We start from the raw sequence: 57671 nt of genomic DNA, 5'->3' as shown, positions 1-57671 counted from the left end.
CGTCCAGGAAGACGAACTGGAGCGGTTCCCGGGCGTCGTGCGGGACTGTATAGGGCAACACGGCCAGATCGCGGATCTGGGCCGTCTCGTCGCCCCACAGCACGTGAAGCTCGACATCCGCTTCGTCCGCCCCGACCGCGCGCGCAGTGCCCCAGCTCATGTAGAGCGGCAGCGACGCCCTCCGGGCGAGCGTCAACGCGCTGCCGACATGGTCGCTGTGTTCGTGGGTAATGAGGATCGCATCGAGATCGTCGATGCCGAGATTCAGGCGGCCGAGCCGACGCTCGACCTCCTTGGCGGAAAAGCCGCAGTCGAGCAGCACGCGCGTCGTGGTCGTGCCGCTCGCGGCCTCGACCACCAGCGCATTGCCCTCGCTGCCGCTTCCGAGGCTGGCGAATCGCACGCGCTCAGTTCAACTGCGCGTGGAGCAGCGAAATGATCCGCTGGGCGTCCGACGAGTTGTCGATCTGGCCATTTGCGTCGACCACGGCCACCTGCGTGCCGCCGCCGTTTTGCGCACGGACGTTGACGACGAATTCCTTGCCCGGCTTCGCCGCCGTCGGACCGCCGTAGAACAGCTTGCCGAACAGGCCGTCGCGCTTGAGTTCGTCCATCGAATTCGCGTAGCGCACGTAGTACAGGCCCTTTTCACGGTCGCGGTTGTCGACGGTGAAGTTGGTGCGATCGAGCGCGAGGCCGACGCGCAGCCACGCGCGATCGAACGACTCGGCGAGCTGCAGCGTCGCCGCGCCGCTCGCGTCGCTGACCCGTGCGGGTGCCGTCGCCGGCCGCGCATCGGTCAGCAGCTGCTTCGCCTGCGCTTCGGTCAGGCCGAACTTCTCCATCAGCTTCGCCAGGAACACCGCTTCCAGCACCGGGTTGCGCGGACGCTCTTCCCAGCGCGACGACGTGCCGCCCTGCGGGCCGACCATCATTTCTTCCATCGCGCTGTGCGTGATCGAGATGTCGGTGTTGCCGTCCGACGTGCGGTTCACGAGCGTGCGGAAGCTGTCGCGCGTGCCCGACGAGTACGCAAAGTCGATGACCTTGCCGATCGTGCGGCGGAACCAGTCGTCCGGAATGTTCGCACGGTTCTCCGCCCAGTCGGTCGTCATGATGCCCGTCGACGGTGCGTCGGTCTTCAGCGAGAAGCCGTTGTCCTGCCAGAACTCCTTCAGCAGCGGCCAGAGCTGCTCCGGCGTGCGGCCGTCGACGACGAGCCAGCGGCGGTCGCCTTCGCGCTCGATGTGCATGCCGAACGGATCCTGCGCGCTCGGCACGCCGTCGGTCGACGTGCCGGCGGCCGTCTGGGCCCGCGGCGGCAGCGTGCCGAGCCCGGCGTTCGACGGCGGCGCGACGAACTGCTGACTCGTCGGCACCGGCTTCAGGTCGCTCGGCACCGCGAGCGGCGGCGCCGAGCCTGTGTTCTTGTAGTTGACCTTGTCGGGGGCCAGGTAGTCGTTCAGCGTATCGCAGCCGGCGAGCGCGCCCAGCGCCAGCGCCACCACCGATACCTGGATGGCGCGAGAGGAAAAGGCGAAACGTTTCATGAAATCCTTCGTCTTGCTAAAACGCTCGTCACGAGCGGCGCCGGACGGGCCGGCCGGTGCGGGTTGATCAGGGAATGGCGACGACCGCGCGCGGCCGCCGCGACATCAGGCGAGGATGCCGGCTTCGGCGAGTGCCGAGCGCACTGCGTCGTGGCAACGCTCGTCGAGCGGCGTGAGCGGCAGGCGGATGCCGCCCTGCATCTTGCCCATCGCCTGCAGTGCCCACTTCACCGGGATCGGATTCGCCTCGATGAACAGGTTCTTGTGCAGCGACAGCAGCTTCATGTGCAGCTCGCGCGCCGTCTTCACGTCGCCCGCGAGGGCTGCGCGGCACAGCGCGCTCATCGCGCGCGGCGCGACGTTCGCCGTCACCGAGATGTTGCCGTGGCCGCCGAGCAGCATCAGTGCGATCGCGGTCGGATCGTCGCCGCTGTAGATCGCGAAGTGCGCCGGCGCGGCCTTGATCAGGTGCGCGGCGCGGTCGATGTTGCCGGTCGCTTCCTTCACGCCGACGATACCCGGCACCTGCGCGAGACGCAGCATCGTCTCGTTCGCCATGTCCGCGACCGTGCGGCCCGGCACGTTGTACAGGATCACCGGCAGGTCGACCGCTTCGGCGATCGCCTTGAAGTGGCGGTACATGCCTTCCTGCGTCGGCTTGTTGTAGTACGGCACGACCTGCAGCGTCGCGTCCGCGCCGACCGCCTTCGCGTGCTTCGTCAGCTCGATCGCTTCGGCGGTCGAGTTGCCGCCCGCGCCCGCGATGATCGGGATGCGCTTCGCCGAATGCTCGACGGCGGTGCGGATCATCAGGATGTGTTCTTCGACGTTGAGCGTCGCCGATTCGCCGCTCGTACCGACCACGACCAGCGCATCGGTGCCTTCTTCGATGTGCCAGTCGATCAGTTTGCGAAACGCCGGCAGGTCGAGACTGCCGTCTTCGAGCATCGGGGTGACGATCGCGGGGATGCTGCCGCGGATTTGAATGCCGTCTTGAGTGCCGTTAGCCATGAAACGCGATTGATTTAGAACCGGTAAACGTTGAGATTGTAGCGGATTAGCCGCGCAGTTCGTAACGCGAAATTCCCGCCTCCGACCCCGCAGCCGCGCGCTCACGCACCGCGCAGATGCGCTGGATGAATGCCGCGCGCGGCGCAGCGATGAAACCGTCTTCGTACGCCACCACCCGCAGCCGGCCGCGCACGGCCTCCAGCAGCTCGCCCGGCGCGAGCAGGAATGCGGGATTGGACGGCTTGCCGACCGTTTCGTTTCCTTGCGCGAAAGTTTCGTACACGAGCACGCCGCCCGGCGCCAGCGCATCGAGCAGATGGGGCCAGAGCGGCCGGTGCAGATAGTTCGTGACGATCACGGCCGCGAACGACTCGCCGGCCGGCAGCGGCCACGGCGCGCCTTCGAGGTCGGCCTCGCGGGCGTCCACGCCCGGAATCGCGCGCAACGCGGCGAGCGCGGCCGGATCGCGCTCGAGCGCGACGACCGGATGGCCGCGCGACGCGAACCAGTGCGCATGCCGTCCGCCGCCCGCGGCGACGTCCAGCACAGCGCCGCCTGCCGGCACGAGCCGCGACCAGTCGGCCACCCAGCGAGACGGCTCGGCGAGCCCGACGTGCGCGCCGCTCGCGGCCATGGATGATTCGCGCATGACGATCAGATGGGCATCAGGTGTACGACAGGCCCATCGCCTCACGCACGTCGCGCATCGTCTCCGTTGCGTACTTGCGTGCCTTGTCGCAGCCGTCTGCGACGATCGCGCGCAGCAGCGACGGATCGTCCATGTACTTCTGCGCGCGCTCGAGCATCGGCTGCTGTTCGCGCAGGATCCCTTCGACCACCGGCTGCTTGCAGTCGAGGCAGCCGATGCCCGCCGAGCGGCAGCCCTTCTGCACCCATTCGTGCGTCGTTTCGTCCGTGTAGACCTGGTGCAGCTGCCACACCGGGCACTTGTCCGGATCGCCCGGATCGGTGCGGCGTACGCGCGCCGGGTCGGTCGGCATCGTGCGGACCTTCTTCGTGATCGTCTCCGCGTCCTCGCGCAGGCCGATCGTGTTGCCGTACGACTTCGACATCTTCTGGCCGTCGAGGCCCGGCATGCGCGACGCTTCCGTCAGCAGCGCCTGCGGCTCGACGAGAATGATCTTGCGCGCGCCTTCGAGATAGCCGAACAGGCGCTCGCGGTCGCTCATCGACAGGCTCTGCGATTCCTGCAGCATCGCGCGCGCCTGCTCGAGCGCCTCGTCGTCGCCTTCCTGCTGGTACGCGTTGCGCAGTTCGTGGTACAGCTTCGCACGCTTGCCGCCGAGCTTCTTCGCCGCCTCGAGCGCCTTCTCCTCGAAGCCCGGCTCGCGGCCGTACAGGTAGTTGAAGCGGCGCGCGATCTCGCGCGTCATCTCGACGTGCGGCACTTGGTCCTCGCCGACCGGCACGAGCGAGCCGCGGTACAGCAGGATGTCCGCCGCCATCAGCACCGGATAGCCGAGGAAGCCGTAGGTCGACAGATCCTTGTCCTTCAGCTTCTCGATCTGCTCCTTGTAGGTCGGCACGCGTTCGAGCCAGCCGAGCGGCGTGCTCATGCCGAGCAGCAGCGCGAGCTCCGCGTGCTCGGGCACCTTGCTCTGGATGAACAGCGTCGCCTGCGCCGGATCGATGCCGGATGCGAGCCAGTCGATCAGCACATCCCACACGCTCTTCTCGATGACCTCGGGCGTTTCGTAGTGCGTCGTCAGCGCGTGCCAGTCGACGACGCAGAAGAAGCACGGGTATTCGGACTGCAGCTTCACCCAGTTTTTCAGCACGCCGTGGTAGTGGCCGAGGTGCAGCGACCCGGTGGGTCGCATGCCGGAGAAAATACGATCTGGGAACATGATTGTCGTTAGAAAAGCAAGGCGAAAGGAGTCAGGATGGCTGCCACGACGCGATAACCCACGTTGACGAGCGGGCGCAGCCAGAAATTCGTCAGCACGCCCGTCGTGACCAGCACGAGGACGATAATGAATCCGTACGGCTCGATGCGCGACAGCGCGATCGACTGCTTCGGCGGCAGCAGCGCCGCCAGGATGCGCCCGCCGTCGAGCGGCGGCAGCGGGAACAGGTTCAGCACGCCGAGCACGAGGTTCACGCTGATGCCGGCCGCTGCCATGCCCGTGAAGAACGGTTCGTCGACGCCCGCGCCGTGCAGCGCGATGCCGAATACGCCCCACACGAGCGCCTGCACGAAATTGCACGCGGGACCCGCAAGCGACACCCACAGGCTCCCCCAGCGCGGATTGCGCAGGTTGCGGAACGCGACCGGCACCGGCTTCGCATAGCCGAACAGGAACGCGCCGCCGGTCAGGAAATACATCGCGAGCGGAATCGCGATCGTGCCGATCGGGTCGATGTGGCGCATCGGGTTGAACGACACGCGCCCCATCATGTAGGCGGTGTTGTCGCCGAGAAGGCGGGCGGCATAGCCGTGCGCGGCCTCGTGCAGCGTGATCGCGAAGATCACGGGCAGCGCGTAGACGGCGATGGTCTGTATCAGGGAAGCATCCATATCGCGTTATTGTAACAAGCGCAATCGTGCGGAAACGGAACGATGCCGGCTCACGCCGTCAGTCCGAACGGCTCGAGCGGCCCGCGCCCGGCGCGCACGAGCTGCGGTTCGTCGTCGGTCAGGTCGATCACGGTCGACGGTTCGGCCGGGCACGCGCCGCTGTCGATCACGAGGTCGACCTGCTTTTCCAGCCGCGTGCGGATTTCCTCCGGATCGTTCAGCGGATCCGTGTCCGGCGGCAGGAGCAGCGTCGTGCCGAGCAGCGGCTGGCCGAGCGATTCCAGCAGCGCTAGCGTGATCGCATGATCCGGCACCCGCAGCCCGATCGTCTTGCGCGACGGGTGCGACAGCCGCCGCGGCACTTCCTTCGTCGCCTGCAGGATGAACACGTACGGGCCGGGCGTCACCGACTTGATCAGCCGGTACTGCCGGTTGTCCACCATCGCGAAGTTCGCAAGCTCCGACAGGTCGCGCACCAGCAGCGACAGGTGCTGCTTGTCGTCGAGGCCGCGGATGCGGCGCACGCGCTCGACCGCATCCTTGTCATCGAGGTGGCACGCGAGCGCATAGCTCGAATCGGTCGGCATCGCGATCACACCGCCCTTGTTGACGATCTCCACCGCCTGCTTGATCAGGCGCGGCTGCGGATTATCCGGATGAATCCTGAAGAACTGGGACATGGGGACAGGTAAAGAGGGAGTGAACGGACGCGCGCCGCGTCGGCGCACGCACGGCCCGCGGCGGGCGTCAGAGCCAGCGTTCCCAGACGGGTTTCAGGTCGGAAGGCAGCGGCGGCAAGCTGCCCAGCTCGATGCGGCCTTCACCGGGCGCGTGAAAATCGGAACCGGCCGACACTTCGAAGCCGAAACGGCGTGCAACGTCCGCATATTCGCGGTACTGGTCCGGCGTGTGGCTGCCGGTCACCACCTCGATCGCGCGGCCGCCAAGATCGATGAATTCGCCGAAGAACGCGTCGAACTCGACCGGCGTATAGCAATAGCGGCCCGGATGCGCGACTACCGCCTCGCCGCCCGCGCCGCGGATCCACTGCACCGCGTCGGACAGCGTTGCCCAGCGATGCGGGACGAAGCCGGGCTTGCCGTCGCCGAGCAGGCGGTCGAACACGTCGGAAGTCGATTCGGCATGGCCGTTCTCGACGAGAAAACGCGCGAAATGCGTGCGCGAGATCAGGTCGGGGTTCGACACGTACTTCAGCGCACCGTCGTAGGCGCCCGGGATGCCGAGCTTGTCGAGCTGCGCGGCGATTGCCTGCGCGCGGGCCGCGCGGCCATGGCGCGTACGGTACAGGCCGTCAACGAGCGCCGGATTCTCCGGATCGATGTGCAGGCCGACGATGTGCACGGTACGCGACGCCCAGGTCACGGAAATCTCGACGCCGTTCAGGTAGCGCATCCCGAGCGCTTCCGCCTCGCTGCGCGCTGCCGCCTGGCCGCCGACCTCGTCGTGATCGGTGAGCGCCCAGAGGGTGACGCCGCCTGCATGAGCGCGGCGTGCAACGTCGACGGGCGACAGCAGCCCGTCGGAAACATTCGAATGGCAGTGGAGATCGGCGTTCATTGTCGGCAACGGAAATGAAGCTTCATTCTACTGCAATGCGGCATTCCGCCGCCGCGCCCCAGCCCCCGTCGTCCGCTCGCGCGCGCCGCGTGGGCTATGCGCAGAACGCCTCGATCAGCGCCGCGACCTGCTCCGGCTGGTCGTGGTGCACCATGTGGCCGGCGTCCTCGACGAGTTTTTCGCGCCAGTCCGGGAACGCGTTGAAGCGCGCCTTGAATTCCGGCAGCGGGATGTCGCCGGCCAGATGCGCGAGCGTCGGCGAATTGACCGCCTCCACGTGCAGCACCTTCGCACGCACCTGCGACCAGGTCGCCATCACCTCGTCGAGGCGATACAGGAGCGGCCCCATCATCTTGTGCGCGGGATCCGCGAGCAGATGGAAGCGCCCGTCGTCGTCGCGCTTCGACCAGTGCGCGGCCAGAAACGCGGCGCGGCGCGGATCGAGCCGCGGGTTGGTCTTGATCAGGCGGGCCGCCACCTCGTCGAGCGACGCATACGGCCGCAGCGCCGGCGGCTCGCGCAGGTCGTCGAGCCAGCCGCGCAGCCGGCGCGGCGCCTGCTCGGCCCGCGCAGGCGCGAGGCCGAAGCCTTCGAGGTCGACGACGCGCCGCACGCGCTCCGGCCGCGCGCCGGCATACAGGCACACGACGTTTGCGCCCATGCTGTGACCGACCAGGTTGACCTCGCCGGTCGGCGCGTAGTGGTCGATCAGCGCGTCGAGGTCGCCGAGATATTCGTGGAACCAGTAATGGCCGCCGCCCTGCCGCGCGACCGGCCAGTCCGACAGCCCGAAGCCGCGCGCGTCCGGCGCGATCACCTGCCAGTCTCCGGCGAGCGCGTCGACGACGAACTGGAACGACGCCGCGACGTCCATCCAGCCGTGCAGCATGAACAGGGTCGGCGCATCCCGCCGGCCCCAGCGCCGCACGTGCAGCTTGACGCCACGCACCGTGACGAAATCGGAAACAGAACTCGACGCACTCATCGCAGCCGCCAAAAAAGAATGATCGTTCGATTATAGCGATGCCGCGTCCGCCGCGCAGACCTCCCCGGCAATCGGCACGCGTATCGAGGCACTTCTCTAGGGCCCGTTCGCGCCAACACGGGACGCCGGGCCCTGCCATGGGCCCCTTCACGCGCCCTCCCCGCCCCCCCATGTTTCCGGAGCAACGGCCGGCCGTGCGGCGCGGCAGAAGCTGGCGCGCCGCACGGCCCGACTATGACGCGGCGCCTCCGTCGGCCCCGTCCTGCGCCGCGAGCGCGTCCAGTTCGGCCGGCTCGAAGCCGGCACTGCGGCGCGCGTCGAAATTGAACGGCCCACGCAGACGCGGTGCGCGGTACTGTTCGGCCAGCTGCTGGTAGGTCGGCACCGGATCGCGCCCCGCCTCGCCGCACAGATGCCGGAACCAGCGGTTGCCGATCGCGACGTGGCCGATCTCGTCGCGCAGGATCACGTCGAGAATCGCTGCCGACGCATGATCGCCGGCCTGCGCGAGCCGCGCGCGGATCGGCGGCGACGCATCGAGCCCGCGCGCCTCCAGCGTGCGCGGCACGAGCGCCATGCGCGCGAGCACGTCGCCAGCGGTGCGCTCGCACATCTCCCACAGGCCGTTGTGCGCCGGGAAATCGCCGTACGCATGCCCGAATTCGGCAAGCCGGCCGGCCAGCAGCGAGAAGTGATACGCCTCCTCGGCCGCGACCTTCAGCCAGTCCGCGTAGAACGCGCCCGGCTGGCCCGCAAAGCGCCACACCGCATCGAGGGCCAGATTGATCGCGTTGAATTCGATATGCGCGAGCGCGTGCAGCAACACCGCGCGGCCCTCGGGCGAACGCATGCTGCGTCGCTCGAGCTGGCGCGGCTCGACCAGCACGGGACGTACGGGGCGCCCGGGCAGGCCGGCGGGCTCGACGAGGACGAGCGGCGCATCGATCGTTGCCTGGCCGGCCCGCAGCGCATCGTGCAGTGCGCGCACCTGCGCGGCCTTGGTCGCCGGCTCGGGCTCGCACAGCGCGTCGAGCGCGGCGCGGCGCACGCAGACCGACGCGTCGGAAGAGGAGGAAAGCACCATGCTCATAAACGGGGACACCACGGAATCCGCGGCGGGAGCCTGCGCCCGCAACGGTTTACAATACGCGTCTGTGCCGCGGCGGCGAACGCCGGGCCAAACGCGCCATTTTACCGGCGCCGACCGAACGAGACCCACGAACAGAACCCAAGGAGACTCCGTGACGATCTACAAGCTGGGCGAAACCGCCCCGACGATCCACGAAAGCGTGTTCGTCGCCGATACGGCGGCCATCATCGGCAAAGTCGTGCTCGAGGAAAATGCGAGCGTGTGGTTCGGCGCGACGATTCGCGGCGACAACGAGCCGATCACGGTCGGCGCGGGCAGCAACGTGCAGGAAGGCGCGGTGCTGCACACCGACCCCGGCTATCCGCTGACGATTGCGGAGAACGTGACGATCGGGCACCAGGCGATGTTGCACGGCTGCACGATCGGCGAAGGTTCGCTGATCGGCATTCAGGCGGTGGTCTTGAATGGTGCGGTGATCGGCCGCAACTGTCTGGTTGGTGCCGGCGCGGTCGTGACGGAGGGCAAGACGTTCCCCGACAATTCGCTGATTCTCGGCGCGCCGGCAAAAGTGGTGCGCGAGCTGTCGGCCGAAGACGTCGCGCGGCTGCGCAAGAACGCAATGACGTACGTCGAGCGGCGTGCGCATTTCAAGGAGCAACTCGTGCGGATCGGCTGATCCGCGCGATTTTCAAGGAAGAAGAGTGAGCGACCAGTTACAGAAATTCATGTTCAATGCGGCGCCCGTGCGCGGCGAGATCGTTTCGCTGCGCAATACGTGGCAGGAAGTTCTCACCCGCCGCGATTACCCGGCCCCCGTGCGCACGGTGCTCGGCGAGATGATGGCCGCATGCGCGCTGCTGTCGGCGAACCTGAAATTCCACGGCACCCTCGTCATGCAGATCTTCGGCGACGGGCCGGTGAAGATGCTGGTCGTGCAATGCAGCTCGGACCTGTCAATGCGCGCAACCGCGAAGTTCTCCGGCGACGTCGCGCAGACGATCGGGGACGACGTGCACTTCGCCGAGCTCCTGAACGCGAGCGGCCACGGCCGCTGCGTGATCACGCTCGATCCGGCCGACAAGCAGCCGGGCCAGCAGCCGTACCAGGGCATCGTGCCGCTGAACGGCGAACACGGTCCGCTGGAATCGATCGCGCAGGTGCTCGAGCATTACATGCACCACTCGGAGCAGCTCGACACGCGCCTGTGGCTCGCGGCCGATCACGATCGCGCGGTCGGCATGCTGCTGCAGAAGCTGCCCGGCGACGGCGGCATCGTGCCGCGCGCCGCGGAAACCGATGTCGACACGTGGGAACGCGTGTGCACGCTCGGCGGCACGCTGTCCGCACAGGAACTGCTCGAGGTGGAGCCGGAAGTCGTGTTCCGGCGGCTCTTCTGGCAGGAAAACGTGCAGCACTTCGAACCGGCCGGCACGCGCTTCCAGTGCACGTGTTCGCGCGAGAAGGTCGGCGCGATGCTGCGCATGCTCGGCCGCGACGAAGTCGAAGGCGTGCTCGCCGAGCGCGGCCACGTCGAAGTCCATTGCGAGTTCTGCAACCAGCGCTACGAATTCGATCCCGTCGACGCCGCGCAACTGTTCGCGACGCCCGGGCATGCGAGCGGCGTGACGCCCGCCGCCGAGCAGCGTCACTGAGCGCCGCGCGCGGGCTTGTGCGCGGGCGCATAATGACGCACGAGCGTCGAGCGCGCCGCCCCGGCACCGAAGCAGGCTGCAACCTTCGGTGCTGCGGTCGGCGGTCGCCGCCGCCCCGCCGGAGAAGGACATGAATCACCTGAAGCACCTGGTTAGCACCATCGTCACGACGAGCGCCGCAGCCGGCGCGCTCGCCCTCGCCGGCTGCGCGGTGCAGCCGACCTCCACGATCCTGAGCCGCCTGCCCGAGCCCGGTGCATCGGGCGGCCAGCCGCACGTGCTGACGCCCGCCGAGCGCAAGCGCTACGACGAAATCGACCAGCAGGCATTGCGCGAGCAGAACGACGCGATGGCCGCTGAAGCCGCCGCACGTGCATGGTCGTACTACGCGCCGCCACCGCCCGTCACGGTGTACGGCGGCTATTACGGCGGCGGCTGGGGGCCGCGCTGGGGAACCGGCGTCACGTACGGCTATCCGGGCTGGTGGTGGTGACGCTGGCGCCCGGTCGATTGACGAGCCTCAGGAAATAAAAAAGCGCAAATTTTCGCGCTTTTTCAATGGGTCTTCGTTTTCGGCAATCAGTGGTGAACTGCCTTGCCCTTCTCGCCGCCGTGATGCCGCGACGACTTCGCGATCGACTGCGGGTTCGGCACGACGCGCATCGGTGCCGCCGACACTTCGCCGCGCGTCGACGTGTTCGACGACGCATTGTTGGCCGGCATGGCCGGCGCGTTCGGCGACACGAACTGCACGAACACTTCGCCGTCCTTCACCATCCCCATCTCGTAGCGTGCACGCTCCTCGATCGCCGCAGTGCCGCTCTGCAGATCCTGCACTTCACCGGAGATCCGCTCGTTGCGCAGCTTTTCGTCGGTGTTTTTCTGCAGCTGGTCGTCCAGCTGCTGACGCAATTCGTGCACGCGCAACCAGCCGCCATGTCCCCACCATAGGGGGTACTGAATGAGCGCCAGCAAGGCAATCAGGACGACAGTGACAAGGCGCATGTACGAGACGCAGATATAAGAAGCGCCGCTCCACGCATCACGCAGAGCGGCGTCGAAGCAACTAACCCGATGGTAGCGCGTTAGCGCAGGTTATAGAAAGCCGACTTGCCCGGGTAGCTCGCGATGTCGCCGAGATCTTCCTCGATGCGCAGCAGCTGGTTGTACTTCGAGATGCGGTCGCTGCGCGACAGCGAGCCCGTCTTGATCTGGCCGGCGTTCAAGCCGACTGCGATGTCCGCGATCGTCGAATCTTCCGTTTCGCCCGAGCGGTGCGAGATCACGGCCGTGTAGCCCGCGCGCTTCGCCATCTCGATCGCCGCGAACGTTTCGGTCAGCGTGCCGATCTGGTTGATCTTGATCAGGATCGAGTTCGCGATGCCCTTCTCGATGCCTTCCTTCAGGATGCGCGTGTTCGTCACGAACAGGTCGTCGCCGACGAGCTGCACCTTCTTGCCGAGGCGCTCGGTCAGCAGCTTCCAGCCGTCCCAGTCGCCTTCGTGCATGCCGTCTTCGATCGACACGATCGGGAACTTGTCGGCGAGCGTCGCGAGGTAGTCGGTGAACTCGGCCGACGACAGCTGCAGACCTTCGCCCGCGAGCTGGTACTTGCCGTCGTGGTAGAACTCGGATGCCGCGCAGTCGAGCGCCAGCAGCACGTCTTCGCCCGCACGGTAGCCGGCCTTCTCGATTGCCTGCAGGATCGTCGACAGGCACTCGTCGTTGCTGCCGAAGTTCGGCGCGAAGCCGCCTTCGTCGCCCACTGCGGTGCTCATGCCGCGGTCGCTGAGGATCTTCTTCAGTGCGTGGAACACTTCGGCGCCGCAACGCAGGGCTTCACGGAACGTCGGCTGGCTGACCGGCACGATCATGAATTCCTGGATGTCGAGGCTGTTGTTCGCGTGCGCGCCGCCGTTGACGATGTTCATCATCGGCACCGGCAGCTGCATCGCGCCCGAGCCGCCGAAGTAACGGTACAGCGGCAGGCCGGCTTCTTCGGCCGCAGCCTTCGCGACGGCCATCGACACGGCCAGCATCGCGTTCGCGCCGAGGCGCGACTTGTTGTCGGTGCCGTCGAGCTCGAGCAGCGTCTTGTCGAGGAACGCCTGCTCCGACGCGTCGAGGCCCATGATGGCTTCGGAGATCTCGGTGTTGATGTGCTCGACTGCCTTCAGCACGCCCTTGCCGTTGTAGCGGCCGGCTTCGCCGTCGCGCAGTTCGATCGCTTCACGCGAGCCGGTGGACGCGCCCGACGGCACCGCCGCGCGGCCCATCGTGCCCGATTCGAGCAGCACGTCGCATTCGACGGTGGGGTTGCCGCGCGAATCCAGAATCTCGCGGCCGATGATATCTACGATTGCACTCATGGGTTTCCTCTGAGAATGACGATGGATTCTTCATACTGCGACGACGCACGCGAAAGCCGCTTTCGCTACAGACGCGCGAAGCCGCCGCAGGTTCATACGTTCTTAGTTGAAATCGTTTTCCAGGAACGGGGTGCGCTTCACCGCCTGGTCCAGTGTGACGAGCGTCTCCAGCAACGCGCCCATCCGGTTGAGCGGCACCGCGTTCGGGCCGTCCGATTTCGCTTCGGCCGGCTTCGGGTGTGTCTCCATGAACAGGCCCGCGACACCCGTGGCGACCGCCGCGCGCGCGAGCACCGGCACGAATTCGCGCTGGCCGCCCGAGCTCGTGCCCTGCCCGCCCGGCAGCTGCACCGAGTGGGTCGCGTCGAACACGACGGGGGCGCCCGTCTCGCGCATGATCGCGAGCGAACGCATGTCCGACACGAGGTTGTTGTAGCCGAACGACGCGCCGCGCTCGCACGCCATGAAGCGGTCTTCAGACAGCCCCGCTTCACGTGCCGCGTCGCGCGCCTTGTCAATCACGTTCTTCATGTCGTGCGGCGCGAGGAACTGGCCCTTCTTGATGTTGACGGGCTTGCCCGAGCGCGCGCACGCATGGATGAAATCGGTCTGGCGGCACAGGAACGCGGGCGTCTGCAGCACGTCGACGACCGACGCGACGGACTCGATCTCCTCGATCGAGTGCACGTCGGTCAGCACCGGCAGGCCGAGCTGGCGCTTCACTTCGGACAGGATGCGCAGCCCCTCGTCCATTCCGAGGCCGCGAAACGACTTGCCCGAGCTGCGGTTCGCCTTGTCATAGGACGACTTGTAGATGAACGGGATGTTCAGCTTCTCGCAGATTTCCTTCAGGCGGCCGGCCGTGTCGATCGTCATCTGTTCGGACTCGACGACACAGGTGCCCGCGATCAGGAAGAACGGCTTGTCGAGACCGATCTCGAAATCGCACAGCTTCATGCTTTCACTCCGGCGCGCGCTTGCTGGTTGGCCCGCGCGGCTTCGACGAACGACTTGAACAGGGGATGCCCGTCACGCGGCGTGGACGTGAATTCCGGGTGGAACTGCACGCCGACGAACCACGGATGCATCGAGCGGGGCAGCTCCATCATTTCCGGCAGGTCCTCGCTCGGGGTACGCGCGCTGATGATAAGGCCGCCGCTTTCGAGCTGGGGCACGAAGCGGTTATTGACTTCATAACGGTGGCGATGACGTTCGTTGACGTCCTTGCCATAGATTTCCTCGGCCAGCGTGCCGGGCTTGATCGGGCAGCGCTGCGAGCCGAGACGCATCGTGCCGCCGAGATCGGACTCTTCGGTACGCGTCTCGACCTTGCCTTCGCGGTCGTACCACTCGGTGATCAGCGCGACCACGCGCTCCGGCGTGTCCGGATCGAATTCCGTGCTGTTCGCCTGCTTCAGGCCGACGACGTCGCGCGCGAACTCGATCACGGCGAGCTGCATGCCGAGGCAGATGCCGAGGTACGGCACCTTCGCCTCGCGCGCATGGCGGATCGCCGCGATCTTGCCTTCCGTGCCGCGACGGCCGAAACCGCCCGGAACGAGCACCGCATCGAGGTGCTTCAGGCTGTCGACGCCGTTCGCCTCGATCTCTTCCGAGTCGATGTACTCGATGTTGACCTTGGTCGACGTGTGCAGCGACGCGTGACGCAGCGCCTCGATCAGCGACTTGTACGATTCGGTCAGTTCGACGTACTTGCCGACCATGCCGATCGTCACTTCGTGCTTCGGGTTCTCCAGCTTCTCGACGAGCTCCGCCCACATGCCGAGATCGGCGTCGTGCGGCGACAGCTTCAGCTCGTCGCAGATGATCCGGTCGAGGCCCTGGTCGTGCAGCATCTGCGGAATCTTGTAGATGCTGTCGACGTCCCACACCGAGATCACGGCGTCTTCCGGCACGTTCGAGAACAGCGAGATCTTCTTCGATTCGTCGTCCGGGATGCGACGGTCCGCACGGCACAGCAGCACGTGCGGCAGGATGCCGATCTCGCGCAGCTTCTGTACGCTGTGCTGGGTCGGCTTCGTCTTCAGCTCGCCGGCCGTCGCGATGTACGGCACGAGCGTCAGGTGAACGAAGCATGCGCTGTTGCGGCCGAGGCGCAGGCTCATCTGGCGCGCTGCCTCGAGGAACGGCAGCGATTCGATGTCGCCGACCGTGCCGCCGATCTCGACGATCGCGACGTCCGGCTCGCCGCAGGTGGCCGATGCCGCACCGCGCTCGATGAAGGCCTGGATCTCGTTCGTGATGTGCGGGATCACCTGCACGGTCTTGCCGAGATAGTCGCCGCGGCGCTCCTTGCGGATCACCGATTCATAGATCTGGCCGGTCGTGAAGTTGTTGGCCTTGCGCATCTTCGTGCTGATGAAGCGCTCGTAGTGGCCGAGGTCAAGATCCGTCTCCGCGCCGTCTTCCGTCACGAACACTTCGCCGTGCTGGAACGGGCTCATCGTGCCGGGGTCGACGTTGATGTAGGGATCGAGTTTGAGGAGGGTGACTTTCAGACCGCGCGATTCGAGGATCGCGGCGAGAGAGGCGGCGGCAATACCCTTGCCGAGGGAAGAAACTACGCCGCCGGTGACGAAAACATATTTGGTCATCGCTGGATGCTCGCGGGAAAAACGGATTATACCGTAAAGCCCGCCCTTCTCTCAGCAATTGACGCGATGATCGTGCCCTTACGATCAGCCGCCCGCGCAGCGCGCCGGACAGAGGGCGACCGGCCATCCGGTCGGATCGCGCCGCGCGACGTGCAGCCGTCATCAGCAGCGTGCGGTTGCGGCCGGCGATTCAGGCGCTCTTCGCGAGCGGCGCCACACTCTCTTGCGCGCGCAGCGTGTTCAGCATCCGCTGCAATGCACGGGCGGTCTCGAGCGGCCGCTCCATCGGGAACAGGTGGCTGCCCTCGAGCCACTCGATGCGCCCGTGCGTCGCGCGCCGCGTCGCGTCGAGCCCGATCTGGCGCACTTCGCGCGAACGCGTGCCGGCCAGGAAGCCGAGCGGCACCGGCGCGCCGTGCGCGAGCCGCGGGCCGAGCGTGTGCGGCAGCGTCCGGTAGATCAGGTATTCGACATGCCGGTCGAACGCGAGCGTGCGTTCCCCGTCGGCCGCCGCCTGCGGGATGCCGTAGTCGATGTAGTCGGAGAGCATCCGTTCGTCCCAGCGCGCGAACGCCGGCTTTTCATGGAAGTGCCGCCATGCTTCGTCGCGGCTCGCCCAGTGCGTGCGGCGGTTGCGCGTCGCCGCGGCCGGCGACAGCCGCTCGTCGAGCCCTGCCCACTGGCTCGCGCGCAACGCGCCGCTGCGCCAGCCGGCAATGATCGGCGAATCGAGCATCACGACGCCGCGCACCCACTGCGGTTTCTTCAACGCGGCCATCAGCGACAGGTAGCCGCCGAGCGAATGGCCGACGAGCCACACCGGCCGCTCGTAGCGGCTGCCGATGTCGTCGAGCAACTGGTCGACGAGATGCGGCCAGTCGCGCGTGACGGGGTAGCGCCGGTCGTGCCCGATCCGCTCGATGTAGCGCAGTTCGTAGTCGTCGGCCAGTTCGGCGAAGATCGTCCGGTACGTCGATGCCGGAAAACCGTTCGCATGCGAAAAGTGGAGGATGTCCTTCAAACGCCGGTGTCTCCTTTGTCGGCCTGAGGTAGCGCTTTAGCGCTTGCTCTCGCCCCATGCTTCGCGGTCGATCGGAGTTGGCGCTTTGACGCTCACTCCGGTCCCATGCTCCGCGGTCGGCCCGAGTCAGTGCTTCGGCATCGACTCGCACCCATGCCATGCCGTCAGCCCGCGCTTCGCGTCATCGATCCATCCAGTAGCGGCGCTGCGCATCGCGATGAAGTTCGAACGTGAACCCGCCGTCCGCCGGCGCGACGTCGAACCGCACGGCACCGTCGCGATCGGTGCGCGGCAGCGGAATCCCGCGCGCCGCGTAGCGCGCGAGGACGGTCCGGTGCGGGTGCCCGAAGCGATTGCGATAGCCTACAGGAAAAGCCGCGACGCGCGGCCCCACCGAATCGAGGAAAGGCTCGATCGACGACGTGCGGCTGCCGTGATGCGGGACGATCAGGATCTGCGCGGCAAGCGCGTCGCGGTCCGCATCGACGAGCTGGCGCTCGACGCGCGCGTCGATGTCCCCCGTCAGCAGCGCGGACGTGCCGCCCGCGTCGACGCGCAGCACGCACGACTGCCCGTTCGTCGCGCCGGCGCCCGGCCCGCCGCGCGGCCACAGCATCGTGAACGTCACGCCGTCCCAGGTCCAGCGCTGCCCGGCCGCGCATGGCACGCGATCGGCCACCCCGGCCGACTGCGCGTCGCGCCACCGCCCGCTCGCGGCCGGTATCCCCGCCAGCAGCTGACGCACATCTACGGTCGCGTAAACCGCGCTCGCCCCGCCCGCATGATCGGCGTCCGCATGACTGAGCGCGAGCGTATCGAGCGTGCGGATGCCGCGGGCGCGCAAATACGGTGCGACGATCCGCTCGCCTGCATGGGTCGATTCCGGCCCCGGCCCGGCATCGAACAGCAGCGTCCGCCGCGCGGTCTCGATCAGCACCGCCGCGCCCTGCCCGACGTCGAGCACGGTCAGCCGGAAGCCGCCCTCCGGCGGCCGATCCGGCGCCGGCGCGACGAGCGGCAGCCACGTGAGCGGCGCCGCCCAGCGCAGCGGCCAGCCGCGCGGCAGCAACACCCACGCCACGCCCACGCAAGCGAGCACCAGCACCGGCCAGCGCGGCATCGGCAGCCAGAACACGCTGCGCGGCCAGCCCGCAAGCCACGCGAGGGCCGCCATCATCGGTTCGAGCAGTGCGTGCGCGAGCCGGAACGCATGGGCGTCGACCGGCGCGGGCAGCGCGATGCCCGCCAGCACGACGGGCGTGACGGCGCTGCTGACCCAAGGAATCGCGAACGCATTGGCAAGCGGCCCCGACACGGAAATCTGCGCAAACCATGCCGCCGTCAGCGGCGCAAGCCCGATCGTGACCGCGTACTGCACCCGGGACGCTTCCGCCACGCGGCGGGCCGCGCGGCCTGCCGCTGCGCGCAACCGTTCGCCGATCCCGCCTTCGGCCGGGTCGCCGCGGGGCTCACGCGCCGCGCGCCAGCCCGCGACGGACAGCAGGATCACGGCGACCGCGCCGAACGACAGCCAGAAGCCGGCCGACAGCACGGCCCACGGATCGGCCAGCAGCACGCCGCCCAGCGCCACGCACAGTACCGACGATGACGGCACGCTGCGCCCGGCCAGATAGGCGACGCCGCCCGCCGCGATCATCCACCACGCGCGCTGCGCCGGCACGTTGAAGCCGGCGAGCGCCGCATAGCCCAGCGCCCCCGCCAGTGCCGCGAGCGCGGCGACGTAAGGCGCCGGCACGACGAGCGCGGCCGCCCGATGCCGCCAGCGGATGCGACGCCAGACGGCCGACGCGAGCCAGCCCGCGATCCCGCCCACGAGGCCGACGTGCAAGCCCGAGATCGCGACGAGATGACTGGTGCCGGTGTCGCGCAACACGCGCCAGTCGCCGGCGCCGATGCCCGACTGGTCGCCGATCGCGAGCGCGGCAACGATGCCGCGGTGGCGCGCGTGCGGCCCGAGCGTCGCAGCGATGCGTTCCCGCAACGCGTCGCGCAACCGGTCGACCGACGCCTGCACGCCGCGCGCGTGCGCGTCGAGCCGCGCCGCGCGCTGCGGCGCGCTCACGTAGCCGAGCGCGCGAATCCCGGCGCCGAGCCACGCGGCCTCGCTGTCACGCACACCGGGATTTGCTTCGCCGTGCGGCCGCTTCAGGCGCACCGTCAAGCGCCAGCGTTGCGCGGCACGCAGGTCCGGGAGCAGCGTCGTTTGCGTGCGAGCGCCGTAAGTGCGCCAGGACAGGCGGATCAGCGGCGGGAAATCGGCAAGGCCCGCGTCGTTCGACTCGACGGCGAACAGGAACCGGGCGCCCGTGTCGTCGACGATCGGCAACCCCTTGATCGTGCCCGTGACCGTGATGTCGCGCCCTTCCCACGCGCCCGGCAAATGATCGCGCAGCCGCCACTCGGCCCGTGCGGCCGCGTACCCGAATCCCGCCAGACCGGCCGCCGCCGCGCACAATAACCAGCCGAGGGCCACGCTCGCCCGTGTCCGCGGCCGCCGTCGCACACACGCGATGCCGGCCGCCGCGAGCCCTGCCAACGCCGCCGCTACGCCGCACCATTCCGCCGCGCCAGGCAACGCCGCCTGCCGCTGCAGCACGACGACGCCGAGCGCGAATGCCATCCACCAAACGCGCATCCCGCCTCCTCGCCAACGCGGCGCCACGCATGCGGCCGCCGCGCCGTCCGGAAACGATTATGCGGACGAAAGCGCGAGCCGGGGCAGCGCGGCGCGCGCGTTAGCCGAAGTGCATAGAGCCAGCGTGGCCGCATCGACGCCGCGCAACTCCGCGAGCACGTCGCCGATGCGCGGCACCTGGTCGGGCGTATTGCGGGATCGGTACGCCCACTCGGGCGCGATGTCGGGCGCATCCGTTTCGACGACGAGCGCGTCGATGGGCAGTTGCGTCGCGAGCCGGCGGATCTGCAGCGCGCGCGTGAACGTCACGTTGCCGCCGAAGCCGAGATGCAGGCCCTGCGCGAGATACGCTTCGGCCTGCTGGAAACTGCCGTTGAATGCATGCGCGATGCCGCGCCGCACGCCGAAGCGGCGCAGCCCCGCGAGCACACGGTCCTGCGACTTGCGCACATGGCACAGCACCGGCAGGTCGAACTCGCGCGCGAGCGTCAACTGCCCCTGGTAGAAGAACTGCTGACGGTCCTCGTCGAGCCCCGGCACGAAATAGTCGAGGCCGATCTCGCCGATCGCGACGAAGCGCGGATCGTCGACGCTCGCCTCGATTTCCATGCGCAGCAAGTCGAGATCGCCGTCGCGCGCGTGCGGCGTATACATCGGATGGATGCCGAGCGCATAGACCGCGCCCGGCGTGCGGTGCGCGAGCTCGCGCACCGTCGCGAAGTTGTCGCGTCCGACGCTCGGGATCACGACGCGCGCCACGCCCGCGTCGCGCGCCGCCTGCGCGACCGCATCGCGGTCGGCATCGAATTCGGCGGCATCGAGATGGCAATGCGTGTCGATCCACATATCAGACCTCGCCGGACCGCCCCGCCCGCCGCGACCTCCGGTCGGAAGGCCGCCCGCGCGGGGCGCGGATGGATGTTTCAGACCGGTACGGCCGGCTCTTCGTGCAGCAGGCCGTCGCGCAGCCGCATGATGCGGTCGCAGCGCGCGGCGAGATCCGGGTCGTGCGTGACGATCACGAAGCTCGTGTCGAGCGTTTCCGACAGTTCGAGCATCAGGTTGAACACGGTGTCGGCCGTCGTGCCGTCGAGGTTGCCGGTCGGTTCGTCGGCAAGCACGCACGCGGGCTTCGTGACGAGCGCACGCGCGATCGCGACGCGTTGCCGCTCGCCGCCCGACAGCTCGCCCGGGCGGTGCTTCGCGCGCGGGCCAAGTCCGACGCGCGCGAGCATTGCCTGCGCCTCTTCACGCGCGTCCTCGGTCGTCATCCGGCGGATGCGCAGCGGCATCGCGACGTTGTCGAGCGCAGTGAACTCGGGCAGCAGGTGGTGGAACTGATAGACGAAGCCCAGCGCACGATTGCGCAGCTCGTTGCGCTCGCGCTCGGCGAGCTGCGTAAATGGCTTGCCGAGCAGCGACACCTCGCCCGCGCTCGGCTCGTCGAGACCGCCCAGCACATGCAGCAGCGTGCTCTTGCCGGAACCCGACGCGCCGACGACCGCCAGCTTCTCGCCGCGCCGCACCGACAGCTCGGTGTTGTTGAGCACCTGCACGTTGAAGCCGCCCTGCACGAACGCCTTCGTGATTCCGCGCGCCTGAAGCACGTATTCCTGCATACCTGCCGAATCCTGTTTGATGGGTTGTCGTGTGTCCGCGAACGCGGTGGCGCGGTCATTCATAGCGCAGCGCCTCCGCCGGCTTCACCTTCGCGCCGCGCCAGCTCGGATAGAGCGTCGCGACCGCCGACAGCGCGAACGCGATGAGGCCGATCCTGATCACGTCGCTCGCGACGAGCTCGGATGGCAGCTCGCTGATGAAATACACCGACGGCGGCAGGAACTGCACGCCGAACAGATGCTCGATCATCGGGATCAGCCACGGGATGCTCCACGCGATCAGGCAGCCGAGCGCGACGCCCGTCGCGGTGCCGACGAAGCCGATCGTCACGCCCTGCACGACGAAGATCTTCATGATCGAGCCCGGCTGCGCGCCGAGCGTGCGCAGGATCGCGATGTCGGCCTGCTTGTTGGTGACGGTCATCACGAGCGACGACACGAGGTTGAACGCCGCCACCGCGATGATCAGCGTGAGGATGATGAACATCATCCGCTTCTCGATCTGGACGGCCGAGAACCAGGTCTTGTTCTGCTGCGTCCAGTCGCGGATGTACAGGCTGCCCGACAGCGAATGCGACAGCTCGACGGCCACCTCCGGCGCCTTCTGCATGTCCTTCAGCCGCAGCCGCACGCCAGTCGGCGCGGGCAGGCGGAACAGCGCCTCGGCATCCTGGATGTTGATCATCGCGAGCGTGCTGTCGTACTCGTAGTGGCCGGACTCGAAGACGCCGACGACCGTGAACTGCTTCAGCCGCGGCATCATCCCGGCCGGCGTGATCGTCCCTTCCGGCGCGACGAGCGTGACCTTGTCGCCGACCGTCACGCCGAGATTGCCGGCGAGCGCGTCGCCGAGCACGATCCCGAACTGGCCCGGCACGAGCGCGGTGAGCTGGCCCGCCTTCATGTCCTTGCCGATGTCCGACACCTGCGGCTCGAGCGTCGGCTCGACGCCGCGCAGCATCACGCCGCTCACCGCGTCCTGACGCGTGAGCAGCGCCTGCGCGTCGACGTACGGCGCGGCGCCGATCACCGACTGGTTGCGGCGCGCCTCCTGCGCGGTCAGCTGCCAGTCGGGCATCGAGCCCGTCGGCGAGAACACTTCGACGTGCGCGAGCACCGACAGCATGCGGTCGCGCACTTCCTTCTGGAAGCCGTTCATCACCGACAGCACGACGATCAGCGCCGCGACGCCCAGCGCGATGCCGAGCATCGAGACGAGCGCGATGAAGGAAATGAAGCCGTTACCGGTCGTGCGTTTGCCGGCGCGCGTATAGCGCCAGCCGATCTGCCATTCGTACGGAAGTTTCAAGCGAATCCTTTCTGCTGGTTGCGGCATGGGTGGCGGCCTGCGGACGGAATGCCGCCCGACGGTTTGCCGCCCAACGGATCGCCGCCCGCCCCGACGGGGACGAAACCGCTCGCCGGACGCAAGCGGCCCGCCGGCCCGCCCGAATACGCGCGCAGTTTGCCATACAATGCGCACCATCATGCACGACCGACGCCTCCATTTTCTCGTTCCGTTCGCGCTGCCGTCGGCAGCCGATGCGGCCTCGTCCCTGCACACGCTGGACAGTCCGGCGCTCGAAAAGTTGCTGTCGCGCGCAAGCCTCGTCGAGCGGGTGGCCGGCGAGGACTTCCAGCGCACGCTGCCGCACGAGCGCTGGCTGGCCCGCCAGTTCGGCGCGACCCAGGGCAGCGCCGCCGACGAGGCGCCGCTCGCGCCCTACATGCTGCTCGCCGACGGCGGCGACCCGGGCGACCACGCGTGGGCCTGCGTCGAGCCCGTGCACGTCGAGATCGCGCACGACCACCTCGTGCTCGTCGATCCGGCCACGCTGGCGCTGGAAGACGGCGATGCGGCCGCGCTGCTCGCGGTCGCGCGCCCGCTGATCGAGGAGCTCGGCGTCCGGCTCGAAGCACCCCGCCCGACCCGCTGGTACCTGTCGAGCGAACAGCTCCGCCACCTGGCCGGCGCCGCGCCGTTGCGCGCGAGCGGCCGCAACATCGAGATCTGGCTGCCGCACGAGGCGCACACGGGCGAACGCTCGCGGATGTGGATGAAGCTGCAGAACGAAGTGCAGATGGCGTGGTTCCAGCATCCCGTCAACGAAGCGCGCGAGGCGCGCGGCCTGCCCGCCGTCAATTCGATCTGGTTCCACGCGCAAGGTGCGCTGAAGCCCGTCGGCCAGCCGTTCGCGCGGGTGCTGTCGGCGTCGCCCGCCGCGCTCGGCCTCGCGCACGCGGCCCGAGCGGACGCCGGCGCGCCGCCCGCCGCATTCGGCCAGCTCGCCGCCGCCGACGGTGCGACGCTCGTCGAACTGTCGGCGCTCACGACCCCATTCATCGAACAGGACTGGGCGCGCTGGCATGACGCGCTCGCCGCGCTGGAGCGCGACTGGTTCGCGCCCGCCCTTGCCGCGCTGCAGCGCGGCGAACTGGCGCGCGTCGACGTCACGCTGTGCGGCGACACCAGCTCCGCGACCCTGCGCGCGACGCGCGGCGACCTGCGCAAGTTCTGGCGCCGCCGCGCGCTCGCGTCCCTGTTCGAATAAAGCCGAATAAAGCCAGGGCCTGCTCACGCTAATAACACACGTTCCCCTGTTTGGAAAATTCATTCGCGGGGCTGGCCGCCAGAAGGGCCAATCGCCGCGTCATGCTCCTCGCGAATACGCTCGGTATTCGCTTCGTCGCAATCCTTGCGCTTGGCCCTTCTGGCGGCCAGCGCAAGCCCGTTATTAGCGTGAACAGGCCCTAGCATGACCCACATCGTTACCCGTCCCGCCGCGCCCGCCGACGCCGAAGCGCTCGCGCGCCACGGCCTGCACCCGGTGCTCGCGCGCCTGTATGCCGCGCGCGGCGTGCAGTCGCCGTCCGACATCGAGACCGCGCTCGCGCGCCTCGTTCCGCCCACCGAACTCAAGGGCTGCGCCGACGCGGCCGCACTGCTCGCCGACGCGATCGCCGACAAGCGGCGCCTGCTCGTCGTCGCCGACTACGACTGCGATGGCGCGACCGCCTGCGCGGTCGCGGTGCGCGGGCTGCGGATGTTCGGCGCACAGATCGACTACCTGGTGCCGAACCGCTTCGAATACGGCTACGGCCTTACGCCCGAGATCGTCGAGCTGGCGGCCGCGCGCAAGCCCGACCTGCTGATCACCGTCGACAACGGCATTGCGAGCGTCGCGGGCGTCGAGGCCGCGAACGCGCGCGGCATCGACGTGCTCGTGACCGACCATCACCTGCCCGGCGACGCGCTGCCCGCCGCGCGCGCGATCGTCAACCCGAACCAGCCGGGCTGCGCATTCCCGAGCAAGCACATCGCCGGCGTCGGCGTGATGTTCTACGTGCTGCTCGCGCTGCGCGCCGAACTGCGCCGCCGCGGCGCGTTCGCGAGCAAGGATGCCGAGCCACGCCTCGACGGCCTGCTCGACCTCGTCGCGCTCGGCACCGTCGCCGACGTCGTCCGGCTCGACGGCAACAACCGCGTGCTGGTCGCTCAGGGGCTGCAGCGGATCCGCAACGGCCGGATGCAGCCTGGCGTCGCGGCGCTGTTCCGCGCGGCCGCCCGCGAAGCCCGCACCGCGTCGGGCTTCGACCTCGGCTTCGGGCTCGGCCCGCGGCTGAACGCCGCCGGGCGGCTGTCCGACATGTCGCTCGGGATCGAGTGCCTGATCACCGACGACATCGGCCGAGCGTGGGAGCTCGCGCAGCAGCTCGATACGATGAACCGCGAACGCCGCGAGATCGAGGCCGGCATGCAGCAGCAGGCACTCGCCGATCTCGCACACGTCGATCCGGCCGACGCGTGCACGATCACGCTGTTCAAGCCGGAATGGCACCAGGGCGTGATCGGCATCGTCGCCGGGCGCCTGAAGGAGAAATTCCACCGGCCGTCGTTCACGTTCGCGCATGCGGACGAGCAAGGCGCGCGCGTCAAGGGTTCCGGGCGATCGATCCCCGGCTTCCACCTGCGCGACGCGCTCGATCTCGTATCGAAGCGCGAACCGGACCTGCTCGTCGCATTCGGCGGCCATGCGATGGCGGCCGGCGTCACGCTCGACACCGCGAACGTGCCGCGTTTCGCGGCCGCGTTCGAGGCGGTCGCGCGCGAGTGGCTGTCGGACGACGCGCTCGCCCGCGTGATCGAGACCGACGGCGAGCTCGAGGACGCGTACTTCACGCCGCAGTTCGTCGAGCTGCTCGACGCGGCCGTCTGGGGCCAGGGCTTTCCGGCCCCGTTGTTCTCGGGCGAATTCGACGTCGTGTCGCAGTCGCTCGTGAAGGACAAGCACTTGAAACTCCAGCTGGCACGCGGCCGCCAGCGCTTCAACGCGATCTGGTTCAACCACACCGAGCCGCTGCCGGCGCGCGCGCTCGTTGCGTACCGTCTCGTCGCCGACACCTGGAACGGCGTGACGCGCGTGCAGCTGATCGTCGAGCACGCGGCCGCCTGAGCCGCGCCGGGCCGCCCCGCCTTGCGCAGACGGGGCGCCGGCGCGCGTTTGCCGCTGCCGGCGTCACCGGGACACCCCCCCGATCGGCTATAATTCCGCTTTTTTACGAAGCACGAAAAGCGAAACGATCATGGAAGCGGAACGTCTCAACGCGATCGAAAGCTCCCTGCTCGACCTGCGCAACCGCGCGGGCGAGCTTCGGGGGTATCTTTGACTACGACGCCAAAGCTGCGCGTCTGACCGAAGTCAACAAGGAACTCGAAGACCCGAACGTCTGGAACGATTCGAAGAACGCCCAGGCGCTCGGCCGCGAAAAGAAGCTGCTCGAAGGCGTCGTCACGACGCTGACGGCGCTCGATAGCGACCTGCGCGACGCGCTCGACCTGTTCGAGCTGGCACGCGAGGAAGGCGACGAAGACACCCTCGTCGCGTCGGAAGACGACGCCGCGAAGCTCGCGGCGCGCGTCGGCGACATCGAATTCCGCCGGATGTTCTCGAACCCGGCCGACCCGAACAACTGCTTCATCGACATCCAGGCTGGCGCCGGCGGCACCGAGGCGTGCGACTGGGCGTCGATGCTGCTGCGCCAGTACCTGCGCTACTGCGAGCGCAAGGGCTTCAAGGCCGAGGTGCTCGAAGAGTCCGACGGCGACGTCGCCGGCATCAAGAACGCGACGATCAAGGTCTCGGGCGAGTACGCATACGGCTACCTGCGCACCGAAACCGGCATCCACCGCCTCGTGCGCAAGTCGCCGTTCGACTCGTCGGGCGGCCGCCACACGTCGTTCTCGTCGGTGTTCGTGTATCCGGAAATCGACGACTCGATCGAAGTCGAGGTCAACCCGGCCGACCTGCGCATCGACACGTACCGCGCATCGGGCGCGGGCGGCCAGCACATCAACAAGACCGACTCGGCGGTGCGGATCACGCACATGCCGACCGGCATCGTCGTGCAGTGCCAGAACGACCGCTCGCAGCACCGCAACCGTGCCGAAGCGATGGCAATGCTGAAGTCGCGCCTGTACGAAGCCGAGATGCGCAAGCGCCAGGCCGAGCAGGACAAGCTCGAGTCGAGCAAGACCGACGTGGGCTGGGGCCACCAGATCCGCTCGTACGTGCTCGACCAGAGCCGCGTGAAGGACCTGCGTACGAACGTCGAAATGAGCAACACGAAGGCGGTGCTCGACGGCGATCTCGACGACTTCATCAGCGCGAGCCTCAAACAGGGCGTGTAAGCGCCGCGGCGCGGCCCGACCGCGCCGCTCTTCCCGTTTGCGTTGCCGCACCCACTCCGAATTCCGACCATCATGACCGAATCGACCCAAACGCAGCCCGCCGTCGCGGCGGACGAAAACCAGATCATCGCCGAGCGCCGCGAGAAGCTGCGCGCATTGCGCGAGCAAGGCGTCGCCTACCCGAACGATTTCCAGCCGACGCATCACGCAGCGGAGCTGCAGGCGAAATTCGCCGACTCGGACAAGGCCGCGCTCGAAGCGAACCCGGTCGAGGTGGCGGTCGCCGGCCGCATGATGCTCAAGCGCGTGATGGGCAAGGCGAGCTTCGCGACGGTGCAGGACGGTTCGGGCCAGATCCAGTTCTTCGTGACGCCGAACGACGTCGGCGAGCAGACCTACGACGCGTTCAAGAAGTGGGACCTCGGCGACATCGTCGCCGCGCGCGGCGTGCTGTTCCGCACCAACAAGGGCGAGCTGTCGGTCCAGTGCAAGGAGCTGCGCCTGCTGTCGAAGGCGCTGCGCCCGCTGCCGGACAAGTTCCACGGCCTCGCCGACCAGGAAATGCGCTACCGCCAGCGCTACGTCGACCTGATCGTCACGCCGGAAACGCGCGACACGTTCCGCGCGCGCACCAAGACGATCGCGTCGATCCGCAAGTTCATGGACGGCGCGGACTTCATGGAAGTCGAGACGCCGATGCTGCACCCGATCCCGGGCGGCGCGGCCGCGAAGCCGTTCGTCACGCACCACAACGCGCTCGACATGCAGATGTTCCTGCGCATCGCGCCGGAGCTGTACCTGAAGCGGCTGATCGTCGGCGGCTTCGAGCGCGTGTTCGAGATCAACCGGAATTTCCGTAACGAGGGCGTGTCGCCGCGCCACAATCCGGAATTCACGATGATGGAGTTCTACGCCGCGTACACCGACTACCGCTGGCTGATGGACTTCACCGAGCAGCTGATCCGCCAGGCGGCGATCGATGCGCTCGGCACCGCGACGATCCAGTACCAGGGCCGCGAACTCGACCTCGCGAAGCCGTTCCATCGCCTGACGATCACGCAGGCGATCCAGAAGTACGCGCCGCAATACACGGACGGCCAGCTGTCCGACGACGCGTACGTGCGCAGCGAACTGAAGCGCCTCGGCGTCGACGTCAACCAGCCGGCATTCCTGAACGCGGGCCTCGGCGCACTGCAGCTCGCGCTGTTCGAGGAAACCGCCGAAGCGCAGCTGTGGGAGCCGACGTACATCATCGACTACCCGGTCGAGGTGTCGCCGCTCGCGCGCGCATCGGACACGGTGCCGGGCATCACCGAACGCTTCGAACTGTTCATGACCGGCCGCGAGATCGCGAACGGCTTCTCGGAGCTGAACGATCCGGAAGACCAGGCCGCGCGTTTCAAGAAGCAGGTCGAGCAGAAGGACGCCGGCGACGAGGAAGCGATGTTCTTCGACGCCGACTACATCCGCGCTCTCGAGTACGGGATGCCTCCGACGGGCGGCTGCGGGATCGGCATCGACCGTCTCGTGATGCTGCTGACCGACAGCCCGACGATCCGCGACGTGCTGCTGTTCCCGCACCTGCGCCGCGAAGACTGATCCGCATCGCCTGCGCGCCCCGTGGCGCGCAGGCGTCAGCTTTGTAACCGCGCGTAAATCCCGCCTGCCGGCGTTCGCCGGCAACTGATCATTCCCCGTTTTATCTCCTCGCCGAATCGGCCTCACCCGGGTTTTCCCGGTGCTGGCGCACGTTTTCCCGCTGCGAATCGTTACAACTTGATACGGCGCCCCTCTCGCGTGTGGACCACACTGCATCTGCAAAATAAACGCACGACTGCGTGCGAGCTTTGCATGGGACCGCAGCAAGCGCCGACGCGCCGGCTCCGGTCGACATAGGAGAGCAAAAATGGATAACCAGAACCAGACCACGCCGCAAAAGCAACGCCTCCACCCGCTCGTCGCCACCGCGGCGGGCGCCGTCATCGTCGCGAGCCTCGCGGCGACCGCCGCCATCACGGGCGTGTTCCCGAAGGCCACCGGCAACAACGAGCAGAACGGCCAGACCCAGGCCGCGCTGATCGCGTCGCAGCCGGCCGTCGACACGGCGGCGGCAGCCAGCGCGGCACGCGCCGCGCAAGCGCAGCAGATCGCTGCCGAGCAAGCGGCACAGCAGCAACAGCAGCAGCCGGTCGCCCAGGCCCAGCCGCAACCCGCACCGCGCCCGGCGACCACGCACCATCGCCATCACGCGTCGACGGTGCCGCAGCCGCCTCAGTACGCGCAGCAGGGCGGCGGCAATGCCCAACAACCGTCGCCGTCCTACTGCCAGACCTGCGGCACGGTCGTTGCGATCAACCAGACGCGCACGCCCGGCCAGAGCTCGGGTATCGGCGCGGTCGGCGGCGCCGCGGCCGGCGGCCTGCTCGGCAACCAGTTCGGTCGCGGCAATGGCCGTACCGCGATGACGCTGCTCGGCGCGCTGGGCGGCGGCCTCGCCGGCAACCAGGTCGAGAAGCAGGTGCGCGCGGAAACCGACTACCAGGTGCAAGTGCAGATGGAGAACGGCACGACGCGCACGTTCACGTACCACAACCCGCCGCCGTTCGGCCAGGGCCAGCGCGTGCGGATCGAGAACGGAACGCTGGTCGGTGCGTGACCGCCCTACTGCCCGCGTGCGACGCGCGGGCAGTCGTCTGACGCACAAACGAAAACGGCTCGTGATCGCTCACGAGCCGTTTTTCTTGCCGGGGCCGCGCACACGCTGCAACGCGCGCCGCTCAGTCTTCGTCGTCGAAGTCGGATTCGTCGATCCAGTGCGCCTGGATCGCTTCGAGAATCTTCTCGCCGGAGTGCTTCGGGTCGTCACTGAACCCGTCGAGTTCGAGCACCCACTGACGCAGATCGACGAAGTTGATCCGCTGCGGATCGATGTCGGGATGCCTTTCAGCGAGCGCGATCGCGATCTCGCGCGAATCGGTCCATTTCATCGCCTGCCCTCCTCGGTCAGTGACCTTCCTTCGCGTGATTGATCGAGTACTTCGGGATCTCAACCACCAGGTCCGAATCTTCCTGCACGACCGCCTGGCACGACAGACGCGACGTCGGCTCGAGGCCCCACGCCTTGTCGAGCAGGTCGTCCTCATCCTCCTCGGACGGCTCGAGATCGTTGAAACCCTCGCGGATCACCACGTGGCAGGTCGTGCACGCGCACGACTTCTCGCACGCATGTTCGATGTCGATGCCGTTGTCGAGCAGGTTGTCGCAAATACTCTTGCCGGGTGTCGCGTCGATCACTGCACCGTCCGGGCACAGTTCGACGTGAGGCAGCACCACCAGTTGAGGCATGTCCGTTCCGTCAGTCCAGATGCGGCAAACTGCGCCGCACGATTCATCATAGCGCCGGCCGTCGCCGGCCGGCGTGCAAGTCATTCGTTCAGATTTCGTCGAGCCGGCGGCCCGCCAGCGCGCGCTTGATGCTCTTGTCCATCCGGCGCGCGGCGAATTCGTCCGTGCCTTCCGCGAGCGCCTTGGTCGCCGCTTCGATCGCGTCCGTGTCGTCGCCCTGCGCCACCGTGCGCAGCGTCGCGACATGCGCATCGACATCCGCACGCTCGGCGTCGTCCAGCAGTTCGCCATCGGCGGCCAGCGCCGCTTCCGTCGCCTCGATCATCCGCTCGGCCTCGACCTGCGCCTCGCGCAATGCGCGCGCGCGCATGTCGATCTCGGCGGTCTTGAAGCTTTCCTCGAGCATCTTCGCGATGTCGTCGTCGGCCAGGCCGTACGACGGCTTCACGACGACCGACGCCTCGACGCCCGAATGCTGCTCGCGCGCAAACACCGACAGCAGGCCGTCTGCGTCGACCTGGTAGGTCACGCGAATCCGTGCGGCGCCGGCCGTCATCGGCGGAATGCCGCGCAGCTCGAAACGGGCGAGCGAACGGCAGTCGGCGACGAGCTCGCGCTCGCCCTGCACGACGTGGATCGCCATCGCGGTCTGGCCGTCCTTGAAGGTCGTGAATTCCTGCGCGCGCGCGATCGGGATCGTCGAATTGCGCGGGATGATCTTCTCGACGAGCCCGCCCATCGTCTCGACGCCCAGCGACAGCGGAATCACGTCGAGCAGCAGCCAGTCGTCGCCGCTGCCGCGGTTGCCCGCGAGCAGGTCGGCCTGGATCGCCGCGCCGAGCGCGACGACCTGGTCCGGATCGAGATTCACGAGCGGCGGCTGGCCGAAATACTTCGCGACGGCGTCGCGGATCACCGGCATGCGCGTCGCGCCGCCGACGAGCACGACACCCTTGATGTCGGCCGGCGTCACCTGCGCATCGCGCAGCGCCTTGCGGGTCGGCGTCAGCGTGCGCTGCACGAGCGGCTCGACGAGCGCGGCAAACGCGTCGTGCGTGACCGTCTGCGCGAGCTGCGCGCCCGTCGACAGCGTGACGTCGAGCGACGCCTGCGGCGCCGCCGACAGCGCTTCCTTCAGCACGCGCACGCGGTCGAGCAGCAGGCGCACGTCTTCGGGCGCGAGCGTTTTCGCATCGATGCCGCCTTGTGCGAGCACGTGGGCGAACAGCGCGTGATCGAAATCGTCGCCGCCGAGCGCCGAATCGCCGCCCGCGGCGAGCACTTCGAACACGCCCTTCGTCAGTTTCAGGATCGACAGGTCGAACGTCCCGCCGCCGAGGTCATAGACCGCATAGAGGCCTTCGGCCGCGTTGTCGAGGCCGTAGGCAATCGCCGCCGCGGTCGGCTCGTTCAGCAGACGCAGCACGTTCAGGCCGGCGAGCCGCGCGGCGTCCTTCGTCGCCTGCCGCTGCGCGTCGTCGAAATAGGCCGGCACCGTGATCACGGCGCCGACCAGATCGTCGCCGAGCGTATCTTCCGCGCGCTGGCGCAGCGTCGCGAGAATCTCGGCCGACACCTCGACCGGGCTCTTCACGCCGTCGACAGTGCGGATCTGCACCATGCCCGGCGCATCGACGAATTCGTACGGCGCATTGGCCGCGCCTTCGACCTCGGCCTTGCCGCGGCCCATGAAGCGCTTGACCGATACGATCGTGTTGCGCGGATCGGTGGCGGCCTGCTCCTTCGCGTCGTGGCCGATCCGGCGGCCGCCCTTCTCGAGGTAACGCACCACCGACGGCAGCAGCATGCGGCCCGCGTCGTCCGGCAACACTTCCGGCACGCTGTTGCGCACGGCCGCGACGAGCGAGTTCGTCGTGCCGAGATCGATCCCGACGGCGAGCCGCCGCTGGTGCGGCGCCGGCGCCATGCCCGGTTCGGAAATTTGCAGTAAAGCCATCTTGGTTCGTTCGGGCGTTCGCGCCCGTTTGCTGCGCGTGCCGCGAGGCACGCGGTTAATGTTCGAGCCGCTCGATCTGCGTGCTCACTTCCGACGCAACCCGCTCGATGAACATCAGCTGGCGCACGGCCTCGGCGGCAGCCTGATCGGCGCCGCTGTCGAGCAGCGTGCCGAGGCGCGCGAGGCGCATGCGCTTCTCGTCGCGCAGTTCGGCGAGCAGCGCGTCGAGCGCATCGATGTTGCGCGCGGCGGCGGCATCCTCGATGCCTTCGCGCCACTCCATCTGCTGCATCAGGAACGCCGGCTCCATCGCGGTGTTGTTTTCCGCACCGATATCCACGCCGCGCAGCGACAGCAGATAGGTCGCACGCTTCAGCGGATCGCGCAGCGTCCGGTACGCCTCGTTCGCGCGGGTCGCCCATTGCATCGCGATGCGCTTCTGCGCATCGCCGGCCGCTGCGAAGCGGTCCGGATGCACCTGCGTCTGCACGGTCCGGTACGCGGCGTCGAGCGCCGCGTCGTCGAGCGCGAACTGCGCCGGCAGGTGGAACAGGTCGAAGTGGCTGTCTTTCAGCGAGACCATCGTCGCGTTCAATCCCAATTCGTGCGCGGCAAACGCCGCACATTAAAAAGGCGGCATGTGCCGCCTCTTGCCCGCATCGCGCGGTCCGTCACACGCGGAACGATTCGCCGCAGCCGCACTCGTCCTTCACGTTCGGGTTGTTGAACTTGAACCCTTCGTTCAGGCCTTCACGCGCAAAATCGAGCTCGGTGCCGTCGATATACGCGAGGCTCTTCGGATCGACGACGACCTTCACGCCATGGCTCTCGAACACCTGATCCTCGGGTGCGAGATCATCGACATACTCGAGCTTGTACGCGAGGCCGGAACACCCGGTCGTGCGAACGCCGAGCCGCAGGCCCAGCCCTTTGCCGCGCCGGACCAGGTACTTCTGGACGTGCTGCGCTGCTTTTTCGGTCAGTGTAATTGCCATGATGTCCTTGCCGCGGCGCACCGATCGCGGTGCGTCGCGTTCCAGCTAGTCGCTCGATGCCGCTCAGGCAGCTGCCTGATCGCCTTCCACGCCGTCGTGGCGCTTCTTGTAGTCGGCCACCGCCGCCTTGATTGCGTCTTCCGCGAGGATCGAACAGTGGATCTTCACGGGCGGCAGCGCCAGCTCTTCGGCGATCTGCGTGTTCTTGATCGCGAGCGCCTCGTCGAGCGTCTTGCCCTTCACCCATTCGGTCACGAGCGAGCTCGACGCGATCGCCGAGCCGCAACCGTAGGTCTTGAACTTCGCGTCCTCGATCACGCCGTCCGCACCCACGCGAATCTGCAGCTTCATCACGTCGCCGCAGGCCGGCGCGCCGACCATGCCGGTACCGACCGCGTCGTCGTCCTTCGCGAACGAGCCGACGTTACGCGGGTTTTCGTAGTGATCCAGAACCTTGTTGCTGTAAGACATGACTCAGACTCCTTGACTCGTTACGTCTGCGTGCGCCAATCCGCCCGCGAATGTGTTTAGTGCGCGGCCCATTCGATCGTCGACAGATCGATGCCTTCCTGGTGCATTTCCCAAAGCGGCGACAGTTCGCGCAGCTTCGCGATCTTGCCGTTCAGCAGATTGATCACGTAGTCCACCTCCTGCTCCGTCGTGAAGCGGCCGACCGTGAAGCGGATCGAGCTGTGCGCGAGCTCGTCGTTGCGACCGAGCGCACGCAGCACGTACGACGGCTCCAGCGACGCCGACGTGCACGCGGAGCCCGACGACACCGCGACGTCCTTGATCGCCATGATCAGCGACTCGCCTTCGACGAAGTTGAAGCTGATGTTCAGGTTGTGCGGGATCCGGTGCTCCATGTCGCCGTTCACGTACGTTTCCTCGATCTGCGACAGGCCGCGCAGCAGCTTGTCGCGCAGCATGCGGATCCGCTCGTTCTCGGTCGCCATTTCTTCCCTGGCGATGCGGAATGCTTCGCCCATGCCGACAATCTGGTGCGTCGCCAGCGTGCCCGAGCGCATCCCGCGCTCGTGGCCGCCGCCGTGCATCTGCGCTTCGATGCGCACGCGCGGCTTGCGGCGCACGTACAGCGCACCGATGCCCTTCGGGCCGTACGTCTTGTGCGCGGAGAACGACATCAGGTCGACCTTCAGCTTCGCGAGGTCGATCTCGACCTTGCCGGTCGACTGTGCGGCGTCCACGTGGAAGATGATGCCCTTCTCGCGGCAGATCTCGCCGATCGTCGCGATGTCCTGGATCACGCCGATCTCGTTGTTCACGTGCATCACCGACACGAGGATCGTGTCGGGGCGCAGCGCGGCCTTGAGCACGTCGAGGTCGACCAGACCGTTGTCCTTCACGTCCAGATAGGTGACCTCGAAGCCGTCGCGCTCGAGCTCGCGGCAGGTGTCGAGCACGGCCTTGTGCTCGGTCTTCACCGTGATGATGTGCTTGCCCTTGCCCTGGTAGAAATTGGCAGCGCCCTTGATCGCGAGGTTGTCCGACTCGGTCGCGCCCGACGTCCAGATGATTTCGCGCGGATCGGCGTTCACGAGCGCCGCCACCTGCTCGCGCGCCTCCTCGACCGCACGTTCCGCATCCCAGCCGTACGCATGGCTGCGCGACGCCGGATTGCCGAACTGCTCGCGCAGGTACGGCACCATCTTGTCGACCACGCGCGGGTCGACCGGCGTCGTCGCGCTGTAATCCATGTAGATGGGCAGGTGGAGAGTCTCTTGGGTCATCTGTCGCTCCGGGTATTCTGTGCAGGGACTATGCGTTGTAGGGTGTCGGCGGGCCGCGTCGGCGCTCACGAACTGGCGATGTTGAACACCGAATTCGGACCGAGCGGCATCGTGCGCATCGGCTCGGCCGGCGCGGCGACGGGCTCCGGCGCGCGCCGGTCGCGCAGCACCGCGGGCGCGCCTTCGCGCGTGCGCTGCTGATCGACGAGATCCTGCAGCGACACCGAATCGAGGTATTCGACCATCTTCTGATTGAGGGTTGCCCACAGCTCGTGCGTCATGCAGTGGCCGTCGAGCTGCTTCGAGCCGTCGCACGTGCCCTTGCCGCCGCACTGCGTGGCATCGAGCGGTTCGTCGACCGCGATGATGATGTCGGCAACGGTGACGTCCTGCGCGCGACGCGCGAGGTTGTAGCCGCCGCCCGGGCCGCGCACGGATTCGACGATTTCATGTCTGCGCAGCTTGCCGAACAGCTGTTCGAGGTACGAGAGCGAAATCCGCTGGCGCTGGCTGATGCCTGCAAGCGTCACCGGGCCCTGCTCCTGGCGCAGTGCCAAGTCAATCATCGCCGTGACGGCGAAACGACCTTTCGTGGTGAGTCTCATGGTGTTAGGGGACCGCAATCTTGACGATTTTGGTCAAGTATAAATATTTGACGATTTTAGTCAAGTATCCCTGTCTTTAACAGGGTATTCGCAAAGCAGTTAACAAATCCGCTTCGGAAGTCAGCGAGACACGCGCTCGCGCAGCGTATCCAGAAGGCCGCGGCAGGCATCCTCGCACTGGTCGAGCACGCGCTCGAAGCCCCGTGCGCCGCCGAAATAAGGGTCGGCGACCTCGGTTTCCGGCGCACCCGGCGCGAATTCCATCAGCAGCCGCACCTTGTCGCGGTGCTGCGACGGGCAGCGCCGGCGCAATTCGGCAAGATTGGCCTCGTCCATCGCGAGCAGCAGATCGAAGCGCTCGAAATCCGCGGCACTGACCTGCCGCGCGCGCAGCGCCGACAGGTCGTAGCCGCGGGCGCTTGCCGCCGCCTGCGCCCGCGTGTCGGGCGGCTCGCCGACGTGCCAGTCGCCGGTGCCCGCCGAATCGACGTCGACGTGGTCCGACAGCCCGGCGGCGTGCACCTGATGGCGCATCACCCCTTCCGCCGTGGGAGAACGGCAGATGTTGCCGAGACAGACGAAACAGATCGCTACGCGGGTCATCGCACTACCGGAAAGCCGCGGCGGACCGCGCGTGGAAAGAACGCGCCATTATACAAAGGCACGCGGATTCGCGCCGCCGCGCCACGCGACGGCGAACTGCGTCAAAGCGCCTTCGGCGCGGCCAGCGCAACGTCGCCCGACGCCGCGGGCAGCGACTTCACCGTCTCGCCCACGAGACCGAACGACACGGTGCGCGCCAGCTCGGCCGAAGCCTGATGCGCCTCGAGCGGGCCACGCGACGACGCGCCGCCGACGGCATGCAGATACGCGACAGCCGCGAGCGGCACGACGATCGCCAACGGCCAGTACATCGATATTGTCCTTTTCATGATGCGACCTCCTTGACCTGACGCCCCGAAACCCTCTTCCGGGGACTACAGGCTGGATTCTATAGACCGCACCTATCGAGATAAATACGTAAATAGCGAACGCAGTGTTGCGGCCGGATGAACAGTCGTGTGTGTTCAGCCGAGGTGGCTGCGGGACGCCGCGTACAGCTCGCGGAACGTGCGCCCGGTCGGCACCGGCATGTCGCGCGTATCCATCCAGCCGCCCATCATCGGCAGACGCCGCAGCATGCCGCCGTCGCCGCCCAGCCGTTCGAGGATGCGCACCGCGAGTTTCGTCGTCAGCGCGTACAGCATCGGCCGGCGCGCAACGAAGCCCCACACGGCGAGCCCTGCCCGCTCGCGCCACGGCCGCAGATGCCGCTCGACCTGCTTTTCGCGCAGCGTGCGCAGCAGGTGCGACAGCGGGATGCCGACCGGGCACACGCTGTCGCACTCGCCGCACAGCGTCGCCGCCTGCGGCAGGTCGAGCGCGCGGTCGAGCCCGACGTAGCTCGGCGTCAGCACCGAGCCCATCGGCCCCGGGTAGACCCAGCCGTATGCGTGGCCGCCGACCTTCTGGTACACGGGGCAGTGGTTCATGCAGGCGCCGCACCGGATGCAGCGCAGCATCTCCTGGAATTCGCCGCCGATCAGGCCCGTGCGGCCACCGTCGACGAGCACCACGTAGTTGTGCTCGGGGCCATCCTCGTCGCCCCGCTGGCGGGGGCCCGTCAGCAGCGAGAAATAGTTCGACGTTTTCTGGCCGGTTGCCGAGCGCGGCAGCAGGCGCATCGCGGTCGCGAGATCCTCGAGCGTCGGCAGCACCTTCTCGATGCCCGTCACCGCGACGTGCACGCGCGGCATCACCGTGCACATGCCCTCGTTGCCCTCGTTCGTCACGAGCACGACCGAACCCGTCTCGGCGATCACGAAGTTGCCGCCGGTCACACCCATGTCGGCCGACAGGAATTGCGGACGCAGCATTTCGCGCGCCTCGCGCGTCAGGTCGGGAATCTCCGTCAGCCGCTCGCGGTGGTGGGTGCGCGCAAACAGGTCGGCAATCTCGTCCTTGTCCTTGTGCACGACGGGCGCGATGATGTGGCTCGGCGGCTCGTTGTCGTTGATCTGCAGGATGTATTCGCCGAGGTCCGTCTCGATCGACTGCACGCCCATCTCGCCGAGCACCTCGTTCAGGCGCATTTCCTCGGACACCATCGACTTGGTCTTGATGACCTTCTTCACGTCGTGACGGCGCGCGATGTCGGCGACGAGCCGAGCGGCGTCGGCGGTCGTCTGTGCGTACAGCACCGTCGTGCCGCGCCGCGCCGCCTCGCGCTCGAACGCCTCGAGCCAGACGTCGAGATTCTCGAGCGCACGGTTGCGGCGCGCCTTCAGCGCCGCGCGCGTCGCCGGGAAGTCGATCTGCGTGATCGCGTCGGCGCGTGCCGACACGAACTTCGTCGACAGTTTCTTCAGGTTCTGCTGCAGGCGCTGGTCGGCGAGCTTCTGGCCGGCGCGCGCCTTGAAATGCATCGATTGGACTTGCATCGCGGTATCGGGGGAAAGTGAGCGGAACCGGGCGTCAGACGTCGCCCGCCAGCACCTGCGCGACGTGCAGCACGCGCGTATCGCGGTCGCCCGTGCGACGCAACCGCCCTTCGATGTTCAGCATGCAGCCGAGATCGCCGAGCACGACGGCGCCGGCACCCGACGCACGCACGTTCGCGCACTTCTCGTCGGCGATCGCCGTCGAAATATCGCCGTACTTCACCGCGAACGTGCCGCCGAAGCCGCAGCAGTGCTCGCAATCCTTCATCTCGGTGACCGCGACGCCACGCTGCGCGAGCAGCGCGCGCGGCTGGGCCTTCACCCCCAGCTCGCGCAGCCCCGAGCACGCGTCGTGGTACGTGACCGGGCCCGCGAATTCGCCCGGCTCGAGCGTCACCTTCGCGACATTCACGAGGAAGTCAGTCAATTCGTAGACCTTTTGCTGGAACCGTGCGAAACGCCCCATCAGTTCGGGGTCGTCGCGAAACAGGTCGCCGTAATGCGTGCGGATCATCCCGCCGCACGAACCCGACGGCGCGACCACATAGTCGAACTGCTCGAACTCGCGCAGCGTCTTCTCGGCGAGGTCCCGCGCGAGCGCGCGGTCGCCCGAGTTGTAGGCCGGCTGGCCGCAGCAGGTCTGCGCCGGCGGCACGATCACCTCGAAGCCGGCGCCCTGGATCAGCTTGAGCGCGGAAAAACCGATCTCGGGACGCATCAGATCGACCAGACAGGTCACGAACAAACCGACTCGCATATGCGCTCCTTCGAGAAAACGGCTCTCATTATCCGCCGTTTGCCCGGCAAGACCAACGCCGCCGCACGATGCGACCCGCCCGCAGCGGAAACGAGGACTTCCTCGAACGCCGTTCGCTTTTTTCACGATACGAGATACAATCGGCGCAACAGCGTTTGACGCATCAACCGATTCCCGACATGACCAACCCGACCCCGGATTCCAAAACGTCGATCCAGGTGATCGAACGCATGATGCGGTTGCTCGACGCCCTCGCCGAGCACACCGACCCTGTCAGCCTGAAGGAGCTCGCGCAGCGTACCGAGTTGCACCCGTCGACCGCGCATCGCATCCTCAACGACATGGTGACCTGCCGTCTCGTCGACCGCTCCGATCCGGGCACGTACCGGCTGGGCATGCGGCTGCTCGAGCTCGGCAACCTGGTGAAGGCGCGCCTGTCGGTACGCGACGCGGCGCTGATGCCGATGCGCGAGTTGCACCGCCTCACCGGCCAGACGGTGAACCTGTCGGTGCGCCAGGGCGACGAGATCGTCTATATCGAGCGCGCGTATTCGGAGCGTTCCGGGATGCAGGTCGTGCGCGCGATCGGCGGCCGTGCGCCGCTGCACCTGACGTCGGTCGGCAAGCTGTTCCTCGCGGCCGACGAAACGTCGCGGGTGCGCGCGTACGCGACGCGCACCGGGCTTGCGGGCCACACGCAGAACAGCATCACCGACATCGCGAAGCTCGAGCGCGAGCTGACGATCGTCCGGCAACAATCGTGCGCGCGCGACAACGAGGAACTCGAACTGGGCGTGCGCTGCATTGCGGCAGGCATCTACGACGACTCGGGCAAGCTCGTCGCGGGCCTGTCGCTGTCGGCACCGGCCGATCGGCTGCAGGACGCGTGGCTCGGCCAGCTGAGCCGCACCGCACTGACCATTTCGGAATCGCTCGGCTACCGGCCCGAGAACGGGAAGAGCGTGGAAGGCCTGCAACGGCAGGCCTGAGCGGCCGCCGCACGATCCGCCGAACAAAAAAAGCCCCGCAATCGAGCGGGGCTTTTTGCTGGCTTCGGTGCAGCGGCGCCGACACGCCGCCGGAAGCACGATCAGGTACCGCCGTTCGGCGCGTTGGATGCCGTCAGGCGCTCGGCGCCGCCGGCGTCGAGCCAGTTGCGCAGCCGCGCCGCATCGGCGAAGCGCGAATACTTGCCGTACGAGTCCAGCAGCACGATCACCATCGGACGGCCATGGATCGTCGCCTGCATCACGAGGCACTCGCCCGCTTCGTTGATGAAGCCGGTCTTCTGCAGGCCGATGTCCCACGAGCCATTGCCGCGGATCAGCGCGTTCGTGCTGTTGTAGGCCAGGTTCCGCTTGCCCGTGTTCACCTCGTAGCTGCGGTCGGTCGAGAACTTGCGGATCAGCGGGTACTGGTACGCCGCGTCGACCATCTTCACGAGATCGCGCGCGCTCGATACGTTCTGGCTCGACAGCCCGGTCGAGTTCTCGAAGTGCGTGTCGGTCATGCCGAGCGCCTTCGCCTTCGCGTTCATCGCCGCGATGAACGCCGGACGGCCACCCGGGTAGTAGCGCGACAGCGCCGCCGCCGCGCGGTTCTCGGACGCCATCAGCGCGATGTGAAGCATGTCGTCGCGCGACAGCACCGAGCCGACCGACAGGCGCGAACCCGTGCCCTTCTCGTAGTCGCGGTCTTCGTCGGTGACTTCGATCTGGTCGGTCAGCGGCAGCTTCGAGTCGAGCACGACCATCGACGTCATCAGCTTCGTAATCGACGCGATCGGCACGACTGCGTGCGAATTCTTGTCGAACAGCGGCTCGCTGGTGTTCTGGTCGACGACATACGCGACGCTCGAGCGCAGCGCGAGCGCATCCGGCGTGTCGTGCAGGCCGAACGCCTGGCCAACCGACGGCTGGCGCGGCTGGAACGCAACGCGGCGCACGGCGCCGTGGTGGCCGTGCATGTTCGCGGCGAGCGTCATGCGCTTGCGCGTCGCCTTCGCACCCGGTGCGTCGGCGGTGGCGGACGCCGATTTCACCGACTTCTTCGCGGACGAAGCAGTCGCTTTCTTCTTGGCGGCTTGGTGGGTCTTCGCAGTTGCAGCAAAGGCATCAGCGGGCGCAACGGTGGCAGTGGCCGCCAGCAAGGCGACGGCGACCGACACCGCTGTGCCGAGCGTTATGCTCTGCAACATTCTGCGCGGTGAAAACGAATCGGCTTTCATTGGGGTCTGGACAAAGCGGCGGGAGTTTCCGCAAGTGTAGTTAAGGCTGAAAAAATAAGCAATATTAGGCACTTACCGATCGTCTTTAAACCGGATTGTAAGTGTCGTCGAAAACGCAATCGATCGACACCCCCGCTCCCATCGAAAAAAATCATGACGGGTGCACAGCCTCACAGTGCTCGCCTCCCGATTACCTCTCGGTTAATTGAGATAACGTCACTTTGAGGGCGTTTTAAAGCGGGGAAACTACGTACCCGGCGCTCGGCAGGCCAAGCGGCGCGTGTCCTGGGCCGCGGCGAGGCACGTCGCCGCAGCGCGCATCGAAACGGCGCGCTTTTCGACAAGAACAAGAGGACAACGTTCCACCCCCCTGTCAGGTTTACCAGCGCGTGATCCTGGTGCGCCGCGCGTGCCCGCCGAGTGTGCGCACCATGTGGGAGACGGCGCGTGAAACCGTTTCCGAAACCGACAGATAACTCGTTGTTTTGTCGATAAATTGTCAGCATTGTGCGATGCACAAAAAATGCTTGACATCGGCTTCTTCTGCCCTAAAATAGCTTCCATTGCTGCGTTGCACAAAGCACGCGCAACCGAGGTTCCCCAGTGTAGTGCCCATTATCCTTGCGATCATCGCGATCGTTTTTCAGGAGCTTGACATGTCCTTGCTGACCCCCGAGCAAATCGCCGCCGCACAGAAAGCCAACCTCGAAAGCCTGTTCGGTCTGACGACCAAGGCATTCGAAGGCGTCGAAAAGCTGATCGAACTCAACCTGCAAGTCGTGAAGTCGTCGCTCGCGGAATCGCAAGAAAACGCGCAGCGCCTGCTGTCGGTGAAGGACGCGCAGGAACTGATCGCGCTGCAGGCGAGCCTCACGCAGCCGGTCGCGGAAAAGGCGCTGGCATACGGCCGTCACGTGTATGAAATCGCGTCGGCTACGCAAGCCGAGTTCGCGAAGGTTGCCGAAGCGCAATTCGAAGAGCAGAACAAGAAGGTCCAGGCCCTCGTCGACAACGTCGCGAAGAACGCCCCGGCCGGTTCGGAAACGGCTGTTGCCGCGCTGAAGTCGGCGCTGAACGCCGCGAACACGACGTACGAAACGGTGCAGAAGGCTGCGAAGCAAGCGGTCGAGATCGCCGAGACGAACTTCAACGCCGCCGCCGCCGTCGCGACGAAGGCTGCCAGCGCAGCGGCTTCGCGCCGTGCGAACAAGCCGGCGTAAGCCTGCGTAAAAGCGTTTCACGCGTTCCGGAAAAGCCGCGCCCAGCGCGGCTTTTCTTTTTCCGGGGCAGGGTCGATGCGACCACCGGAGCTCGCCGGTCCAATCGGCCCGGCTGATCCGGCCCTCTCGTAGTCGCCCCGGAACCGGCCGCCCCGCCGACGCCACCTGAATGGCGCCTGGCGCGTGCAGTCCGTATCAACGCAACAAAAAAACGGCGCCTCCCCATTCCGGGGAAGCGCCGTTTTTGCATGGCCGGCGCACAGCGCCGGCGGCATGGCTGCGCGTATTACTTCTTGCGCTGCGGCGGCAGGTCCGTGCAGACGCCTTCATACAGCTCGGCTGCCATCCCGACCGATTCACCGAGCGTCGGGTGCGGATGGATCGTCTTGCCGATGTCTTCCGCGTCCGCGCCCATCTCGACGGCCAGGCACACTTCGCTGATCAGGTCGCCCGCGTTCAGGCCGACGATGCCGCCGCCGATCACGCGATGGGTTTCCTCGTCGAAGATCAGCTTCGTGAAGCCCTCGTCACGGCCGTTCGCGATCGCGCGGCCCGAGGCGGCCCACGGGAACACCGCCTTGCCGTACTTGATGCCTTCGGCCTTGCACTGCTCTTCGGTCTTGCCGGCCCACGCGACTTCAGGATCGGTGTAGGCCACCGACGGGATCTGCAGCGCGTCGAAGCAGGCCTTTTCGCCGTGCGCCGCTTCGGCCGCGACGTGGCCTTCGTGCACGGCCTTGTGCGCGAGCATCGGCTGCCCGACGATATCGCCGATCGCGAAGATGTGCGGGACGTTCGTGCGCATCTGCTTGTCGACGTCGATGAAGCCGCGGTCCGTCACCGCCACGCCTGCCTTGTCCGCGCCGATCTTCTTGCCGTTCGGGCTGCGGCCGACCGCGACCAGCACGAGGTCGTAGCGCTGCGGCTCCGCCGGCGCCTTCTCGCCCTCGAACGTCACGTAGATGCCGTCTTCCTGCGCTTGCGCACCGACCGTCTTGGTCTTCAGCATCACGTTGCCGAAGCGCTTCGCGTTGTACTTTTCCCAGACCTTGACGAGGTCGCGGTCCGCGCCGTTCATCAGCACGTCGAGCATTTCGACGACGTCGATCTCGGCGCCGAGCGTCGCGTAGACCGTCGCCATTTCGAGGCCGATGATGCCGCCGCCGATCACGAGCATGCGCTTCGGCTGCTGGCGCAGTTCCAGCGCGCCGGTCGAATCGACGATGCGCGGGTCATCCGGCAGGAACGGCAGCTTCACCGATTGCGAGCCCGCCGCGATGATCGCCTGCTTGAACCTGACGACCTTCTTGCCGCCTTCGCCCTGCACTTCCATGTGATACGGATCGACGAACGTGCCGACGCCCGTCACGACTTCGACCTTGCGCGCCTTCGCCATGCCGGCGAGACCCGTCGTCAGCTTCTTGACGACGCCGGACTTGAAGTCGCGCAGCTTGTCGAGGTTGACTTCGGGCTTGCCGAACGTGATGCCGTGCGCGGCGAGCGCTTCCGCTTCTTCGACGACGAGCGCGGTGTGCAGCAGCGCCTTCGACGGAATGCAACCAACGTTCAGGCACACGCCGCCGAGCGTCGGGTAGCGCTCGACGAGCACCGTCTTCATGCCGAGATCGGCTGCGCGGAACGCGGCCGAGTACCCGCCGGGGCCGGCGCCGAGCACGAGCATGTCGCACTCGATGTCAGCGGAGCCGCCATAGCTGCCTGCTTGCGGCGCCGGAGCCGGTGCGGCTGCGGGCGCGGCGGCCGGTGCTGCGGGCTTGGCCGGTTCGGCGGCCTTTGCGGGTGCGGCTGCGCCCGCCGCTGCTTCGACGAGCGCGATCACCGTGCCTTGCGACACCTTGTCGCCGGCCTTGACCTTGATTTCCTTGACCGTGCCGGCGACGTCGCTCGGCACTTCCATGGATGCCTTGTCCGACTCGAGCGTGATGAGCGTCTGCTCTTTTTCGATCACGTCGCCCGGCTGGACATTGACTTCGATGACATCGACGCCGCTGAAATCGCCGATATCCGGAACCTTGACTTCGATGAGACTCATTACTGTCCCCTTCTTGATTAGCTGCAGACAGAGGAGGAAGCCTTCGCGGGAGAACTACGGCCTGACTGGAGAACGGGGGCTTGGGCAGGACCACCTTTGCCGTCCGCCCAAGGACGCGCCTTTCTTTTGGTTACTTTTCTTTGGAAGACAAAGAAAAGTGACCGCCGCCCCGCGCAGGGGCGACGCTAGCAGACCGTTAAGAAAGCAAGTTCAACGATGAAGCGTGGATAACCGACAAAAAACCCACGCCCCCGCGAGACTCCCCGCTCATCAAAGAATCACTCGACGGAAGTCGCCGAGGATCGCGCCCAGATACGCATTGAACCGCGCGGCTTCCGCGCCATCGATCACGCGATGGTCATACGACAGCGACAGCGGCAGCGTAAGGCGCGGCACGAACTGCTTGCCGTCCCACACCGGCTTCATCTGGCCGCGCGACAGGCCGAGGATCGCGACTTCCGGCGCATTGATGATCGGCGTGAAGTTCGTGCCGCCGATCCCGCCGAGCGACGAGATCGAGAAGCAGCCGCCCTGCATCTGGTCCGGCTTCAGCTTGCCGTCGCGCGCGGCCTTCGACAGATCGCTCATTTCCTTCGCGATGTCGACGAGCCCCTTCTTGTCCGCATCGCGGATCACCGGTACGACGAGGCCGTTCGGCGTGTCGGCGGCAAAACCGATGTGGTAGTACTGCTTGAACACGAGGTTGTCGCCGTCGAGGCTCGCGTTGAAGGTCGGGAACTTCTTCAGCGCCGACACGACCGCCTTGATCACGAACGCAAGCATCGTGAACTTCACGCCTGCCTTTTCGTGCTCCTTGTTCAGATGCACGCGCAGCGCCTCGAGATCGGTGATGTCCGCTTCGTCGTTGTTCGTGACGTGCGGGATCATCACCCAGTTGCGATGCAGGTTCGCGCCCGAGATCTTCTTGATCCGCGACAGCGGCTTCGCCTCGAACGGGCCGAACTTCGCGAAGTCGACCTTCGGCCACGGCAGCAGGTTCAGCTCGCCGCCGCCTGCCGGCGCGGCTGCTGCGGCCGGTGCCGCACGCTGGCCCGTCATCACGCCCTTCACGAAGTTCGTGACGTCTTCCTTCGTGATGCGGCCCTTCGGACCGCTGCCGGCGACGCGCGCGACGTCGACGCCGAGTTCGCGCGCGAACTTGCGCACGGACGGCGATGCGTGGCTCGCGCGGTATTCGCCAGCCGGCGCGGCGGCCGGTGCGGGTGCGCTTGCGACGGCCGGAGCCGGCGCAGCCTGCGGCGCGGGCGCCGCGGCGGCCGGGGCCGGAGCGGCTGCGGGCGCCGGTGCGCTTGCCTGCGGCGCGGCGGCGGCAGATGCACCGGCGGCCTCGAGCAGCACGATCAGCGTCCCTTCGGACACTGCGTCACCGACCTTCACCAAGATGCCCTTCACGACGCCGGCGGCCGGGCTCGGCACGTCCATCGTCGCCTTGTCCGACTCGAGCGTGACGAGCGACTGTTCCTTCTCGACCGCGTCGCCGACCTTCACGCCGATCTCGATCACCGGCACGTCCTTGTAGTCGCCGATGTCCGGCACCTTCACTTCGAGCGTGCCGCCTGCCGCTGCCGGTGCTGCCGCCGGCGCCGCTGCGGGCGCTGCAGCCGCCGGTGCGGCGACTGGCGCTGCGGCCGGCGCGGCCGCGCCGTTCGGCTGCGCCACGGCGCCGCCTTCGAGCAGGATGATCAGCGAGCCTTCCGACACCGAATCGCCGACCTTCACCTTCACTTCCTTGACCGTGCCCGCCGACGGGCTCGGCACGTCCATCGTCGCCTTGTCCGATTCGAGCGTCACGAGCGACTGCTCGGGCTCGACCGTGTCGCCCGCCTTCACGAGCACTTCGATGACGGGCACGTCCTTGTAATCGCCGATATCCGGCACCTTCACTTCGATCGCTTGACTCATCTTTTTGTGTCTCCAGAGCCGCGCGCGCCCCTCCCGGAAGCGGCGCGCGGCGTCATACGGCGCGTGTGCGTTAAACCGTCATCGGGTTGGGCTTGGACGGATCGAGGTTGTACTTCGCGATCGCATCGGCGACGACCTTGCGGTCGATCGTGCCTTCGTCCGCGAGCGCGTTGAGCGCCGCGACCGTGACCCAGTAGCGGTCCACCTCGAAGAAGTGACGCAGATTCGCGCGGGTGTCCGAGCGGCCGTAGCCGTCGGTGCCCAGCACGACGAAGCGGCGATCGATCTGGCCGCGGATCTGGTCGACCAGCGCGCGCACGTAGTCGGTCGATGCGACGATCGGACCCTGCGTGTCCTTCAGGCACTTCTGCACGTGCGACAGACGGCGCTCTTCGGTCGGATGGAGCAGGTTCCAGCGTTCGACTTCATGGCCTTCGCGCGCGAGCTCGGTGAAGCTCGGCACGCTCCACAGATCGGCCGCGACGCCCCACTCGTTCTTCAGCATGTCGGCGGCGGCGATCACTTCGTTGAAGATCGTGCCCGCGCCGAGCAGCTGCACGCGCGGCGCCTTCTTGTCGGCGTCGGCCTTGCTGAACGCGTACATGCCCTTGATGATGTCGGCCGCCACGTGCTCGCCCTGCGGGATCGCCGGGTGCTCGTAGTTCTCGTTCATCACCGTGATGTAGTAGTACACGTCTTCCTGGTCCTGCACCATGCGGCGCAGGCCGTCCTGGATGATCACCGCGAGTTCGTAGCCGAAGGTCGGGTCGTAGCTCACGCAGTTCGGCACCGACGCCGCCCACAGGAGCGAGTGGCCGTCCTCGTGCTGCAGGCCTTCGCCGTTCAGCGTCGTGCGGCCCGCGGTGCCGCCCAGCAGGAAGCCGCGCGAGCGCATGTCGCCCGCCGCCCATGCGAGGTCGCCGATCCGCTGGAAGCCGAACATCGAGTAGAAGATGTAGAACGGCACCATGATCTCGCCGTGCGTCGAGTACGACGTCGCCGCCGCGATCCAGTCGCACATGCCGCCCGCTTCGTTGATGCCTTCCTGCAGGATCTGGCCGGTTTCCGATTCCTTGTAGAACATCAGCTGGTCGGAATCTTCCGGCACGTACTTCTGGCCTTCCTGGTTCCAGATGCCGATCTGGCGGAACAGGCCTTCCATGCCGAACGTGCGCGACTCGTCCGGGACGATCGGCACGACGCGCTTGCCGAGCGCCTTGTCCTTCAGCAGGATGTTCAGGATCCGCACGAACGCCATCGTCGTCGAGATCTCGCGGCCTTCGCCCGTGCCCTTCAGCAGCGGCTCGAACGCGTCGAGCGCCGGCACCGGCAGCGACGTCGCCTTCTCGCGGCGCTGTGGCAGGTAGCCGCCGAGGTCCATGCGCTGCTTGCGCATGTATTCGAGTTCCTTCGAGCCTTCTTCGAACGTCAGATACGGCACGTCGGCGATCTGCTCGTCCGTGATCGGCAGGCGGAACTGGTCGCGGAACTTCTTCAGTTGCTCGACCGGCAGCTTCTTCTGCTGGTGCGTGATGTTCATCGCCTGGCCCGACTCGCCCATCCCGTAGCCCTTGATGGTCTTCGCGAGGATGACGGTCGGTGCGCCCTTCGTGTTGCTGGCCTCGTGGAACGCCGCGTAGATCTTGTGCGGATCGTGGCCGCCGCGGTTCAGCGCCCAGATGTCGTCGTCGGACCAGTCCGCGACGAGCGCCTTCAGTTCCGGCGTGTTGAAGAAGTGCTCACGCACGAACGCGCCCGATTCCGACTTGTACGTCTGGTACTCGCCGTCGACGACTTCCATCATGCGGCGCATCAGCGCGCCCGACTTGTCGCGCGCGAACAGCGCATCCCAGCGGCTGCCCCAGATCACCTTGATCACGTTCCAGCCGGCGCCGCGGAATTCCGATTCGAGTTCCTGGATGATCTTGCCGTTGCCGCGCACCGGGCCGTCGAGACGCTGCAGGTTGCAGTTGATCACGAACACGAGGTTGTCGAGCTTCTCGCGGCTCGCCATGCCGATCGCGCCGAGCGATTCCGGCTCGTCCGTCTCGCCGTCGCCGAGGAACGCCCAGACCTTGCGGCCCTGCGTCTTCGCGATGCCGCGCGCTTCGATGTACTTCATGAAGCGGGCCTGGTAGATCGCCATGATCGGGCCAAGGCCCATCGACACGGTCGGGAACTGCCAGAAGTCCGGCATCAGCCACGGGTGCGGGTACGACGAGATGCCGTTGCCGCCGACTTCCTGGCGGAAGTTGTCGAGCTGGTTTTCCGTCAGGCGGCCGAGCAGGAACGCGCGCGAATATACGCCCGGCGACGAGTGGCCCTGCACGAACACGAGGTCGCCGCCGTGGTTCTCGGACGGCGCGTGCCAGAAGTGGTTGTAGCCGACGTCGTAGAGCGTCGCGGCCGATGCGAACGACGCGATGTGGCCGCCGACGTTGGTGTCCTTGCCGGCGCGCAGCACCATCGCGAGCGCGTTCCAGCGCGTATACGAACGAATCTTGTGCTCGATTTCCTGGTCGCCCGGGATCTTCGCCTGGGCTTCGACCGGAATCGTGTTGATGTACGGGGTGTTCGCGGAGAACGGCAGATGCTCGCCGCGCGTGCGTGCGAATTCGATCTGCTTTTCGATCAGGTAGTGCGCGCGGCCGGTGCCGACGGAGGAGATCACGCCGTCGAGCGCCTCGAGCCATTCAACGGTTTCCTGCGGATCGTCGTCACGCTCGGCGGCGACATACTTCATCACTTCGTTAGGTACAGCGGACATTCTCGTCTCCTGGTCCGGAAATGTGAGGATCGCTCTTCATGCAGACGACGCGGCGCGACCGGCTGCGGGCAAGCTCCAGCGGATTGTAATGATCGCGCACCACCACGCGCAACAAAATTTTCGAATTATGAGATCTTTTCTCGTAATGCGGAATATTGCTGCGCCGCACCCTTGCTTCGGGGCGCTCAGGCGCGTGATCGCGCGGTAAATCCGTTTCCGTTCAACATATCCGGTATAGGTTTTCCATCAATTGCGCTGCGCTACAATCCTGCCATGTTGACCGATCGGCTTTTCGCACGCTCGGCGCGACCGTCGGGCCCGCCGGCGGAGTCGCAGCCGTCCCGTTGGCACCACGGACCGTGGTGGTCCAATTCCTATTTGCTGACACCGCTGCTGTCGATCCTCGTCTTCCTCGTGGTGATGAGCCTCATTCTCTGGAGCCTCAACCGCCGCGAGCAGCAGCAGCAGGAAGACACGCTGTTCCGCAACGTCGCGTGGGCGCAGCAGCAGATCCGCCTGTCGATGACGGGCGCGCAGGAGCAGCTGCAGGCCCTCTCCCGTGACCTGGCGTCCGGCCGCCTCGACCAGAATGCGTTCCAGATGGCGGTCGCGGACGTGATGCAGACGCATCCCGAGATCCTCTACCTGAACTGGTACACGGCCCCCGGCACGCAGCGCTGGCCGACCGTGCATCCGCCGCTGCTCGGCCAGCGGCTCGCGAAGCCGAACGACGCGCAGATGCAGGACGCGGTGCGCGGCGCATACGACGACGCGCGCAACTCGCGCCGCCAGGCCTACTCGCCGCTGATCTACGACGACTTCGGCAACGGCTACATCACGCTGCAGACGCCCGTGATGCGCGGCGACCGCGAATACCTCGGCTCGATCGCCGCCGTGTTCTCGGTCGAGGGCATCCTGAAGCACGACATCCCGGCCGAGCTGTCGTCGAAATACAAGATCTCGATCACCGACGCGAACAACCGCGAATTGTCGTCGACGTCGTCGCGCCCGCGCCTGCCGCGCGACTCACACTACGACCTGCCGCTCGACCCGCCCGGCCAAGGCCTGACCGTACGCGTCTACGCGTTCCCGCAGCTCACCAACCTGACCAACAATACGCTCGTCTGGCTCGTCGCGGGGCTGTCCTGCTTCGTGCTGTGGAGCCTCTGGAGCCTGTGGAAGCACACGCGCCAGCGCTTCGAGGCGCAGCAGGCGCTGTACGCGGAGGCGTTCTTCCGCCGCGCGATGGAGAACTCGGTGCTGATCGGCATGCGCGTGCTCGACATGCACGGCCGCATCACGCACGTGAACCCCGCGTTCTGCCGGATGACCGGCTGGGACGAGAGCGACCTCGTCGGCAAGGTCGCACCGTTCCCGTACTGGCCGCGCGACGCGTACCCGGAAATGCAGCGGCAGCTCGACATGACGCTGCGCGGCAAGGCGCCGAGCTCGGGCTTCGAGCTGCGCGTGCGGCGCAAGAACGGCACACTGTTCCATGCGCGCCTGTACGTGTCGCCGCTGATCGACAGCTCGGGCCGCCAGACCGGCTGGATGTCGTCGATGACCGACATCACCGAGCCAAAGCGCGCGCGCGAGGAGCTCGCCGCCGCGCACGAACGCTTCACGACGGTCCTCGAGAGCCTCGACGCCGCGGTGTCGGTGCTCGCGGCGGACGAAGCCGAGCTGCTGTTCGCGAACCGCTACTACCGCCACCTGTTCGGGATTCGCCCGGACGGCCACCTCGAACTGTCGGGCGGCGGGTTCGACCGCGCGCAGGCGTCGTCCGACTCGATCGACATGGTCGACACGTTCGCGGGCCTGCCCGCCGCCGCGCTGACGAGCAGCACCGCGGACGCGCAGGAAGTCTATGTCGAGAGCATCCAGAAGTGGTTCGAGGTGCGCCGCCAGTACATCCAGTGGGTCGACGGCCACCTCGCGCAGATGCAGATCGCGACCGACATCACGACCCGCAAGAAGGCGCAGGAGCTCGCGCACCAGCAGGAAGAGAAGCTGCAGTTCACGAGCCGATTGATGACGATGGGCGAAATGGCGTCGTCGATTGCACACGAATTGAACCAGCCGCTCGCGGCGATCAACAACTACTGCTCGGGCACGCTCGCGCTCGTGAAGAGCGGCCGCGCGACCAACGAGACGCTCGCGCCGGCGCTCGAGAAGACCGCGCAGCAAGCGCTGCGCGCGGGGATGATCGTCAAGCGGATCCGCGAATTCGTGAAGCGCAGCGAGCCGAAGCGCCAGCCGGCGCGCGTCGCGGACATCGTCGCCGACGCGGTCGGGCTCGCCGAAATCGAGGCCAGGAAGCGCAGGATCCGGATCGTCACGGAAATCCTCGCAAGAATGCCTATTATTTATGTCGACCCCGTGCTCATCGAGCAGGTGCTCGTGAACCTGATGAAGAACGCCGCCGAAGCAATGGCGGACGTGAAGCCGGCGTCGGCCGACGGCGTGATCCGCGTCGTCGCCGATATCGAGGCGGGTTTCGTCGACATCCGCGTGATCGATCAGGGCCCGGGCGTCGACGAAGCGACCGCCGAGCGCCTGTTCGAGCCGTTCTACAGCACCAAGTCCGACGGCATGGGCATGGGGCTGAACATCTGCCGCTCGATCATCGAATCGCATCGCGGGCGTCTGTGGGTGGTGAACAACGTCGAGCCGGATGGCCGCATCTCCGGCGCGACGTTCCACTGCAGCCTGCCCATTGGGGAACCCGCTGATCTCGGCCAAGGGGGGTCCGAGGTATCGGCATCACATACCGTTACGGGAGAACTATGAATAGCCCTGTCACCACCACTCAGGAAACCGTCTTCGTCGTCGACGACGACGAGGCCGTACGGGACTCGCTGCGTTGGCTGCTGGAGGCGAACGGCTATCGCGTGCAGTGCTTCTCGAGCGCCGAGCAGTTCCTCGATGCGTATCAGCCAGGTCAGCAGGCCGGCCAGATCGCGTGCCTGATCCTAGACGTGCGGATGTCCGGGATGAGCGGCCTCGAACTGCAGGAGCGCCTGATCGCCGACAACGCCGCGCTGCCGATCATCTTCGTTACCGGTCACGGCGACGTGCCGATGGCCGTGTCGACGATGAAAAAGGGTGCGATGGACTTTATCGAGAAGCCGTTCGACGAGGCGGAGCTGCGCAAGCTCGTCGAGCGGATGCTCGACAAGGCCCGAAGCGAAAGCAAGAGCGTCCAGGAACAGCGTGCGGCGAGCGAGCGCCTGTCGAAGCTGACCGCCCGCGAGCAGCAGGTGCTCGAGCGGATCATCGCGGGCCGCCTGAACAAGCAGATCGCCGACGATCTCGGCATCAGCATCAAGACGGTCGAAGCGCACCGCGCGAACATCATGGAAAAGCTCAACGTCAACACGGTGGCCGACCTGCTGCGCCTCGCGCTGTCGAAGAAGCAGGCGTAACTTCCTGCGCGGCCCGGCGCCTGCCGGGTCCGCGCCACGCCCCGCCCCGCGCGATGTGGCCCGAGCGCGCGGCGGCGGCGCTTTCAAGCCGCCGGCGCGGCGGCGGTTCGTTCCGGCGCCGGCGCCCCTGCGTGTCGACGATGACGCATCCCGCGCAATCGCTGTCGGACGATGGCAGGCGGACGGTATAATTCCGTGCTTTGCTGCGGCGCAACCCGATGCGCCGCACGCCCGCATTCCAACTTCCCTGCAGAACCCACCACCATGACAGCCCTCCTCATCGACGGCAACGCCCTTTCGAAGACCTTGCGCGCCCAGGCCGCCGAACGCGCCGCCGCACTGACCGCACGCGGCCACCAGCCCGGCCTCGCGGTGATCCTCGTCGGCGACAATCCGGCCAGCGAAGTCTATGTGCGCAACAAGATCAAGGCGTGCGAGGACAACGGCTTCTTCTCGGTGAAGGATCGCTACCCGGCGTCGCTGTCCGAGGCGGACCTACTCGCGCGCATCGACGAGCTGAACCGCGACCCGAAGATCCATGGGATCCTCGTCCAGCTGCCGCTGCCGAAGCACATCGACAGCCACAAGGTGATCGAGGCGATCGCGCCGGAGAAGGACGTCGACGGCTTCCACGTCGCGAACGCAGGCGCGCTGATGACCGGCAAGCCGCTGTTCCGCCCGTGCACGCCGTACGGCGTGATGAAGATGTTCGAGGCGCACGACATCCCGCTGCAAGGCGCGAACGCGGTCGTGATCGGCCGCTCGAACATCGTCGGCAAGCCGATGGCGATGCTGCTGCTCGAAGCGGGCGCGACCGTGACCGTCTGCCACAGCAAGACGCGCGACCTCGCCGCGCACACGCGGCAGGCCGACGTCGTCGTCGCCGCGGTCGGCAAGCGCAACATCCTGACCGCCGACATGGTGAAGCCGGGCGCGACCGTGATCGACGTCGGCATGAACCGCGACGACGCCGGCAAGCTGTGCGGCGACGTCGATTTCGCCGGCGTGAAGGAAGTCGCCGGCCACATCACGCCGGTGCCGGGCGGCGTCGGCCCGATGACCATCACGATGCTGCTGATCAACACGATCGAAGCCGCCGAGCGCGCCGCAGCGGCCACCTGACCCTCGTCCGGCCTGCCGGCGCGTGTCAGCGCGCCGGCGCTTCCGCCGTACTTCCGCCGTACTTCCGCCGTACTTCCGCCGTACTTCCGCCGTACTTCCGCCGCACTTCCGCCGTACTTCCGCCGCACTTCCGCCGAGCGTCCGCCGGCTCGATGTGACCCCGTCCCAATCGCACCGTTAGAAACTAACGATTGGAAAGCGTGCGATGCGCCCCAATAATGTCGGTATCGGGCGCCACGGCGCCCTACCCTCATCACCCCGGTTCATCCGGCAACAGACAGGGAGTCTTATGTCCGCAAGCGCCAATACCAATCCGCTCCTCGATTTCTCCGGCCTGCCCCGTTTCGGCGAGATCCGCCCGGAACACGTGACGCCCGCGCTCGACACGCTGCTCGACGACGCCAATCGCGCGGTCGACGCCGCCAGCGCGCCCGCGACGCCCGCAACCTGGGCGGATATCGTCGAGACGGTCGAACGCGCGACGGAGCCGCTTGGTCGCGCGTGGGGCATCGTCGGCCACCTGAACGCGGTCGCCGACACGCCGGAACTGCGCGCCGCATACGGCGAGAACCTGCCGCGTGTCACCGAATTCTGGTCGAGCGTCGGGCAGAACCTCGCGCTGTACGACAAATACAAGGCAATCGCCGCGAGCGCCGAATACGCGACGCTGTCCGCCGAGCGCCGCAAGATCCTCGACAACGCGCTGCGCGACTTCCGCCTGTCGGGCGCCGAGCTGCCCGAAGACCAGAAGCCGCGCTTCGCCGAGCTGCAGGAGCAGCAGGCCGCGCTGTCGAAGTCGTTCTCCGACCACGTGCTCGACGCGACCAACGCGTACGCATACTTCGCGCAGGACGAAGCCGAGCTCGCCGGGCTGCCCGGCGACGCAACCGAGGCCGCCCGCGAAGCCGCGCAGAAGGACGGCAAGGACGGCTGGAAATTCACGCTGCACTTCCCGTCGTATTTCCCCGTGCTGCAATACGCGGACAACCGCGCGATGCGCGAGACGCTCTATCGCGCGTACTCGACCCGCGCGTCCGAACTCGGCCCGCAATACGGCGGCGGCAATGCGGATTGGGACAACACGGCGATCGTCGCCGACGAGCTGAAGCTGCGCCGCGAAGAAGCGCAGATGCTCGGCTACCGCAACTTCGCCGAAGTGTCGCTCGCGCCGAAGATGGCCGAGTCGCCGCAGCAGGTCATCGCGTTCCTCGAGGATCTCGCGACGCGCGCGCGTCCGCATGCGGACACGGACTGGGACGAGCTGCGCGCCTTCGCCGCGAAGGAACTCGGCCTGACCGAGCTCGCGCCGTGGGACGTCGCGTTTGCGGCGGAGAAGCTGCGCCAGCAGCGCTACGCGTTCTCGGAAAACGAGGTCAAGCAGTATTTCCCGGAACCGGCCGTGCTGAAGGGCCTGTTCACCGTCACCGAAACGCTGTTCGGCGTCCACATCAAGCCGGACGACGCTGCCGTGTGGCACAAGGACGTACGTTTCTTCCGCGTCGAGAACCGTGACGGCTCGCTCGTCGCGCAGTTCTATCTCGACCTGTACGCGCGCGAAGGCAAGCGCGGCGGTGCATGGATGGACGACGCGCGCTCGCGTGCGAAGCGCGGCGGCGCCGTGCAGACGCCGGTCGCGTACCTGACCTGCAACTTCTCCGCGCCGGTCGGCGGCAAGCCCGCGTGCTTCACGCACGACGAGGTGATCACGCTGTTCCACGAATTCGGTCACGGCCTGCACCACATGCTCACGCGCGTCGACGAGCTCGGCGTGTCGGGCATCAACGGCGTCGAATGGGATGCGGTCGAGCTGCCGTCGCAGTTCATGGAGAACTTCTGCTGGGAATGGGACGTGCTGTCGTCGATGTCGTCGCATGTCGACACGGGTGCGACGCTGCCGCGCGCGCTGTTCGACAAGATGATCGCCGCGAAGAACTTCCAGAGCGGGCTCGGCACGCTGCGGCAGATCGTGTTCTCGATGTTCGACATGCTGCTGCACGTCGATTTCGATCCGGCAGGCGCGGTCGGCGTGACCGCGTTCGCACGCGAGATCAACGAGCGCTATCACGTGATCCCGCAGGCGCCGTTCTCGCGCTGGCCGAACACGTTCAGCCACATCTTTGCAGGCGGCTACGCGGCCGGCTACTACAGCTACAAGTGGGCGGAAGTGCTGTCGGCCGACGCGTACGCGGCCTTCGAGGAAGCCGCCGAGGCCGGCGGCAGCGTGCTCGATGCCGAGACCGGCACGCGCTATCGCCGCGAGATCCTCGAAGTCGGCGGCAGCCGCCCGGCGATGGATTCGTTCAAGGCGTTCCGCGGCCGCGAACCGCAGATCGACGCGCTGCTGCGCCACAACGGGATGGAAGCGCCCGCGCACTGAGCGCCCTGCCCGTTATTCCGGTAACGATGACGACGGCACCGCATGCGCGGTGCCGTTTTTCATCGCGCCGGCGGCTCGGGTTCGAACAGTGCGATCTGTCCGTGGCGTTCGGGCGTGTCTTCGTCGATGCGCACGCCGACGCCGAGCAATCGCACGGGTTGCGCGCGCCGCATCAAGCCCTTCGCGAGCAGCGCAACGGCCGTTTCCGCATTCGTCGCATCGGCGACGCATTCGACCGTCGTACGCTGGAAATCGGCGAAGCGGATCTTCACGTACAGCTTGCGGATCGACCGCGCGGCGTCCGCGCGCGCGATCCGCGCATCGAGCTGGACGACGAGACGGCGAATCTCGGCCGCGCATTGATCGAGCGTGGTCAGGTCGGTCACGTAGGTCGTCTCGACGCTGACCGACTTGCGCTCCTGGTCGGCCTGCACGGGCCGCTCGTCGATGCCGCGCGACAGCTCGTACATGCGTCGCCCGAACGCACCGAATTCGCGATGCAGATCGATCAGCGACCATTCGCGCAACTGCGCGCAAGTCTGGATGCCGAGCCGGTCGAGACGCGCGGCCGTCACCTTTCCGACGCCGTGCAGCTTGCGCACCGGCAGCGCCGCGACGAACGCGTCCACTTCGTGCGGACGCACGACGAACAGGCCGTCGGGCTTGTTCCAGTCGGACGCGATCTTCGCGATGAACTTGTTCGGCGCGACGCCTGCCGACACCGTCACGGCGACCGTTTCGAACACCCGCTGGCGAATCTCGCGGGCGATCAGCGTCGCACTGCCCTGGCACCGCTCGGAGCGGCTGACGTCGAGATACGCCTCGTCGAGCGACAGCGGCTCGACGTCGGCCGTGTAGTCGCGATAGATCGCCATGATCTGGCGCGACGCCGCACGGTATTTGTCCATCGCCGACGGCAGGATCAGCAGCTCGGGGCACTTGCGCATCGCGAGCGCCGACGACATCGCCGAATGCACGCCGTAGCGCCGCGCCTCGTAGTTGCAGGTCGCAATCACGCCGCGCTGGTCGGGGCGGCCGCCGACCGCGAGCGGACGCCCGCGCAACGACGGGTCGTCGCGCATCTCCACCGACGCGTAGAAGCAGTCGCAATCGCAGTGAATGATCTTGCGCACGCGCGGCGGCGCGTCGCTCGCTGGCGGCACGCTCGAATCGGCAGGCGGAATGACGGTTGGGCTCACGGTGCCGATACTGTACAAAAACACAGTGCCCGTTTCAACTGCCGCGTGCCGTCAGACACGGCGGCGCCGTACCGGCCCGCTTCGCGCGGACCGTACCGCCGCGGGTGCGCGCGGCCCCCTATACTCGTTCCCCGCAAGACACGAAACGCAAGGGTGACGGATGAAAACGATCGGACTGATCGGCGGGATGAGCTGGGAATCGTCGGCCGAATACTACCGGCTGCTGAACCGCTATTCGAAGGCGCGGCACGGCGGACATCACAACGCGAAGAGCGTGATGGTGACCGTCGACTTCGCGGAAATCGAAGCGCTGCAGCGTGCGCACGACTGGCCGGCGCTCGGCGCGCACATGGCCGCCGCCGCGCGCCAGCTCGAAGCAGCCGGTGCGGATCTCGTCGTCCTCACGACCAACACGATGCATCGCGTGCACGACGCGATCGAGGCGGCGGTCGCGCTGCCGTTCCTGCACATTGCCGATCCGACCGGCGACGCGTTGCGCGCCGCGGGCGTCACGCGCGTCGGCCTGCTCGGCACGCGCTATACGATGGAGCTGCCGTTCTATGCGGACCGGCTGCGCGAGAAGTTCGGACTCGACGTGCTCGTGCCGGATGAGCGCGAGCGCGATGACGTGCATCGGATCATCTACGACGAGCTGTGTCACGGTGTCGTCGAACCGGCGTCGCGTGCGACGTATGTGCGGATCATCGAAGCGCTCGCGAAACGAGGCGCGCAGGGCGTGATTCTCGGCTGCACGGAAATCACGCTGCTGATCGGGCCGGAGGATTCGCCGTTGCCGGTGTTCGATACGACTGCGCTGCATGCGCAGACGGCGGTTGAGTGGGCGGCGGACTGACTCGCACGAGATGCATCACCGCGATGTGCGCGCGCCGACTGTTTGCACGCGCGTTCCTGAATCGCAGGATGTAGCGCATCGACAGCACTTGATCGCGATCGCCACAAGAGGAACATCGACGCGAGCATGCAGCGGCACGGCACGGCACGGCACGGCACGGCACGTTCGCGCGAATCGCACACGCAGAATCGGGATAGGGGCGGTCAGACGGTCTGACCGATCCCCTCCCACACCACCCGGCATA

General features: G+C 67.1%; 51 protein-coding genes and 1 pseudogene (1 of these 52 running past the window's edge). 15 read left to right on the top strand and 37 right to left on the bottom strand.

Annotated features, from left to right (window positions below; genetic code table 11):
• From ACV229_RS34120 to ACV229_RS34075, 10 genes are all read right to left on the bottom strand, one after another.
• Positions 1-403, bottom strand: partial view of an MBL fold metallo-hydrolase gene (locus ACV229_RS34120; protein WP_448087490.1) — the 5' portion only. 371 nt of this gene lie to the left of the window's left edge; only the first 403 of its 774 coding nucleotides appear in the window; its start codon is at positions 401-403; the stop codon falls past the left edge of the window.
• Between the two features lie 4 nt (positions 404-407).
• Positions 408-1550, bottom strand: coding sequence for an outer membrane protein assembly factor BamC (bamC, locus tag ACV229_RS34115; protein WP_448087489.1), 1143 nt, complete (start codon positions 1548-1550; stop codon positions 408-410).
• A gap of 105 nt (positions 1551-1655) precedes the next feature.
• Positions 1656-2561, bottom strand: a complete 906-nt coding sequence (gene dapA / locus ACV229_RS34110) for a 4-hydroxy-tetrahydrodipicolinate synthase (RefSeq protein WP_448087488.1) — start codon at positions 2559-2561, stop codon at positions 1656-1658.
• A gap of 46 nt (positions 2562-2607) precedes the next feature.
• On the bottom strand, positions 2608-3210 hold the full coding sequence (locus ACV229_RS34105) for a class I SAM-dependent methyltransferase (protein ID WP_448087487.1): 603 nt from the start codon (positions 3208-3210) through the stop codon (positions 2608-2610).
• A 16-nt stretch (positions 3211-3226) separates the two neighbouring features.
• Positions 3227-4429: a tryptophan--tRNA ligase gene (locus ACV229_RS34100; protein WP_448087486.1), complete on the bottom strand. Its 1203-nt coding sequence runs from the start codon at positions 4427-4429 to the stop codon at positions 3227-3229.
• An 8-nt stretch (positions 4430-4437) separates the two neighbouring features.
• The gene (locus tag ACV229_RS34095; protein WP_448087485.1) at positions 4438-5100 is read right to left on the bottom strand and encodes a site-2 protease family protein; all 663 of its coding nucleotides are present in this window, start codon (positions 5098-5100) and stop codon (positions 4438-4440) included.
• Positions 5101-5150: 50 nt separating this feature from the next.
• Entirely contained in the window at positions 5151-5780 is a 630-nt protein-coding gene (locus tag ACV229_RS34090) for an L-threonylcarbamoyladenylate synthase (protein WP_448087484.1), read from the bottom strand.
• Positions 5781-5847: 67 nt separating this feature from the next.
• A complete protein-coding gene (locus tag ACV229_RS34085; RefSeq protein WP_448087483.1) occupies positions 5848-6678 on the bottom strand; it encodes a 3',5'-nucleoside bisphosphate phosphatase in 831 nt (276 codons plus the stop codon).
• A 94-nt stretch (positions 6679-6772) separates the two neighbouring features.
• The gene (locus tag ACV229_RS34080) at positions 6773-7663 is read right to left on the bottom strand and encodes an alpha/beta fold hydrolase (protein ID WP_448087482.1); all 891 of its coding nucleotides are present in this window, start codon (positions 7661-7663) and stop codon (positions 6773-6775) included.
• A 232-nt stretch (positions 7664-7895) separates the two neighbouring features.
• A complete protein-coding gene (locus tag ACV229_RS34075; protein WP_448087521.1) occupies positions 7896-8753 on the bottom strand; it encodes a ferritin-like domain-containing protein in 858 nt (285 codons plus the stop codon).
• 151 nt (positions 8754-8904) lie between these two features.
• On the opposite strand from ACV229_RS34075, the gene ACV229_RS34070 reads away from it, so the two are divergent.
• From ACV229_RS34070 to ACV229_RS34060, 3 genes are all read left to right on the top strand, one after another.
• On the top strand, positions 8905-9429 hold the full coding sequence (locus tag ACV229_RS34070; protein ID WP_448087481.1) for a gamma carbonic anhydrase family protein: 525 nt from the start codon (positions 8905-8907) through the stop codon (positions 9427-9429).
• 25 nt (positions 9430-9454) lie between these two features.
• Positions 9455-10405 carry an Hsp33 family molecular chaperone HslO gene (gene hslO, locus ACV229_RS34065; protein WP_448087480.1) on the top strand — a complete coding sequence of 317 codons (951 nt, stop codon included), beginning with the start codon at positions 9455-9457 and terminating at the stop codon, positions 10403-10405.
• Between the two features lie 130 nt (positions 10406-10535).
• Positions 10536-10898, top strand: coding sequence for a hypothetical protein (locus ACV229_RS34060; RefSeq protein ID WP_448087479.1), 363 nt, complete (start codon positions 10536-10538; stop codon positions 10896-10898).
• Positions 10899-10984: 86 nt separating this feature from the next.
• Here ACV229_RS34060 and ftsB read toward each other — a convergent pair whose 3' ends face one another.
• The 9 genes from ftsB to ACV229_RS34015 all read right to left on the bottom strand — a co-directional run bounded on the left by ftsB (position 10985) and on the right by ACV229_RS34015 (position 21994).
• Complete coding sequence (gene ftsB / locus ACV229_RS34055; RefSeq protein WP_448087478.1) at positions 10985-11410, bottom strand: cell division protein FtsB; 426 nt, start codon at positions 11408-11410, stop codon at positions 10985-10987.
• An 80-nt stretch (positions 11411-11490) separates the two neighbouring features.
• A complete protein-coding gene (eno, locus tag ACV229_RS34050; protein WP_011885396.1) occupies positions 11491-12774 on the bottom strand; it encodes a phosphopyruvate hydratase in 1284 nt (427 codons plus the stop codon).
• A 102-nt stretch (positions 12775-12876) separates the two neighbouring features.
• Positions 12877-13731, bottom strand: coding sequence for a 3-deoxy-8-phosphooctulonate synthase (gene kdsA / locus ACV229_RS34045; RefSeq protein WP_448087477.1), 855 nt, complete (start codon positions 13729-13731; stop codon positions 12877-12879).
• Complete coding sequence (locus ACV229_RS34040) at positions 13728-15389, bottom strand: CTP synthase (protein ID WP_448087476.1); 1662 nt, start codon at positions 15387-15389, stop codon at positions 13728-13730. Before ACV229_RS34040 ends, kdsA begins: the two co-directional genes overlap by 4 nt.
• A 190-nt stretch (positions 15390-15579) precedes the next feature.
• Positions 15580-16410 (bottom strand): alpha/beta fold hydrolase, encoded by an 831-nt coding sequence (locus ACV229_RS34035; protein WP_448087475.1) that lies wholly within the window; start codon positions 16408-16410, stop codon positions 15580-15582.
• A 181-nt stretch (positions 16411-16591) separates the two neighbouring features.
• Positions 16592-19066: a DNA internalization-related competence protein ComEC/Rec2 gene (locus ACV229_RS34030; RefSeq protein WP_448087474.1), complete on the bottom strand. Its 2475-nt coding sequence runs from the start codon at positions 19064-19066 to the stop codon at positions 16592-16594.
• Between the two features lie 57 nt (positions 19067-19123).
• Positions 19124-19912 carry a TatD family hydrolase gene (locus ACV229_RS34025; RefSeq protein ID WP_448087473.1) on the bottom strand — a complete coding sequence of 263 codons (789 nt, stop codon included), beginning with the start codon at positions 19910-19912 and terminating at the stop codon, positions 19124-19126.
• 77 nt (positions 19913-19989) lie between these two features.
• Entirely contained in the window at positions 19990-20748 is a 759-nt protein-coding gene (gene lolD / locus ACV229_RS34020) for a lipoprotein-releasing ABC transporter ATP-binding protein LolD (RefSeq protein ID WP_448087472.1), read from the bottom strand.
• Positions 20741-21994: a lipoprotein-releasing ABC transporter permease subunit gene (locus ACV229_RS34015; RefSeq protein WP_448087471.1), complete on the bottom strand. Its 1254-nt coding sequence runs from the start codon at positions 21992-21994 to the stop codon at positions 20741-20743. The genes lolD and ACV229_RS34015 overlap by 8 nt, the downstream gene beginning before the upstream one ends.
• 166 nt (positions 21995-22160) lie before the next feature.
• Between ACV229_RS34015 and ACV229_RS34010 the strand changes: the two genes are divergently transcribed.
• The 5 genes from ACV229_RS34010 (at position 22161) to ACV229_RS33990 (ending at position 29030) form a co-directional block, all read left to right on the top strand.
• Complete coding sequence (locus ACV229_RS34010; RefSeq protein ID WP_448087470.1) at positions 22161-23237, top strand: regulator; 1077 nt, start codon at positions 22161-22163, stop codon at positions 23235-23237.
• Between the two features lie 204 nt (positions 23238-23441).
• Entirely contained in the window at positions 23442-25139 is a 1698-nt protein-coding gene (gene recJ, locus ACV229_RS34005) for a single-stranded-DNA-specific exonuclease RecJ (protein WP_448087469.1), read from the top strand.
• A 130-nt stretch (positions 25140-25269) separates the two neighbouring features.
• Positions 25270-26374, top strand: a protein-coding gene (prfB, locus tag ACV229_RS34000; protein ID WP_448087468.1) for a peptide chain release factor 2 whose coding sequence is annotated in 2 segments (ribosomal slippage) — positions 25270-25350 and positions 25352-26374 — 1104 coding nt in all. Because the reading frame shifts where the segments join, the coding sequence is not laid out codon by codon here.
• 72 nt (positions 26375-26446) lie between these two features.
• The gene (gene lysS, locus ACV229_RS33995) at positions 26447-27973 is read left to right on the top strand and encodes a lysine--tRNA ligase (protein ID WP_448087467.1); all 1527 of its coding nucleotides are present in this window, start codon (positions 26447-26449) and stop codon (positions 27971-27973) included.
• Positions 27974-28280: 307 nt separating this feature from the next.
• Complete coding sequence (locus ACV229_RS33990) at positions 28281-29030, top strand: glycine zipper 2TM domain-containing protein (protein ID WP_448087466.1); 750 nt, start codon at positions 28281-28283, stop codon at positions 29028-29030.
• A gap of 121 nt (positions 29031-29151) precedes the next feature.
• Here the strand turns inward: ACV229_RS33990 and iscX are convergent, their stop codons facing one another.
• The 12 genes from iscX to ACV229_RS33930 form a co-directional block, all read right to left on the bottom strand.
• Entirely contained in the window at positions 29152-29361 is a 210-nt protein-coding gene (gene iscX, locus ACV229_RS33985) for a Fe-S cluster assembly protein IscX (RefSeq protein ID WP_448087465.1), read from the bottom strand.
• Positions 29362-29377: 16 nt separating this feature from the next.
• A complete protein-coding gene (gene fdx, locus ACV229_RS33980; RefSeq protein WP_448087464.1) occupies positions 29378-29719 on the bottom strand; it encodes an ISC system 2Fe-2S type ferredoxin in 342 nt (113 codons plus the stop codon).
• Positions 29720-29807: 88 nt separating this feature from the next.
• Positions 29808-31676: a Fe-S protein assembly chaperone HscA gene (gene hscA / locus ACV229_RS33975; RefSeq protein WP_448087463.1), complete on the bottom strand. Its 1869-nt coding sequence runs from the start codon at positions 31674-31676 to the stop codon at positions 29808-29810.
• 55 nt (positions 31677-31731) lie between these two features.
• A complete protein-coding gene (gene hscB, locus ACV229_RS33970) occupies positions 31732-32259 on the bottom strand; it encodes a Fe-S protein assembly co-chaperone HscB (protein WP_448087462.1) in 528 nt (175 codons plus the stop codon).
• A gap of 88 nt (positions 32260-32347) precedes the next feature.
• Positions 32348-32671 (bottom strand): iron-sulfur cluster assembly protein IscA, encoded by a 324-nt coding sequence (gene iscA / locus ACV229_RS33965; protein WP_010091953.1) that lies wholly within the window; start codon positions 32669-32671, stop codon positions 32348-32350.
• Between the two features lie 63 nt (positions 32672-32734).
• Entirely contained in the window at positions 32735-33142 is a 408-nt protein-coding gene (iscU, locus tag ACV229_RS33960) for a Fe-S cluster assembly scaffold IscU (RefSeq protein ID WP_448075945.1), read from the bottom strand.
• A 56-nt stretch (positions 33143-33198) separates the two neighbouring features.
• Positions 33199-34422 carry an IscS subfamily cysteine desulfurase gene (locus tag ACV229_RS33955; protein WP_448087461.1) on the bottom strand — a complete coding sequence of 408 codons (1224 nt, stop codon included), beginning with the start codon at positions 34420-34422 and terminating at the stop codon, positions 33199-33201.
• Between the two features lie 65 nt (positions 34423-34487).
• Positions 34488-35027 carry a Fe-S cluster assembly transcriptional regulator IscR gene (iscR, locus tag ACV229_RS33950; protein ID WP_448087460.1) on the bottom strand — a complete coding sequence of 180 codons (540 nt, stop codon included), beginning with the start codon at positions 35025-35027 and terminating at the stop codon, positions 34488-34490.
• Between the two features lie 120 nt (positions 35028-35147).
• The gene (locus ACV229_RS33945; RefSeq protein ID WP_448087459.1) at positions 35148-35630 is read right to left on the bottom strand and encodes a low molecular weight protein-tyrosine-phosphatase; all 483 of its coding nucleotides are present in this window, start codon (positions 35628-35630) and stop codon (positions 35148-35150) included.
• Positions 35631-35731: 101 nt separating this feature from the next.
• Entirely contained in the window at positions 35732-35959 is a 228-nt protein-coding gene (locus ACV229_RS33940; protein ID WP_448087458.1) for a hypothetical protein, read from the bottom strand.
• 135 nt (positions 35960-36094) lie between these two features.
• Entirely contained in the window at positions 36095-37507 is a 1413-nt protein-coding gene (locus tag ACV229_RS33935) for a lactate utilization protein B (RefSeq protein ID WP_448087457.1), read from the bottom strand.
• A 34-nt stretch (positions 37508-37541) separates the two neighbouring features.
• Complete coding sequence (locus ACV229_RS33930) at positions 37542-38264, bottom strand: (Fe-S)-binding protein (protein ID WP_448087456.1); 723 nt, start codon at positions 38262-38264, stop codon at positions 37542-37544.
• Positions 38265-38443: 179 nt separating this feature from the next.
• Between ACV229_RS33930 and ACV229_RS33925 the strand changes: the two genes are divergently transcribed.
• Entirely contained in the window at positions 38444-39253 is an 810-nt protein-coding gene (locus ACV229_RS33925) for an IclR family transcriptional regulator (RefSeq protein ID WP_448087455.1), read from the top strand.
• Positions 39254-39354: 101 nt separating this feature from the next.
• Here the strand turns inward: ACV229_RS33925 and pbpG are convergent, their stop codons facing one another.
• Positions 39355-40491, bottom strand: coding sequence for a D-alanyl-D-alanine endopeptidase (pbpG, locus tag ACV229_RS33920; RefSeq protein ID WP_448087454.1), 1137 nt, complete (start codon positions 40489-40491; stop codon positions 39355-39357).
• 656 nt (positions 40492-41147) lie between these two features.
• Between pbpG and ACV229_RS33915 the strand changes: the two genes are divergently transcribed.
• Positions 41148-41711, top strand: coding sequence for a phasin family protein (locus ACV229_RS33915; protein ID WP_448087453.1), 564 nt, complete (start codon positions 41148-41150; stop codon positions 41709-41711).
• 286 nt (positions 41712-41997) lie between these two features.
• Here ACV229_RS33915 and lpdA read toward each other — a convergent pair whose 3' ends face one another.
• From lpdA to ACV229_RS33895, 4 genes and pseudogenes are all read right to left on the bottom strand, one after another.
• Positions 41998-43761 (bottom strand): dihydrolipoyl dehydrogenase, encoded by a 1764-nt coding sequence (gene lpdA / locus ACV229_RS33910; RefSeq protein WP_448087452.1) that lies wholly within the window; start codon positions 43759-43761, stop codon positions 41998-42000.
• A gap of 270 nt (positions 43762-44031) precedes the next feature.
• On the bottom strand, positions 44032-45684 hold the full coding sequence (gene aceF / locus ACV229_RS33905) for a dihydrolipoyllysine-residue acetyltransferase (protein ID WP_448087451.1): 1653 nt from the start codon (positions 45682-45684) through the stop codon (positions 44032-44034).
• A gap of 70 nt (positions 45685-45754) precedes the next feature.
• A complete protein-coding gene (aceE, locus tag ACV229_RS33900; RefSeq protein ID WP_448087450.1) occupies positions 45755-48451 on the bottom strand; it encodes a pyruvate dehydrogenase (acetyl-transferring), homodimeric type in 2697 nt (898 codons plus the stop codon).
• A 136-nt stretch (positions 48452-48587) separates the two neighbouring features.
• A pseudogene (locus ACV229_RS33895) lies at positions 48588-48805 on the bottom strand (hypothetical protein); the annotation flags it as partial.
• Between ACV229_RS33895 and fixL the strand changes: the two are divergent.
• The 4 genes from fixL to ACV229_RS33875 all read left to right on the top strand — a co-directional run bounded on the left by fixL (position 48725) and on the right by ACV229_RS33875 (position 55375).
• Positions 48725-51241, top strand: coding sequence for an oxygen sensor histidine kinase FixL (gene fixL, locus ACV229_RS33890; RefSeq protein WP_448087449.1), 2517 nt, complete (start codon positions 48725-48727; stop codon positions 51239-51241). The pseudogene ACV229_RS33895 and the gene fixL overlap by 81 nt on opposite strands.
• Positions 51238-51876 (top strand): oxygen response regulator transcription factor FixJ, encoded by a 639-nt coding sequence (fixJ, locus tag ACV229_RS33885; RefSeq protein WP_448075931.1) that lies wholly within the window; start codon positions 51238-51240, stop codon positions 51874-51876. Before fixL ends, fixJ begins: the two co-directional genes overlap by 4 nt.
• A gap of 264 nt (positions 51877-52140) precedes the next feature.
• Complete coding sequence (gene folD, locus ACV229_RS33880; protein ID WP_448087448.1) at positions 52141-52998, top strand: bifunctional methylenetetrahydrofolate dehydrogenase/methenyltetrahydrofolate cyclohydrolase FolD; 858 nt, start codon at positions 52141-52143, stop codon at positions 52996-52998.
• A gap of 289 nt (positions 52999-53287) precedes the next feature.
• Complete coding sequence (locus ACV229_RS33875; RefSeq protein WP_448087447.1) at positions 53288-55375, top strand: M3 family metallopeptidase; 2088 nt, start codon at positions 53288-53290, stop codon at positions 55373-55375.
• A 59-nt stretch (positions 55376-55434) separates the two neighbouring features.
• On the opposite strand, the gene dinB is transcribed toward ACV229_RS33875, so the two are convergent.
• Positions 55435-56598: a DNA polymerase IV gene (gene dinB / locus ACV229_RS33870; protein WP_448087446.1), complete on the bottom strand. Its 1164-nt coding sequence runs from the start codon at positions 56596-56598 to the stop codon at positions 55435-55437.
• A gap of 136 nt (positions 56599-56734) precedes the next feature.
• On the opposite strand from dinB, the gene ACV229_RS33865 reads away from it, so the two are divergent.
• Positions 56735-57427, top strand: coding sequence for an aspartate/glutamate racemase family protein (locus tag ACV229_RS33865; RefSeq protein WP_448087445.1), 693 nt, complete (start codon positions 56735-56737; stop codon positions 57425-57427).
• Positions 57428-57671 lie beyond the last annotated feature (244 nt).

This window comes from Burkholderia sp. MR1-5-21 (genome assembly GCF_053427715.1).
This window is presented reverse-complemented; position numbering and strand designations above follow the sequence as displayed.

Coding starts and splice junctions, on each gene's coding strand:
- dapA (WP_448087488.1), bottom strand. CDS start 2,561: ATGGCTAACGGCACTCAAGACGGCATTCAAATCCGCGGCAGCATCCCC.
- iscU (WP_448075945.1), bottom strand. CDS start 33,142: ATGTCTTACAGCAACAAGGTTCTGGATCACTACGAAAACCCGCGTAAC.
- ACV229_RS34030 (WP_448087474.1), bottom strand. CDS start 19,066: ATGCGCGTTTGGTGGATGGCATTCGCGCTCGGCGTCGTCGTGCTGCAG.
- ACV229_RS34075 (WP_448087521.1), bottom strand. CDS start 8,753: ATGAGCATGGTGCTTTCCTCCTCTTCCGACGCGTCGGTCTGCGTGCGC.
- iscA (WP_010091953.1), bottom strand. CDS start 32,671: ATGGCAATTACACTGACCGAAAAAGCAGCGCAGCACGTCCAGAAGTAC.
- ACV229_RS34105 (WP_448087487.1), bottom strand. CDS start 3,210: ATGCGCGAATCATCCATGGCCGCGAGCGGCGCGCACGTCGGGCTCGCC.
- recJ (WP_448087469.1), top strand. CDS start 23,442: ATGACCCACATCGTTACCCGTCCCGCCGCGCCCGCCGACGCCGAAGCG.
- aceF (WP_448087451.1), bottom strand. CDS start 45,684: ATGAGTCAAGCGATCGAAGTGAAGGTGCCGGATATCGGCGATTACAAG.
- ACV229_RS33940 (WP_448087458.1), bottom strand. CDS start 35,959: ATGAAAAGGACAATATCGATGTACTGGCCGTTGGCGATCGTCGTGCCG.
- folD (WP_448087448.1), top strand. CDS start 52,141: ATGACAGCCCTCCTCATCGACGGCAACGCCCTTTCGAAGACCTTGCGC.
- iscR (WP_448087460.1), bottom strand. CDS start 35,027: ATGAGACTCACCACGAAAGGTCGTTTCGCCGTCACGGCGATGATTGAC.
- eno (WP_011885396.1), bottom strand. CDS start 12,774: ATGAGTGCAATCGTAGATATCATCGGCCGCGAGATTCTGGATTCGCGC.
- bamC (WP_448087489.1), bottom strand. CDS start 1,550: ATGAAACGTTTCGCCTTTTCCTCTCGCGCCATCCAGGTATCGGTGGTG.
- ACV229_RS34090 (WP_448087484.1), bottom strand. CDS start 5,780: ATGTCCCAGTTCTTCAGGATTCATCCGGATAATCCGCAGCCGCGCCTG.
- pbpG (WP_448087454.1), bottom strand. CDS start 40,491: ATGAAAGCCGATTCGTTTTCACCGCGCAGAATGTTGCAGAGCATAACG.
- ACV229_RS34025 (WP_448087473.1), bottom strand. CDS start 19,912: ATGTGGATCGACACGCATTGCCATCTCGATGCCGCCGAATTCGATGCC.
- ACV229_RS33875 (WP_448087447.1), top strand. CDS start 53,288: ATGTCCGCAAGCGCCAATACCAATCCGCTCCTCGATTTCTCCGGCCTG.
- ACV229_RS34010 (WP_448087470.1), top strand. CDS start 22,161: ATGCGCACCATCATGCACGACCGACGCCTCCATTTTCTCGTTCCGTTC.
- ACV229_RS33865 (WP_448087445.1), top strand. CDS start 56,735: ATGAAAACGATCGGACTGATCGGCGGGATGAGCTGGGAATCGTCGGCC.
- hscB (WP_448087462.1), bottom strand. CDS start 32,259: ATGGTCTCGCTGAAAGACAGCCACTTCGACCTGTTCCACCTGCCGGCG.
- kdsA (WP_448087477.1), bottom strand. CDS start 13,731: ATGAAGCTGTGCGATTTCGAGATCGGTCTCGACAAGCCGTTCTTCCTG.
- ACV229_RS33990 (WP_448087466.1), top strand. CDS start 28,281: ATGGATAACCAGAACCAGACCACGCCGCAAAAGCAACGCCTCCACCCG.
- ACV229_RS34080 (WP_448087482.1), bottom strand. CDS start 7,663: ATGAGTGCGTCGAGTTCTGTTTCCGATTTCGTCACGGTGCGTGGCGTC.
- ACV229_RS33935 (WP_448087457.1), bottom strand. CDS start 37,507: ATGCAAGTCCAATCGATGCATTTCAAGGCGCGCGCCGGCCAGAAGCTC.
- hscA (WP_448087463.1), bottom strand. CDS start 31,676: ATGGCTTTACTGCAAATTTCCGAACCGGGCATGGCGCCGGCGCCGCAC.
- aceE (WP_448087450.1), bottom strand. CDS start 48,451: ATGTCCGCTGTACCTAACGAAGTGATGAAGTATGTCGCCGCCGAGCGT.
- lolD (WP_448087472.1), bottom strand. CDS start 20,748: ATGAATGACCGCGCCACCGCGTTCGCGGACACACGACAACCCATCAAA.
- ftsB (WP_448087478.1), bottom strand. CDS start 11,410: ATGCGCCTTGTCACTGTCGTCCTGATTGCCTTGCTGGCGCTCATTCAG.
- ACV229_RS33925 (WP_448087455.1), top strand. CDS start 38,444: ATGACCAACCCGACCCCGGATTCCAAAACGTCGATCCAGGTGATCGAA.
- ACV229_RS33955 (WP_448087461.1), bottom strand. CDS start 34,422: ATGACCCAAGAGACTCTCCACCTGCCCATCTACATGGATTACAGCGCG.
- ACV229_RS34100 (WP_448087486.1), bottom strand. CDS start 4,429: ATGTTCCCAGATCGTATTTTCTCCGGCATGCGACCCACCGGGTCGCTG.
- fixL (WP_448087449.1), top strand. CDS start 48,725: ATGTTGACCGATCGGCTTTTCGCACGCTCGGCGCGACCGTCGGGCCCG.
- lpdA (WP_448087452.1), bottom strand. CDS start 43,761: ATGAGTCTCATCGAAGTCAAGGTTCCGGATATCGGCGATTTCAGCGGC.
- ACV229_RS33945 (WP_448087459.1), bottom strand. CDS start 35,630: ATGACCCGCGTAGCGATCTGTTTCGTCTGTCTCGGCAACATCTGCCGT.
- fixJ (WP_448075931.1), top strand. CDS start 51,238: ATGAATAGCCCTGTCACCACCACTCAGGAAACCGTCTTCGTCGTCGAC.
- ACV229_RS34095 (WP_448087485.1), bottom strand. CDS start 5,100: ATGGATGCTTCCCTGATACAGACCATCGCCGTCTACGCGCTGCCCGTG.
- ACV229_RS34060 (WP_448087479.1), top strand. CDS start 10,536: ATGAATCACCTGAAGCACCTGGTTAGCACCATCGTCACGACGAGCGCC.
- fdx (WP_448087464.1), bottom strand. CDS start 29,719: ATGCCTCAACTGGTGGTGCTGCCTCACGTCGAACTGTGCCCGGACGGT.
- ACV229_RS33930 (WP_448087456.1), bottom strand. CDS start 38,264: ATGCGAGTCGGTTTGTTCGTGACCTGTCTGGTCGATCTGATGCGTCCC.
- ACV229_RS34040 (WP_448087476.1), bottom strand. CDS start 15,389: ATGACCAAATATGTTTTCGTCACCGGCGGCGTAGTTTCTTCCCTCGGC.
- ACV229_RS33915 (WP_448087453.1), top strand. CDS start 41,148: ATGTCCTTGCTGACCCCCGAGCAAATCGCCGCCGCACAGAAAGCCAAC.
- ACV229_RS34085 (WP_448087483.1), bottom strand. CDS start 6,678: ATGAACGCCGATCTCCACTGCCATTCGAATGTTTCCGACGGGCTGCTG.
- iscX (WP_448087465.1), bottom strand. CDS start 29,361: ATGAAATGGACCGATTCGCGCGAGATCGCGATCGCGCTCGCTGAAAGG.
- lysS (WP_448087467.1), top strand. CDS start 26,447: ATGACCGAATCGACCCAAACGCAGCCCGCCGTCGCGGCGGACGAAAAC.